Origin of the sequence: Vibrio sp. 10N.286.52.F8, from assembly GCF_041468745.1 — a bacterium.
Taxonomy (GTDB): domain Bacteria; phylum Pseudomonadota; class Gammaproteobacteria; order Enterobacterales; family Vibrionaceae; genus Vibrio; species Vibrio crassostreae_C.
Map to the genome: position 1 here is coordinate 1 of NZ_JBFRJF010000005.1, position 56,756 is coordinate 56,756.

59 protein-coding genes are annotated in these 56,756 nt (G+C 43.1%); 28 read left to right on the forward strand and 31 right to left on the reverse strand.

Features of this window, described 5'->3' with window-relative positions:
• Window positions 1-96 precede the first annotated feature (96 nt).
• From AB4133_RS01645 to AB4133_RS01670, 6 genes are all read right to left on the reverse strand, one after another.
• Window positions 97-879 carry a heme ABC transporter ATP-binding protein gene (locus tag AB4133_RS01645; protein ID WP_017077386.1) on the reverse strand — a complete coding sequence of 261 codons (783 nt, stop codon included), beginning with the start codon at window positions 877-879 and terminating at the stop codon, window positions 97-99.
• Window positions 879-1,916, reverse strand: coding sequence for an iron ABC transporter permease (locus AB4133_RS01650; RefSeq protein WP_017064312.1), 1,038 nt, complete (start codon window positions 1,914-1,916; stop codon window positions 879-881). Before AB4133_RS01650 ends, AB4133_RS01645 begins: the two co-directional genes overlap by 1 nt.
• Before the next feature lie 103 nt (window positions 1,917-2,019).
• Window positions 2,020-2,907: a hemin ABC transporter substrate-binding protein gene (locus AB4133_RS01655; protein ID WP_017062757.1), complete on the reverse strand. Its 888-nt coding sequence runs from the start codon at window positions 2,905-2,907 to the stop codon at window positions 2,020-2,022.
• Between the two features lie 148 nt (window positions 2,908-3,055).
• Window positions 3,056-3,469, reverse strand: a complete 414-nt coding sequence (locus tag AB4133_RS01660) for a biopolymer transporter ExbD (RefSeq protein WP_017062756.1) — start codon at window positions 3,467-3,469, stop codon at window positions 3,056-3,058.
• Window positions 3,466-4,167 (reverse strand): MotA/TolQ/ExbB proton channel family protein, encoded by a 702-nt coding sequence (locus AB4133_RS01665; RefSeq protein ID WP_065583702.1) that lies wholly within the window; start codon window positions 4,165-4,167, stop codon window positions 3,466-3,468. The genes AB4133_RS01660 and AB4133_RS01665 overlap by 4 nt, the downstream gene beginning before the upstream one ends.
• 2 nt (window positions 4,168-4,169) lie before the next feature.
• On the reverse strand, window positions 4,170-4,961 hold the full coding sequence (locus tag AB4133_RS01670; protein ID WP_102321339.1) for an energy transducer TonB: 792 nt from the start codon (window positions 4,959-4,961) through the stop codon (window positions 4,170-4,172).
• 161 nt (window positions 4,962-5,122) lie between these two features.
• Here AB4133_RS01670 and hutW point away from each other — a divergent pair, with 161 nt between their 5' ends.
• The 4 genes from hutW to AB4133_RS01690 all read left to right on the forward strand — a co-directional run bounded on the left by hutW (window position 5,123) and on the right by AB4133_RS01690 (window position 8,462).
• The gene (gene hutW, locus AB4133_RS01675; RefSeq protein WP_017067420.1) at window positions 5,123-6,532 is read left to right on the forward strand and encodes a heme anaerobic degradation radical SAM methyltransferase ChuW/HutW; all 1,410 of its coding nucleotides are present in this window, start codon (window positions 5,123-5,125) and stop codon (window positions 6,530-6,532) included.
• 48 nt (window positions 6,533-6,580) lie between these two features.
• Entirely contained in the window at window positions 6,581-7,102 is a 522-nt protein-coding gene (gene hutX / locus AB4133_RS01680) for a heme utilization cystosolic carrier protein HutX (RefSeq protein ID WP_372223833.1), read from the forward strand.
• 155 nt (window positions 7,103-7,257) lie between these two features.
• Entirely contained in the window at window positions 7,258-7,788 is a 531-nt protein-coding gene (hutZ, locus tag AB4133_RS01685) for a heme utilization protein HutZ (protein WP_004731858.1), read from the forward strand.
• Window positions 7,789-7,901: 113 nt separating this feature from the next.
• Window positions 7,902-8,462: an ATP:cob(I)alamin adenosyltransferase gene (locus tag AB4133_RS01690; protein ID WP_372223834.1), complete on the forward strand. Its 561-nt coding sequence runs from the start codon at window positions 7,902-7,904 to the stop codon at window positions 8,460-8,462.
• A gap of 94 nt (window positions 8,463-8,556) precedes the next feature.
• Here the strand turns inward: AB4133_RS01690 and AB4133_RS01695 are convergent, their stop codons facing one another.
• On the reverse strand, window positions 8,557-9,471 hold the full coding sequence (locus AB4133_RS01695; RefSeq protein ID WP_017062751.1) for a chemotaxis protein: 915 nt from the start codon (window positions 9,469-9,471) through the stop codon (window positions 8,557-8,559).
• A 281-nt stretch (window positions 9,472-9,752) separates the two neighbouring features.
• On the opposite strand from AB4133_RS01695, the gene ppiC reads away from it, so the two are divergent.
• The 5 genes from ppiC (at window position 9,753) to AB4133_RS01720 (ending at window position 17,389) form a co-directional block, all read left to right on the forward strand.
• On the forward strand, window positions 9,753-10,034 hold the full coding sequence (gene ppiC, locus AB4133_RS01700; RefSeq protein WP_372223865.1) for a peptidylprolyl isomerase PpiC: 282 nt from the start codon (window positions 9,753-9,755) through the stop codon (window positions 10,032-10,034).
• A 138-nt stretch (window positions 10,035-10,172) separates the two neighbouring features.
• Window positions 10,173-11,699: a recombinase family protein gene (locus tag AB4133_RS01705; protein WP_372223835.1), complete on the forward strand. Its 1,527-nt coding sequence runs from the start codon at window positions 10,173-10,175 to the stop codon at window positions 11,697-11,699.
• A gap of 204 nt (window positions 11,700-11,903) precedes the next feature.
• Entirely contained in the window at window positions 11,904-12,899 is a 996-nt protein-coding gene (locus AB4133_RS01710; RefSeq protein WP_372104003.1) for a hypothetical protein, read from the forward strand.
• A 353-nt stretch (window positions 12,900-13,252) separates the two neighbouring features.
• Window positions 13,253-14,704, forward strand: coding sequence for a hypothetical protein (locus AB4133_RS01715; RefSeq protein WP_372223837.1), 1,452 nt, complete (start codon window positions 13,253-13,255; stop codon window positions 14,702-14,704).
• A gap of 831 nt (window positions 14,705-15,535) precedes the next feature.
• Window positions 15,536-17,389: a hypothetical protein gene (locus AB4133_RS01720; protein WP_372223838.1), complete on the forward strand. Its 1,854-nt coding sequence runs from the start codon at window positions 15,536-15,538 to the stop codon at window positions 17,387-17,389.
• On the opposite strand, the gene AB4133_RS01725 is transcribed toward AB4133_RS01720, so the two are convergent.
• Entirely contained in the window at window positions 17,390-18,016 is a 627-nt protein-coding gene (locus tag AB4133_RS01725) for a recombinase family protein (RefSeq protein WP_372223840.1), read from the reverse strand.
• Window positions 18,017-18,398: 382 nt separating this feature from the next.
• Between AB4133_RS01725 and AB4133_RS01730 the strand changes: the two genes are divergently transcribed.
• The 6 genes from AB4133_RS01730 to AB4133_RS01755 are packed head-to-tail and all read left to right on the forward strand — an operon-like array spanning window position 18,399 to window position 20,500.
• Window positions 18,399-18,683 (forward strand): hypothetical protein, encoded by a 285-nt coding sequence (locus tag AB4133_RS01730; protein WP_372223841.1) that lies wholly within the window; start codon window positions 18,399-18,401, stop codon window positions 18,681-18,683.
• Window positions 18,673-19,377, forward strand: a complete 705-nt coding sequence (locus tag AB4133_RS01735; RefSeq protein WP_372223842.1) for a hypothetical protein — start codon at window positions 18,673-18,675, stop codon at window positions 19,375-19,377. The genes AB4133_RS01730 and AB4133_RS01735 overlap by 11 nt, the downstream gene beginning before the upstream one ends.
• Window positions 19,377-19,679, forward strand: coding sequence for a hypothetical protein (locus AB4133_RS01740; protein WP_372223843.1), 303 nt, complete (start codon window positions 19,377-19,379; stop codon window positions 19,677-19,679). Before AB4133_RS01735 ends, AB4133_RS01740 begins: the two co-directional genes overlap by 1 nt.
• Window positions 19,679-20,161: a hypothetical protein gene (locus AB4133_RS01745; RefSeq protein ID WP_372223845.1), complete on the forward strand. Its 483-nt coding sequence runs from the start codon at window positions 19,679-19,681 to the stop codon at window positions 20,159-20,161. Before AB4133_RS01740 ends, AB4133_RS01745 begins: the two co-directional genes overlap by 1 nt.
• Entirely contained in the window at window positions 20,154-20,333 is a 180-nt protein-coding gene (locus AB4133_RS01750; protein ID WP_372223847.1) for a hypothetical protein, read from the forward strand. Before AB4133_RS01745 ends, AB4133_RS01750 begins: the two co-directional genes overlap by 8 nt.
• Window positions 20,321-20,500, forward strand: coding sequence for a hypothetical protein (locus AB4133_RS01755; RefSeq protein WP_372223848.1), 180 nt, complete (start codon window positions 20,321-20,323; stop codon window positions 20,498-20,500). Before AB4133_RS01750 ends, AB4133_RS01755 begins: the two co-directional genes overlap by 13 nt.
• A 15-nt stretch (window positions 20,501-20,515) precedes the next feature.
• Here AB4133_RS01755 and AB4133_RS01760 read toward each other — a convergent pair whose 3' ends face one another.
• From AB4133_RS01760 to AB4133_RS01775, 4 genes are read right to left on the reverse strand one after another with little or no spacing between them, the layout of a single operon-like run.
• Window positions 20,516-21,073, reverse strand: coding sequence for a hypothetical protein (locus AB4133_RS01760; protein WP_372223849.1), 558 nt, complete (start codon window positions 21,071-21,073; stop codon window positions 20,516-20,518).
• Window positions 21,066-21,788 (reverse strand): adenylate/guanylate cyclase domain-containing protein, encoded by a 723-nt coding sequence (locus AB4133_RS01765; protein ID WP_372223850.1) that lies wholly within the window; start codon window positions 21,786-21,788, stop codon window positions 21,066-21,068. Before AB4133_RS01765 ends, AB4133_RS01760 begins: the two co-directional genes overlap by 8 nt.
• A gap of 10 nt (window positions 21,789-21,798) precedes the next feature.
• Window positions 21,799-22,065: a hypothetical protein gene (locus AB4133_RS01770; RefSeq protein ID WP_372223852.1), complete on the reverse strand. Its 267-nt coding sequence runs from the start codon at window positions 22,063-22,065 to the stop codon at window positions 21,799-21,801.
• A gap of 8 nt (window positions 22,066-22,073) precedes the next feature.
• Entirely contained in the window at window positions 22,074-22,316 is a 243-nt protein-coding gene (locus tag AB4133_RS01775; protein WP_102277764.1) for a hypothetical protein, read from the reverse strand.
• Window positions 22,317-22,782: 466 nt separating this feature from the next.
• Here AB4133_RS01775 and AB4133_RS01780 point away from each other — a divergent pair, with 466 nt between their 5' ends.
• Window positions 22,783-24,189, forward strand: coding sequence for an alpha-amylase family glycosyl hydrolase (locus AB4133_RS01780; RefSeq protein ID WP_372110937.1), 1,407 nt, complete (start codon window positions 22,783-22,785; stop codon window positions 24,187-24,189).
• Between the two features lie 128 nt (window positions 24,190-24,317).
• On the opposite strand, the gene AB4133_RS01785 is transcribed toward AB4133_RS01780, so the two are convergent.
• The 4 genes from AB4133_RS01785 to AB4133_RS01800 form a co-directional block, all read right to left on the reverse strand.
• Entirely contained in the window at window positions 24,318-26,189 is a 1,872-nt protein-coding gene (locus tag AB4133_RS01785) for a methyl-accepting chemotaxis protein (RefSeq protein ID WP_372223853.1), read from the reverse strand.
• Window positions 26,190-26,624: 435 nt separating this feature from the next.
• Window positions 26,625-27,995 (reverse strand): YjiH family protein, encoded by a 1,371-nt coding sequence (locus AB4133_RS01790; RefSeq protein WP_372058172.1) that lies wholly within the window; start codon window positions 27,993-27,995, stop codon window positions 26,625-26,627.
• Window positions 27,996-28,223: 228 nt separating this feature from the next.
• Entirely contained in the window at window positions 28,224-28,898 is a 675-nt protein-coding gene (locus tag AB4133_RS01795; RefSeq protein WP_017062746.1) for a YoaK family protein, read from the reverse strand.
• Window positions 28,899-29,073: 175 nt separating this feature from the next.
• A complete protein-coding gene (locus AB4133_RS01800; RefSeq protein ID WP_170791798.1) occupies window positions 29,074-29,556 on the reverse strand; it encodes a GFA family protein in 483 nt (160 codons plus the stop codon).
• 32 nt (window positions 29,557-29,588) lie between these two features.
• Here AB4133_RS01800 and AB4133_RS01805 point away from each other — a divergent pair, with 32 nt between their 5' ends.
• The 3 genes from AB4133_RS01805 to AB4133_RS01815 all read left to right on the forward strand — a co-directional run bounded on the left by AB4133_RS01805 (window position 29,589) and on the right by AB4133_RS01815 (window position 32,253).
• Window positions 29,589-30,242, forward strand: a complete 654-nt coding sequence (locus tag AB4133_RS01805; protein ID WP_017064322.1) for a hypothetical protein — start codon at window positions 29,589-29,591, stop codon at window positions 30,240-30,242.
• A 124-nt stretch (window positions 30,243-30,366) separates the two neighbouring features.
• Window positions 30,367-30,666 carry an isoamylase early set domain-containing protein gene (locus tag AB4133_RS01810; protein WP_009845720.1) on the forward strand — a complete coding sequence of 100 codons (300 nt, stop codon included), beginning with the start codon at window positions 30,367-30,369 and terminating at the stop codon, window positions 30,664-30,666.
• Window positions 30,667-30,942: 276 nt separating this feature from the next.
• Entirely contained in the window at window positions 30,943-32,253 is a 1,311-nt protein-coding gene (locus AB4133_RS01815; protein WP_372223855.1) for a peptidoglycan DD-metalloendopeptidase family protein, read from the forward strand.
• A gap of 106 nt (window positions 32,254-32,359) precedes the next feature.
• On the opposite strand, the gene AB4133_RS01820 is transcribed toward AB4133_RS01815, so the two are convergent.
• Window positions 32,360-34,204 (reverse strand): bifunctional diguanylate cyclase/phosphodiesterase, encoded by a 1,845-nt coding sequence (locus AB4133_RS01820; RefSeq protein WP_017068381.1) that lies wholly within the window; start codon window positions 34,202-34,204, stop codon window positions 32,360-32,362.
• A gap of 142 nt (window positions 34,205-34,346) precedes the next feature.
• Window positions 34,347-35,243: a LysR family transcriptional regulator gene (locus tag AB4133_RS01825; RefSeq protein ID WP_372223856.1), complete on the reverse strand. Its 897-nt coding sequence runs from the start codon at window positions 35,241-35,243 to the stop codon at window positions 34,347-34,349.
• 108 nt (window positions 35,244-35,351) lie between these two features.
• Here AB4133_RS01825 and AB4133_RS01830 point away from each other — a divergent pair, with 108 nt between their 5' ends.
• The 3 genes from AB4133_RS01830 to AB4133_RS01840 all read left to right on the forward strand — a co-directional run bounded on the left by AB4133_RS01830 (window position 35,352) and on the right by AB4133_RS01840 (window position 37,428).
• Window positions 35,352-36,557, forward strand: coding sequence for a multidrug effflux MFS transporter (locus tag AB4133_RS01830; protein ID WP_048610725.1), 1,206 nt, complete (start codon window positions 35,352-35,354; stop codon window positions 36,555-36,557).
• A 100-nt stretch (window positions 36,558-36,657) separates the two neighbouring features.
• Entirely contained in the window at window positions 36,658-37,008 is a 351-nt protein-coding gene (locus AB4133_RS01835) for a hypothetical protein (protein ID WP_017057980.1), read from the forward strand.
• A 285-nt stretch (window positions 37,009-37,293) separates the two neighbouring features.
• Complete coding sequence (locus tag AB4133_RS01840) at window positions 37,294-37,428, forward strand: hypothetical protein (protein WP_010431176.1); 135 nt, start codon at window positions 37,294-37,296, stop codon at window positions 37,426-37,428.
• Between the two features lie 153 nt (window positions 37,429-37,581).
• Here the strand turns inward: AB4133_RS01840 and AB4133_RS01845 are convergent, their stop codons facing one another.
• From AB4133_RS01845 to AB4133_RS01855, 3 genes are all read right to left on the reverse strand, one after another.
• On the reverse strand, window positions 37,582-38,199 hold the full coding sequence (locus AB4133_RS01845) for a glutaredoxin domain-containing protein (RefSeq protein WP_017064328.1): 618 nt from the start codon (window positions 38,197-38,199) through the stop codon (window positions 37,582-37,584).
• Window positions 38,200-38,267: 68 nt separating this feature from the next.
• Window positions 38,268-39,158: a DMT family transporter gene (locus AB4133_RS01850; RefSeq protein WP_017062738.1), complete on the reverse strand. Its 891-nt coding sequence runs from the start codon at window positions 39,156-39,158 to the stop codon at window positions 38,268-38,270.
• Between the two features lie 155 nt (window positions 39,159-39,313).
• The gene (locus AB4133_RS01855) at window positions 39,314-40,312 is read right to left on the reverse strand and encodes a porin (RefSeq protein WP_102321347.1); all 999 of its coding nucleotides are present in this window, start codon (window positions 40,310-40,312) and stop codon (window positions 39,314-39,316) included.
• Window positions 40,313-40,688: 376 nt separating this feature from the next.
• Here AB4133_RS01855 and AB4133_RS01860 point away from each other — a divergent pair, with 376 nt between their 5' ends.
• The gene (locus AB4133_RS01860) at window positions 40,689-41,702 is read left to right on the forward strand and encodes a succinylglutamate desuccinylase/aspartoacylase family protein (protein ID WP_372223857.1); all 1,014 of its coding nucleotides are present in this window, start codon (window positions 40,689-40,691) and stop codon (window positions 41,700-41,702) included.
• 314 nt (window positions 41,703-42,016) lie between these two features.
• Here the strand turns inward: AB4133_RS01860 and AB4133_RS01865 are convergent, their stop codons facing one another.
• The 4 genes from AB4133_RS01865 to AB4133_RS01880 form a co-directional block, all read right to left on the reverse strand.
• A complete protein-coding gene (locus AB4133_RS01865) occupies window positions 42,017-42,736 on the reverse strand; it encodes a DsbA family protein (protein ID WP_372163795.1) in 720 nt (239 codons plus the stop codon).
• A gap of 127 nt (window positions 42,737-42,863) precedes the next feature.
• A complete protein-coding gene (locus AB4133_RS01870) occupies window positions 42,864-43,433 on the reverse strand; it encodes a protein disulfide oxidoreductase (protein WP_372223858.1) in 570 nt (189 codons plus the stop codon).
• Between the two features lie 3 nt (window positions 43,434-43,436).
• Window positions 43,437-45,500 (reverse strand): protein-disulfide reductase DsbD family protein, encoded by a 2,064-nt coding sequence (locus AB4133_RS01875; RefSeq protein WP_372223866.1) that lies wholly within the window; start codon window positions 45,498-45,500, stop codon window positions 43,437-43,439.
• Window positions 45,501-46,421: 921 nt separating this feature from the next.
• Complete coding sequence (locus AB4133_RS01880; RefSeq protein WP_017062732.1) at window positions 46,422-46,670, reverse strand: hypothetical protein; 249 nt, start codon at window positions 46,668-46,670, stop codon at window positions 46,422-46,424.
• 251 nt (window positions 46,671-46,921) lie between these two features.
• Between AB4133_RS01880 and AB4133_RS01885 the strand changes: the two genes are divergently transcribed.
• Together AB4133_RS01885 and AB4133_RS01890 are read left to right on the forward strand one after the other, a co-directional pair.
• On the forward strand, window positions 46,922-48,526 hold the full coding sequence (locus tag AB4133_RS01885) for a mechanosensitive ion channel family protein (protein ID WP_372223859.1): 1,605 nt from the start codon (window positions 46,922-46,924) through the stop codon (window positions 48,524-48,526).
• Window positions 48,527-48,730: 204 nt separating this feature from the next.
• Complete coding sequence (locus tag AB4133_RS01890; RefSeq protein WP_029236549.1) at window positions 48,731-49,564, forward strand: RecX family transcriptional regulator; 834 nt, start codon at window positions 48,731-48,733, stop codon at window positions 49,562-49,564.
• A 255-nt stretch (window positions 49,565-49,819) separates the two neighbouring features.
• Here AB4133_RS01890 and AB4133_RS01895 read toward each other — a convergent pair whose 3' ends face one another.
• Window positions 49,820-50,476: a nitroreductase family protein gene (locus AB4133_RS01895; RefSeq protein ID WP_136974670.1), complete on the reverse strand. Its 657-nt coding sequence runs from the start codon at window positions 50,474-50,476 to the stop codon at window positions 49,820-49,822.
• Between the two features lies 1 nt (window position 50,477).
• Window positions 50,478-50,768: a putative quinol monooxygenase gene (locus AB4133_RS01900; RefSeq protein WP_136974669.1), complete on the reverse strand. Its 291-nt coding sequence runs from the start codon at window positions 50,766-50,768 to the stop codon at window positions 50,478-50,480.
• Between the two features lie 377 nt (window positions 50,769-51,145).
• Between AB4133_RS01900 and AB4133_RS01905 the strand changes: the two genes are divergently transcribed.
• Window positions 51,146-52,063, forward strand: coding sequence for a LysR substrate-binding domain-containing protein (locus tag AB4133_RS01905; RefSeq protein WP_372123960.1), 918 nt, complete (start codon window positions 51,146-51,148; stop codon window positions 52,061-52,063).
• Window positions 52,064-52,077: 14 nt separating this feature from the next.
• On the opposite strand, the gene AB4133_RS01910 is transcribed toward AB4133_RS01905, so the two are convergent.
• Window positions 52,078-52,761, reverse strand: coding sequence for a sulfite exporter TauE/SafE family protein (locus tag AB4133_RS01910; RefSeq protein ID WP_372123962.1), 684 nt, complete (start codon window positions 52,759-52,761; stop codon window positions 52,078-52,080).
• On the opposite strand from AB4133_RS01910, the gene AB4133_RS01915 reads away from it, so the two are divergent.
• Together AB4133_RS01915 and AB4133_RS01920 are read left to right on the forward strand one after the other, a co-directional pair.
• Entirely contained in the window at window positions 52,704-53,093 is a 390-nt protein-coding gene (locus AB4133_RS01915; protein WP_170962819.1) for a hypothetical protein, read from the forward strand. The genes AB4133_RS01910 and AB4133_RS01915 overlap by 58 nt on opposite strands.
• A gap of 16 nt (window positions 53,094-53,109) precedes the next feature.
• Complete coding sequence (locus AB4133_RS01920) at window positions 53,110-53,658, forward strand: DUF1349 domain-containing protein (RefSeq protein WP_136974665.1); 549 nt, start codon at window positions 53,110-53,112, stop codon at window positions 53,656-53,658.
• 120 nt (window positions 53,659-53,778) lie between these two features.
• Here the strand turns inward: AB4133_RS01920 and AB4133_RS01925 are convergent, their stop codons facing one another.
• The 3 genes from AB4133_RS01925 to AB4133_RS01935 form a co-directional block, all read right to left on the reverse strand.
• Window positions 53,779-54,645, reverse strand: coding sequence for an abortive infection family protein (locus AB4133_RS01925; protein WP_372223861.1), 867 nt, complete (start codon window positions 54,643-54,645; stop codon window positions 53,779-53,781).
• A 368-nt stretch (window positions 54,646-55,013) separates the two neighbouring features.
• The gene (locus tag AB4133_RS01930; RefSeq protein ID WP_241903042.1) at window positions 55,014-55,571 is read right to left on the reverse strand and encodes a DUF1349 domain-containing protein; all 558 of its coding nucleotides are present in this window, start codon (window positions 55,569-55,571) and stop codon (window positions 55,014-55,016) included.
• 17 nt (window positions 55,572-55,588) lie between these two features.
• On the reverse strand, window positions 55,589-56,617 hold the full coding sequence (locus tag AB4133_RS01935; protein ID WP_055023927.1) for a radical SAM protein: 1,029 nt from the start codon (window positions 56,615-56,617) through the stop codon (window positions 55,589-55,591).
• Between the last annotated feature and the right edge of the window lie 139 nt (window positions 56,618-56,756).

Sequence of the window (56,756 nt, forward strand, 5' to 3'; positions counted from 1 at the left end):
GATGAACCATAAAAAAGCCTCGACTAAATCGAGGCTTTGAATGGTGTCGGCGTTAGAAGGAACGAATACTCTAAATGCGCCAGTTTTTGATTGTGGTTATTGTGCGGGATGAACCTGAGGGAAGCTCATGGTTGGGTGTTTTTCGACGATACTTTTGTATCCGTATACGTCTTCAATCATTGACGGCTTTAGCGCCTCCCAAGGACTTCCATCGCAAACTAAGTGTCCATCCTTCAATACCACTAATCGGTCGGAATATTGAGCAGCTAGGTTTAAGTCATGCAAAACTACGATAACCGCGGCATTGTGGTTGTCGGCTAATTCTCTCGCGATCTTTAAGGTGTTGTGCTGGTGGGCAAGATCCAGTGCTGATGTGGGTTCATCAAGCATCAAGATACATTGGTCACCAGAATAGTGAAGCTGGGTTAGCACTCGAGCCAAATGAACACGCTGTTTTTCACCGCCGGATAGCGAAGGGTAGAGCCTTTCACTCAGGTGAGTCACATCGGCAACATCCATTTTTTGACTAGCGATGTTGGTGAGGTTCTTGTTGGACTCTTGCAGAGGAATACCACCAAGCTCGACAACTTCATGTGCCAAAAATGGGAAGGTCAACGTACTGTGCTGAGGTAGCATAGCCAGATGCTTCGCCAATTTTTGAGAAGGCCACTTGTCTTTGGTGTGTCCAAAATATTGGATATCGCCGTTGCTTGATATCTCTTGGCACAAGGCTTTAAGTAACGTGCTTTTCCCTGCGCCATTTGGCCCAAGCAGTGTGGTTACCTTTCCAGCCTCAATCTCAATAGAAACGCCATCTAATATCACTTTGCTGCCGAACTTCACTTCGATATCGGTCGCTTTTAACGCTGAAGGAAACATTAAAGGATTCTCCCTTTCTGTTGAAATAGTAGATATAAGAAGAATGGGGCGCCGATAATCGCAGTGACAATACCAACAGGAAGTTCAGCCGGAGCAAGTACCACACGTGAGAACATGTCTGCGGCGGTTAGCAGCAGTGCGCCTAGTACCGCTGATAGTGGCAACAGAACTCGGTGGTCAGGGCCTGCCAACATGCGACCTAAATGTGGGATAACCAATCCAATAAAACCAATCATGCCAGACAGGCTAACTGTGATACCAACGCCCGCAGCCGTCAGTAGAATCAGCTTTCGTTTCAGCTTTTGAACTGGGATACCAAGGTGTTGCGCTTCTGACTCGCCCAGTAATAGAGCATTTAGAGACATCGCTTGGCGGTAGAAAACAACAAACAAGCCAACGAGCGTGACAGCTGCCAGCAAAATTCCTGACCACTTAGCGCCCGCCAATGAACCCATCGACCACAATGAAAGATCGCGCAGCATTTGGTCATCAGCAATGAAATTCAAGAAGCCAATACCTGCGCCAGAGAGCGCACTGATCGCCACACCCGCCAACAACATGATGGTGACAGAGGTGCCGAATTTACCTGTACCCAGCTTATACACCAGCAGCGTGGTTAAAGCGCCGCCAAGAAAAGCGAACACAGGAACCGCAGCAAAGTTCATGAAAGCAGGGTATTGAAGCGATAGCTCAGAGAACAAAACGATAGCCAGTGCAGCACCTAATGCTGCGCCCGCAGACACACCTATGATGCCAGGTTCTGCAAGTGGGTTTCGAAACAAACCCTGCATCACTGCACCACACAAGGCGAGGATCGCACCAATCAGCATGCACAAGATGGTTCTAGGTAAGCGGATCTCTTGAATCACTAAGTTGATGTGAGGTGCTAAGTCATTGTTTGGTTTAATTAAGCTTGTGGCGCTGTCCGCTAAGCTAATGTTCATTGGCCCAACAGTGATCGAGTACAGCGCGACAAAAGCTAGGGTTGCACCTAGAGCTAACATCGACGTTTTCAGTGGGACGGAGCGTAACAACATAAAGGGCCTCAATATCTATCGCTAACTTCGACCTCCTTCAACAACAGCGTGAGTCAGTTGGTGAGGGAAGCGAATTAGCGATAGCAGAAATAGGGTGGTTGAGTTATAGCGGGTAGATAAGTGCGTTTAGACGCTTTGCTTCAGAGAGGCTTTCTAGGCCAAGCCCGCCAACCAAAGCACTGCCATTTACGGTAATGATTTGTTTGTTCATACCTGCAGGCGTTGCCGCTAGCATAGGCAGTGATTTCAGGATGGCATCTGCGCCGCCCATTTTTTGATAACTACGGCCGCTTACTAAAATGACATCAGGTTGCATCTCAACGAGTGATTCCATTGAAAGTGGCTTGTAAGACGTTAAGCTCTGAGCGGCAGGGTTGATACCGCCAGCTAACTCGATGATTGCGTTTGGTGATGTTTCACCGCCAGCAACGTTGGCAGGGCGACCTTCATGCAGCAACAGGAATAGAACTTTCTTCGCTTCGTTGCTTGGTACTTGGTTCGCTTTCAGTGCTGCGATCTTTTGATTCACATCGGTTTTCACTTGCTGCGAGTGGTCTTCGGTATGGGTGATCTTTGCGATTTGGTCGATACGCTTTAATAGCCCTTCCACGTTTGCTTCAGTGTTAACAATCTCTACATCGACGCCTGCCGATTTTAATTGAGAGATAGCGTTGTCTGGTCCCATTTCATCCGAGCCAATCAATGTGGTTGGTTCTAGGGCAAGTAAGCCTTCCGCAGACAGGTTTCGGTGATAACCAATCTTTGGCAGGTTTTCTCCTTGAGGGAAGTGGCTGGTCACATCAATCGCGACTAACTGCTCTTCGGCACCTAATGCCAAAACCAATTCAGTAACGGCACTGCCAGCACTGATGATTCGAGGTTGTTCAGCGTCGTTGGCCATTGCGGGTGCGCTAAGTGCCAGGCTGATTGCAGCTAATGAAAGAAGAGGTGTCTTGGTCTTTAATTTATTGAGCACGTTTAAGTTGTTCATAATAAGTTCTTTATATTTTCTTTTTGTATCGCGAAGATACTCAGTGAGCAGTCCGTTCGCATTGTGAGTTCGAATCGATAGAGAGGCTTAGTCTGCTTGTTTAGTTTTATCAACCAGAAGCCAAACCTCGTGAAAATTGAGTGTCGCTCTAGCCATCGTCCGTGAGCAATTGAGTCGCTGGTATTCCGTTTTCTTGAAGGAATGAAAGCAACTTCACTAGGTTCTCCACGTTAGCGGCTTTATCTGCGCCAATGATGATCGGTTTTTTATCCGTTGAACCAGTCTCTTCTAACAGGGCAATCTTGAAATTTTCCCAGTCGATGTATTCTTGGCCGTTAATTGCCCAGTAGGGTTCGCGGTCTAAAATATTGACGCTAATCGAATCCTTGTGGACTTCAGAAACGTTTTTGACATCCGAGCTTGGCAGCTCAACTTCCAGTGACTCCAGCTTTACTGATGCCGTAAGCAATAGAAAAACCATCACGATAAAAATGATGTCGAGCAGCGGTGTTAAGTCTGGCGCTAGGCTCTGTGTGTGAGATGAGTGGGGCGTTTTAATCATGCTTGACTCACATCACCGATAGAGGTTTTGTTGATAGGCTTACCTTGAGTATCATCAGACTGATTGGTTTGAATCGACATGCCTTCTAGCCACACATTCACATAGTTCAATGTATGCTCCAATTGAGCCAGCACTCGATCGGCCCATAGCCCTAGTAGCTGAGCACCAGAAATAGCAGGAAGCGCAATCATCAAACCTGCTGCTGTGGTTCGCATTGCTAATCCAAGACCGTCTGCCAAATCATTAGGCGTGATGCTGCCTGTTGTCGCGGCAACGCCTTTAAACATCTCAATAAGACCAAGTACCGTACCAAGCAAGCCGATGAGTGGGCTGATCACGCCGATCAAACCAAGCAGTCTTAAACCTGCATGAAGCTGGTGGCGTTTTTCTTGTAGCCAGATCCCAGCGGCATCTTCACGTAACCCTTTTGAGAAAGAGTGGTGAGCAAGCAACATTGACACGCCCTTGTACAAGAGCGGGCGTTTACCTGAAATCGACTGAGCAAGCGCTTCAATCTCTTTGCTGTTGGTTGGTGAGGTTTGGTTTAACTCGCGACGAATGGCACGTTTGCCCACACCAATGCTGAGCATGACTTGGAAGACACGTTCAGCGATGATCATTGCTGTTAATGCTGAGCAGATAAGAAGAGGCCAAGTCATTAAGCCAAGTTGATCTTGTAAGTAACTGATTTGTTGCATGATTAATCCAACCTAAAACGAACAGGTATTTGTACTCGGTGAGCAATCGCTCGACCATTGACAGTGTGAGGTGAGAATTTCCATTGTTTAATGGCATCTAATGCGGCGTTATCGAGCATTAGCGCGCCTGATGAATTTACTAATGCTTGTTTAATTTGTTTGCCTTCAGCGTCTAGCCAGATCTCATAAGTCGCGACACCTTCTACGCCACGACGTCTTGCTTGGCGAGGGTAATTCGGTGGGGTAGGACGCGCAGAGAACGAAGGCTTAGTGACTAAAACCGGCTCTTGGTTTGATACGCCTTGGTTTACTTCCTGAGACTGGTTGGCAGATTCGTCCATATTCTTATCGACTTTCTTGTCGGCCAGTTTCTCTGGTTGAGTGGCTGGCTCTGGGCGTTCTTTCTTCACCACCTTTTTCTCAGTCACTGGTTTCTTTTGAACAGGCTTTTTCTCGACAACCTTCTTTTCAATCACTTTTTTCTCAACTTTCTTTGGTTGAGGTTTATTGGTGATCGCTTTTTTCTTTGGGGTTGGCTTAGTTTGCTTTGGCTCAACCGTTTTTGGTTCGGCTTGTGAGACGGTTTCTTTTATTGGCTCAGGTTTAACTGGCTCTGTGATTGTTTTTTGCTGAGCTTGTGAAGGAACGCTCTTAGGAGTGAAGTTGATCGATACCGTGTTCGATTGGCTACCTGCAGGCATCGCAAATACTTTGGATTCTTGAGCGACAAACAACAACGCGGCATGAATCACTAACGATGCACCGCCTGCAATAACATATCTAGGAACGTTCACAATCAATCCTTTACCAAATCAAAATTCTGTATCGGATTATTGCTTAGAATCTAAATAAGATCAATTATCAATTGCATTATCATTTACGTGTATTTATGATTCTCTCAGTTTTTAGCGAATAGTCTTCCAGACTTTGCTATGTAAGTGTTTAGAGAGATTATATGAGTCTTAATATTTATAAATTTGACGAATCAATCTTGGGCATTTCTAGCCCTGATCCGCTTCGTTTTGCGTTTGCGAAAAAGCATTCTGCACACGCCGGAGGAAGTTCAATTCCGGTCGACCCCAGTAAGAAGTTAGAACTCTTTGACGAACTGATGCTGAGTGAAGGGAAAAAACAGGATAAGCGTTGCTTGTATATCCACATTCCTTTCTGTCGTGTGCGTTGTACGTTTTGCAATTTCTTCCAAAATGCCGCAAGCCGTAAATTGGTGGATGAGTATTTCGATGCACTGATGGTCGAGCTAAAGCAGAAAGCTAAAACACCTTGGGCTCAGTCTGGACTATTTCACGCCGTCTATATTGGTGGCGGAACTCCCACCGATTTGTCGTCTCAACAAGTTGAGCAGCTGGGTAAAGCGATTCGTCAATATTTCCCACTAGCAAACGATGTTGAGATGACATTGGAAGGGCGCATCAATCGATTTGGTGACGAGATGTTTGATCGTGCGCTTGAAGGTGGCTTCAATCGTTTCTCGTTCGGTATTCAAAGTTTCAATACTCAGGTTCGACGTAGTGCTAAGCGCCTAGATGACCGAGAGGTTGTGCTAGAACGTATCAGTTCACTAAGCCGCACCGAGCAAGCGCCAATCGTTCTTGATCTGTTATACGGATTACCACACCAATCTATGGAAGTGTTCCAACAAGATTTAGAAGACTACATGTCTACTGGCGCACACGGCATTGACCTCTACCAACTGATTGTTGCGGGCAATGCACCTATGCTTAATCTTGTTGAGAAAGGAAAAATCCCACCGCCTGCGAATACGCCAGATAAGGCGAGCATGTATTTGGCGGGTGTGGAGTTCATGGCAAAAAATAAGGTCAAGCAACTGAGCGTAAACCACTGGACTCGTGATAACCGCGAACGCAGCATTTACAACAGCTTAGCGAAAACTTATGCCGAAGTTCTACCCATTGGTTGTGGCGCTGGTGGCAACATCGGCGGTCATGGTGTGATGCAGCATCGAACTTTAGACAGCTACATGGAGTCTATAAAGCAAGGTCAATTACCTATTGCCATGATGACTAAGCAAAGCTCATTAGAGCCTATCTTCTCAACATTAAAGGCAGGTTTCGATTCTGGTGTTGTTAGAAGAAGTACGCTACCGAGATTTATGGGGCAAGATACGTTCGACTACCTCAAGCCTTTGTTCGCGCATTGGGAAAAGAACGGTTTAGTTGAGCTTTCGGAAGATTATCTGAGCCTGACTATTGCTGGCAGCTTTTGGGCGGTAAGCCTAGCGCAGAGTGTGATTCAAGTGCTTAACGCTGAATACCAAGCTATGCACCCAGCGCCTAAAGCGTCAGGTTCGGGCGTACACCCGCATGCAAGTTTGAAGCACGCTTAATATCGAATTTTTAGTTTATAACTTACTCGTTTATACGGAACATATTCAATGACAGATACAACATTAGAAATGACAGAAACTCTAGAACAACGCGTAGCTCTAATTTTAGAAGAAGAGCCAAAACTACTGCCAACAGCAATTGCTGAGAAGCTAGGTGTTTCAGAGGTTGAAGTGGTTGCTGCTTTTCCAAACGACATGGCGGTAATGCTAGATGGCAGCCGTGCTCAAGAGATTCTAGAAGGTTTAGTGGGTTGGGGCCCTGTGACCACTATCGTGCATTCATTTGGTTCTATCTTTGAAGTTAAAGCGCAATTCCCGAAAGGTAAGGTAGCGCGTGGTTACTACAACCTAATGGGCAAAGAGGGCGAGCTTCATGGTCACCTTAAACTTGATAACGTTAAACATATCGGTTTGGTGAGCAAGGCGTTCATGGGTCGTGAAAGTCATTACTTCGGCTTCTTCAGTGAAACCGGTGAGAACATTTTTAAGATTTACCTAGGCCGCAACGAAAAGCGTGAGCTTATTGCCGACCAAGTAGAACGCTTCAAAGCGCTAAAAGAACAAGCTTAAGTTCAATTTACAGTAAATAATCAGCAGCAATCTTACATAGGGTTGCCAACTGGCTTAAACAAGACATCAATGCTCGAGGATCGTTTAGTTCGCTAATGATCGCTCAACCTTGGGCAAAAATAATAAATCAGAGAAAGTGAAGAAAGGAATTACCCATGGAACAGCAAGTAAAACAAGAACGTCTACAAGGTCGCCTAGGTCCAGAAATTAAAGAGTTTCGCCAAGAGCGCCGTACCCTTCAACTTGCAACGGTTGATGAAGAAGGTCGCCCGAACGTAAGTTACGCACCTTTCGTTCAGAACCAAGAAGGTTACTTTGTTCTAATTTCTGATATTGCTCGTCATGCTCGCAACTTGAAAGCGAACCCTCAGGTCTCTTTGATGATGATTGAAGACGAAGAGAGCTCGAAGCAACTTTACGCACGTAAACGTTTAACGTTTGATGCTCAAGCAAGTGTTGTGGAGCGTGAAACGGAACTTTGGACTCAAGTGATTGGCCAGATGCAAGAGCGTTTTGGTGAAATCATTGATGGTTTGAGCCAACTTCAAGACTTCTCTCTGTTTAACCTTAAAGCTGAGAACGGCCTGTTCGTTAAAGGCTTTGGTCAGGCATACCAAGTGTCAGGCGACGATCTGGTGGATTTCGTTCACCTACAAGAAGGTCACAAAAAAGTATCTAACGAGTAATCTCGTTTAATCGATTTCTTTAGGAGCCCTCCAATGTGAGGGCTTTTTTATGTCTAAATCAAAGAGTTTGGTATATTGGCGTTTGATGACTATTTATATGTAAGGATCGGTACGTGAAACCAGTAAGTCGAGATTGGGACGAGTTCTGTTACCCGTTTATTTATGAAGACAGTCCTATCTGTGATTTTGAGATTTTGTCGGATGAACTTTGTTGCCGAGTTGGATTGGTGTTGTCTTTAGAGCTAGAGCCTCAGGTTCGTGAGATCCTGCAACGCTTGCAGCCAAACATCTACCATTTGAATGGCTCTGTGCGCGGTAAGCTTGCCATCACCGAGTCTGAATTGGTCGAGCTCAAGCAAGATTATCATCGTATCCGTGAGCATTTAGAAGGGGGGTTTAAAGGCTTTGTCTTACCCGGTGGACACCGAGTGTCTAGTGAACTTCACTTGTGTCGTTGTCAGGCTAAGAAAGTTGTGCGAGCTTTGGTGAGTATTGAACATCATGAAAGCAAAAAGTCGCCAGACCCGATTCTTTTTAAATACGCCAACCTAGTCGCGAACACTCTCTATGCATTGGCCTCTTTTACCAATCATGTGAATGAAGTCGAGGAAGTGGAATTTGTGAGTAAGAGCTACTCTATGCCGAAAAAGTCTATGCCAGAAAACAAAGACTAACGGTTAGCTCTATTCTTATTAAGATTTGAAGAAAGAAGAGACTAAGAAGCTAAACCATTGAGCACTATGCCAGTTTTAGCTTCTATAACAGAGCCTAAGCAGCCGTAGAGGCGCCGTTTAAGACTTTTGCGCCGCGTAGCATAGCTTCGATTAATTCACCCGCGTTGAACTTCTCAAGCGCTTCATGCGCCCCCACCTGATTAGCACGGTCGACACAGATCTCACTGGACAGTGAGGTATGCAAAATACAGTAAGCGTGACTTAAAGCGCTGTCGTTTTGCACTTCAAATGCAAGCTCATAACCATCTAATCCCGGCATCTCGATATCACTCACCAGAAGATCAATGGCATTGCCAGCGCTGGCTTGGCGTCGCATTAGGTCGATGGCATCTAAGCCGTTGTTACATATGCTGTAAGGGATGTTGATGCTGTCTAAGGCATCAGATAACTGTTTACGTGCAATCAAAGAGTCATCCACTAATAAGATGTTCAATGCTTTGAGGCGTTCCCTTTCTACATCGGTCAGCATCGGGATATGAGCATTCTCATAAGCTGGGTAGATCTTAGAAAGCAGCAGTTCCACATCGAGCATTTGCACAATACGGTCTTCAAAACGTGTAATACCCGTTACAAACACATTGCGACCCACACTGGTGGGTGGAGATTCAATGCTCTTCCAGTCGCATTCAATGATTTTATCAATTGAACGAACCAAGAACGCCACAACTGTTCTCAAACAGTCAGTAACGATGAGTACACAATCTTGGTATTCAGCGGGTGTTATCGGACGGAAGCCAATCGCAGCGGACATATCAATCACAGGAACTGTAAGGTCGCGGATAGTCACTGTACCAATCACGTGATGATGGGAGTAGGGGATCTGAGTCATCGGCTGAAAAGGGACGATTTCTCTAACCTTAAGCGTGCCAATCGCAAAACTTTGAGTGAGGGACAACTTGAACATCAACATTCCCTGTGACTGACTCGCTTTACTGATCGGTTTGGCCATAAGTGGCTCCTACTTAATACGCGCTTAATTTATAAGGATTAATTTAAAGGGAAATGGAAGCCGCAGCAAGTCGCGATGCGGTTTTTAATGGCCTTTAAGGCAGTTGTTTTCGGTTATAGAGTGAAGAATAGCGGTTCTTGGGTTAAAATCACGCTAAACGCTGGCTGTCGATGAATTTATGTCGATAAGCCGTTAGCGGCAAACAGATTTACAACAGTCAGTTCATTCGCGATGTTCTAAGTAATCGTCGTAAGTAAACTGGCAGCAACAAACTGAGAATTATCATGGCAAGAACAGCAGCAGCGCTTCATATTTTGGTGAAGCATAAAGAACTAGCAGAAGACATCATGACGCAGCTTAAAAAGGGCGCTAAATTTCAAACGCTAGCGAAGAAACATTCAACCTGTCCATCTGGTAAAAAGGGCGGCGACCTAGGTGAGTTCAAAAAAGGTCAAATGGTGCCTCAGTTTGATAAGGTTTGTTTCTCTGGCGAGACGCTTGTACCACACCTTGTGAAAACAAAATTTGGCTGGCACGTCGTGAAAGTGCTTTGGCGAAACTAACATACTTTTATTTGTGTGTTTATCATCCAAAACCCTTGCGTATGCGAGGGTTTTTGCTTTCTGTATGCAAGTTTCGTTGATAGTGCTTTCTACTCAATATAGTGTGTTACACAACACCAGTACTAAGGCTAATCTCACATGAAAAAAGCACTTTTATATGTCCGTTTCTCCACTGCAAAACAAGAGCTTGGCGACAGTGTTGAACGACAGACGGAAAAGGCAGAAAGTTGGTGTAAGGATAACAATGTCGAATTGCTTGATAATCGATTTCACGACTTGGGTGTATCTGCATTCAAGGAGGGAGGCAAACGTCCTGCTTTAGCTGATTTAATCGATGTCATAGAAACTGGAAAATTAAGTGTCGATTACTGCTTATTTGAAAACGCAGACCGCCTTACACGTCGTGGTTATGCTCATGCGCTAGAGTTAGTGAACAAATTGGTTGGCTTAGGTGTAAGTCTCATTATTTTAGATGGGCGTTATGTTTACGACAAATCGACGATGGGAAATGGTCTTACTCCAATACTCCCTTTGTTGTTTGATGCTGACCGTGCCTACAATGAATCTTTGCGTAAATCGAATCTAATCAAAAGCGCAAAAGCTAAAGTTGTCGATGGCAATATCATCAAAGGGAAATTGCCTTTTTGGGTTTCACTAGAAAATGATGTGCCAGTTCTGAATGATAAAGCACAGTATGCCGAGCTTATGTTGTCTGGAAAGCTAAAGGGACAGTCAAATCAATCAGTAGCAAAACAGCTTAATGCTATGAATCCCAAAGGATTATCAGGTAAAGGCTGGGGTGGTTCGATAGTACGTCAGACTATAAAGAATCACGCTCTATACGGGGCAAAGGTTTATTACAGCACTGGCGAGGATGGTAGGACATTAACACCGATTAAAAAAGTGCCTGATATGTTCCCTGCATTAGTAGATTTTGATGTTTGGGAAAGCTTACAACAGAGGCGTAAAGGTCGAACGTCGAAAAAGAGTGCATTCACTGGATTAATGAAGTGTGGTCATTGTGGTTCTGGTATGGTTCAGCGAACTAATACCTACAAAGGTAAGAAGCTAATGTATCGCAAGTGTATTGGTGCAACCGAGGGGCGTTGCCATAACGTTCATCTGATTAGAGAGCCTGACGTTATCTTAAACAAAATGCTGTCTAGTATGACGTACACAGTATCTCAAGATTACAAGAGTCAAACGCCAGAGCTACTAGCGGCATTAGAATTTGAAAAAGAGCTACTGATTGACGCTCGACAGAACAGAGACTTAAAGGCTGCTAAAAGGGCTAATGCTGAGATTAGTAGGCTAGAAGTTCAGTTGGATGAGTCTAGAGAGAATGATGAAAAGCAATCGTCAGAAGTCGAAGTTGAGTATAAAAGCATTTTCGATTTGCCGACTGAGCCAGAGCAAAACACCATGTTCAAGAAGCTGATTGATAAGGTTGAGGTTCTGTTTTTGCGCAAATACGGTAAAACTGGCGCAGTCTTCAAGCTCACATGCATTCAAGCTAATGGTCATAAAATTATACGAACATTAGAGCAACGACATGGCTTTGGTAACTATAGATTGATGGGGACTCATGATAGTGAGAAGTTGCTTAACGAGATAAAAGCAATGGAGGTGGGGTCTCATGAAGACTATGAATTTTATGATGACTAAATACAGCTGCGATTGTCGAAGTTTCCACTCGTAACGGACTCGTAAACGCATAAGGGCGAATCTCTTAGATGAGGTTCGCCCTTTCATATCATATGTACAAAGTGTCAAAGGGCTCACGGAAAAGGGCAACTTGTTTGATTGAGTCTGGCTAACTGATTACAGTTATTAACAGTCAGATATCAAATGTAACTATATGAGAAATAAATGAAAAATAAAATATTCATCATGGCAATGTTAGCTGCATCTTCTTGTAGTGCTTTTGCAGAAACTAGAACACAAACCATCTTATACAACAGTACCAATGCGAAAATGACCCATTTAGTAATAAAGGATAAGTTTACGCAAAAAGTAGCAGTAGACTCTATAAGTTTACTTTTGGGATACGATACCAATACGTCAAACACTATCAGAATATTTTGCACCCGCGAAAATGATAATTTATCAGGCGCATTTAAGATTAAAGTTGAAAGTCGTAATCTGGAAGATAAAAGAATCAAATTTGATGGCGAAGATGTGGTTAATGCGGCTTCCGAAATTCACTATAATCAGGATGGATTTTTGGATAAATTGAAGTCTCATAACAGCTATGAAATCCTTCATTATGGAGAACTTAAAAAAGTTAGTTTGGCGGGTTCCACGAAATTAATTGAAAAATGTACTAATCATATAAAAATCAGCGAATCGGCTTATAGAAAGGCTGAAGAAATTCTAGACAGTAATAATGCAGAACTTGAGCGAAATGCACCACAGGATGTCAGAATAGTGTTGGCGGAAAAGAAAAAAGAGAGACTAGCGACTCGCCAGAACGAACTAGTTAATCTTCCTATTGCTCCTCTTGAAGCAGAAGAAGAGGGTGGCGGTTTATTCAAAAAGAAGAGTCTATCAATTAGAGTTGCAGGAAGAAGTGAGGTTATGACTCATTCTCTACAGGCGAATGATATTAGGCTTTATGTCGGTGATTATCAGGTGTTTAGGTATGAATTTCATCATGGGAAGGAATACAAGTATCCTGTGGAAAATATAATTAAGATTAGACTAGATGGTGACTCTTTTTATAGCAGCACGGATAATGAAGGGCTAGTAACGTCATCTAAAGGTAAAAATCCTTATTATGTTCTTTCGGCTGACGGCGAGGTATTCGCATTCCCTCTAGAGGAGGTAATTAAAAAAATCAAAAAGTTCAGTGGAATTGACGTTTAATATTTGAGTGAAAATGGTTTTTAAAGGGCGAGCCTCAAGTGAGGTTCGCCCTTTCTTATGCTAAGGCGCATATAAAACACATTGTTTATAGCCCTGATTTTCGATGTTACAATGGTCATAATCTTACGATATAAATACACACAGAGTTGTTAGAGGTGCTTTCCTAGCACCAAATACGGGTTTATCGCTCACTGATTTGCAGAGACGTGAGCACCTCTAACAATTTTAATAAACCGACTGCAAATCGGTCTTTTCAAAACTCCTGTATTTTCAAATACCCAAATTTTTAAAAGATTTTCTAATCACCCTTATCTGGTGATGGTTTTTGCACGTCTAAAGAAAAGGAAATCAAGATGAAAAACAAGCTATATATTCACGAACACCCACCAGGCTCAGGCAAGACGTTTGCAATGACTAACCTGATTAAGAAATCAGATTGTAGGGTAGTTTTTGCTGTACCGACTTTGAAGCTAGTCTATGAAATTAACAGCTTACTAGATGATTGCATGGTGATAACCAACGAGATACCACCTAGAGGGCAATCGGTCAGTGAGTACCTATTTCATAACAAAGACTGCATTGATGAAACGAGAGTAATTTTAACGACCCATTCCACTTTGTTACGTCATACTGAATACTTCGGCGACCGTACACTTATCATTGATGAACTACCGCTAGAGATTTTACAGTTCAAATCAATCTGGACGAGTCAGGCAGATGCATCATTCCTTGACTTGATTATGAGTAGTCGTGAGCAAGTAGAGAAACGATTGGCTGAATATAAACAAGGCTCTAGTGAGCTGTCAGACGAGAAAGCAGAACTGCTAGATGCTTACCTTTCTAGTGAGTTCGCATTAGAACGCAGTCAAGGTAAAGAAAAAGTGGGTTATCACTATGCATACTATGTTGACCCTAAGAAATTCGAGAGTTTTTCACAAATCCACTTAATGGCAGCGACGGTAAAAGACACTATCCCATATCTATATTTTACAAAGATGTGCGGATATGAGGCAGGTACGTCGTGTGATGATGAATTTCTAGTTCGTGGTAACCAAATGGACAATAAGGTAACTATCTACCCGCTAGCGGTCTATTGTGATTCAGAGCGCGACTTCATTAGTCGCGAGGTACTAGAAAAGCATTTCGATTCTATGGTTGATATCGTACAAAAGAATGTTGATGACGATATCATAACCATTACTAACAAAGAGCGACAGAAAGCACTCAGAGAACCTCTAGAGCTTATCCCGACTAAAGCACATGGTCTTAACGCATATAAGCACAAAACAACGGCAGCGGTCATTTACAGCGCGAATCCTAACCCTTATCAAATCCCGTTTATGGAAAAATGTAGTCAAGCATTAGGGTATGACAAAAGCTATTTGACTGATGCATACGTGAATCAGAACGTGTTAGACGTGGTTTACCAAGCAGTGACTAGAACCTGCATCAGAGTTCCAGATGATAAGAGAGATTGCGTGTTCTTCGTACCAGACATGAGGGCAGCTAACTTTCTAATAGAAAGACTACCTAATGCAAGTATTGACCAATCAAAAGCTATTCAGTTATTTGATGAGATTGGAGCACCCAAAGGCAATACAAATGCGAAAGGTAAAGGCTGTCCCGTGATTAAAACACTAGGCGGATGCAGAAAGAAAGCGGGACGACTGGTTAAGAAATTCGAGAATGCAAATGGATTTAAACCTGATGCGAATGAACCTAAACACATGCTTAGGCTTAAAAAAGCTTTAGCAATGGGACGAGTACCGAAAGACTTTAGCTTTGATGTGAGTGAACTCGCTTAAGCGATAATTAAAAGTGTCCCAAACAATCCTATAAAGTACTTATAAGAGTTGAATTGGACACTTTCTTGTATGCAGTATTAGCAAGCTGACCGCTTGCACTCAATCACCGACGGGGCATCGGCTCAATCGTCATCACGTTTAAAGGACTTCATTCAATGTGATTTCACACACTACGTCGCGTAGCGACAGCATGAGCGCAGCGAATGCACAATCACATACCAACGTGAGTATTACGTTTAATCTCATATGCAGTGTTTAACACGCTACGCGTGTACGACTGGCGTCGTACTGTACTTTCGGCATTCAAACTTAAAGTTCTTCTATATAGTAACTTTATATTTGAAAACGTAATAAACGTAATCTGATGTAGTTTTACTGATTAATCACGTTGAGCGTAACCAGTCACGCAGTGGCGTGAATGTCCAAATCTCGTGGCGTGGCCACTCAATTCGTCCAAACAATTTAAAATTCAAACTTCATTTAATGAGACTAAACACTGCGTTGAGCGTAGCGAAACAGCGCGTGAGCGCACAATCCCGTATTACGTCTATTACATTTTAGCAAGCTAGCTTGCACGGCAAAGCCGTCAAGCTCTATTCAATAGCGTTACAGCTAGTGGTTTGTCTATTTTTGCACTAAAAGCTTAGGGGGAGATTTAGCACTAACTGTAACACGTTTTAGATTGGTCAACTTTAGGTGAATGTTACATGTAGTGACTTTTGACTACTTGCACTTAAAGTGCTTAGTTTGGTTTTTCACTATCTGTAACATATTCAGGGGGGATTTTCGCTTGATACGCTGGTAAGGTGTTGATTTTGCGTTAGAACCCGTGTGAGTGTGATGGAAATAAACCTATCTTCAAGTGAATACCTTTCAGACAAAGCAGATTTAATGCCGCCGTCGAATGGGTTGTATCTTATAAATGCAGGTACTGGTGTTGGTAAGACATTTTATATGACCAATCAAAGTCACCTTCACAACGATGTCGTCGTTTTTCCTCAAAAATCAATACTAGTTCAGCAAGAACTTAAAGCGAAGCAAGAAGGGAAAAATCTTAACTTGTTGCAGTTAGAGCATTTCATTAGAAAGGATGTTAATGACTTTATCGCTATGGGTTGTAAGGCGATTCACGTTGATGAAATACAATTAATATATGAGTGTGGCTATCGAGATATTGCCGTGTCTGGTCTTTATTATCAGTTGAAGCGCTTATCTAAACACTTTCCCGTATATTGTTATTCAGGGACATACAAGCAACCGTTGTCACCTATTGAGTTTCAATGGGTTGATGTTAATAAAACCCCACCCAAGAGAGAGGTTGTATTATTTCACACCACGGCAAAAAAAGACTCAGACACGCAAAGTCATAATGGCTTCACTAATGAGTTATTGGTTAATTGCATTAATAATCAGTTCAAAGAGTCGGGTAAGCCAGTCTTATTTTTCAATAATAACCATCACCAAAATGAAGAATTAGCAAAAGTATTACTCCAAGAGTTTAATCTTCGCAGTGTCGCAGTTAATAGAGATTCAGTCCGTGATTCAAACCATCCATTCCAAGACCTAGCAAAAAAAGAATTCATTAAAGATATGGGGTGTGATGTTGTATTGGCAACCAGTGCGTTAGAAGAGGGCATCAACGTCAATGATAGCGTTTGTGTCATATCTGTTCAGACTGCGGGTGAAAGGTTAGTTCAGCAATTTGGTAGAGCGAGAAACGCGAACTTAGCTACATATGTACTGATATGTGGTATTGGAGATGGCGAGATTACTGACAGTAAGGCAATGTCAATATCGCAAAGCTCAATAGGTGACGGGTATGATAAAGAGAAATCTAGGCTGTCTTATGGAATTGGATATAAAGAAAATAGCATAAAGGTGCAAGTCGTTAGAGATTGCTGTTGCGCTCGCTCAGTTCAGGTTACTAGATTACAAAGGCCTAAGTATGGCCTTCAAGTTATTAAGGAACTAGAGTCTTATGGCTACACCATTGATACGGCTAGAATTAATGAGTACGAAAAGCAAGGTGAAGTCAAGTTACCCAAGATAAAGAAGTCACAAATAATTGAGCTACTTAAAACTGAGTGTGCAAATTTGGATGAGTTGATTGAACAGGGTATTGGGCGAGTAGTTATTGATGTTGCAATATCGAGGGCGAAAAGCTTCAAAGAAAAATATGATTCAATTAGCTTGGGGAAGTCGGAGCGTTGGCTAGATGCGTATGAGAATTTGAGTGGCGATGCAATTATATACATGCTTTCAATTAATGATGATGACATCAATAATTTTAGAGGGCCAATAGAAAAAATTAGACAAAGGAAACCACGCTTAACACCAGAGCAATTAGACAAGGTGTCTGATTGGTTTTGGGGTAATTTTAACGCAGATGGTTCTGACTCTTGGTTGGAAGATAGCGCAAACAAGTCTCGCTCAAAGCTCTTTCGTTGGTTAGCAGGCTACAGGCTTGATAAGTCAAATAACGTTTATATTGTTGATGATTCTATTGATGAGTGGTGGTTAGTTAAGGTAGATAGGAAAAAGCAACAACAGCTATCGAGACACAAAAAAACACTGAAAGAGAATAATCTTTCAATTGGTGAGATTTGCAATGCGACAAATAATAACCAAAATGAAATTGCACACTTGAGTAAAAAGCAGTTGAGTGAGCTTATAGGTGTGATTTAGTTATACGTGGTGACGAATACCGCGGTCAGACAACCAAGTGTAGAATCTAGAGCGTGACACCTTGCAGTCACGCTCGGCAAGTTTCGTAAGTATCTTTGTCTTTGCTGTTCCCTTGTCTAGCTCCGACAATATCATAGCTGTGTGTTCGTCTATCTTAGATTTAATAACAGCACCATGAGAGCGACCAGACGTTAGACCTTGCGATTTGCGTCTAGCGTGACCCGCTTTAGCTCGTTCACTGCGTTTCTTAGCTTCTTGCGCACTTGCGAATGATTGACCTACTACGGTGAATATGGTCTCAGCGTCGTCGGCATTAGCTTTGTTAATTACACGGCTATCATAAGCAAGATGCAGTTCACCACGTTCAGCAATCTGAGCGATTGCACCGATTAATTGCATTACCTTGTTGCGCCCTAAGCGCGTGATGTCACTAACGATAATGCTAGAACCTGCGTTTATGAGGGCAGATAGTTTTCTGTCTTGTAAGTCAGTCTTACTACCAGATACATGTTCTTCTACCCAATCAGTGATAACAATGTCATTACGGTCGGCGTAACTTTTAATTGCTTCACGCTGACTATTACCGTCTGCTTTGTTGATGTCCGAAACACGAATATAACCAATCATAAAACCACCCATCCTGTTTAGTGCACTTATAATCCAATAGACAGGACGGATTTGCAAGGGTTTAAATGTCCTGTTTAATGTAATCACTAGGCAGGACACATAAATACTGATGTGGACGTAGTGAACCCACGCAACCTTTTCTTATGCATTTTATTTGTGAATTCAAAGCGACCTTTAACGGGTCGCTTTTTTTTGTGTCTGAAACATCGCAATTTTCCGACTGGCAACACCACTAAATAGGTTATGTAAGCAATGGGGTATTTGACACACCTAACATTGTGCGGGTTGTTGCGTCTCCCCGTAATTCCGAAATTAGATGCAATAAATTTGAGTTTTTACTGGCCGACCTGATTCGCGGTCAGTGTTTTTTAGGACAAACAAAATGGCAGATAAAGACCAACGATATTATGAGAAGAACAAGAAACGGATTCTTGAGAAAGCTAAGGCAGCACACCAGAGAGCGACAGCGACAAAGACGTTTAATGAACTACTGGCAGAGTTTGCGACAGCAAACCAACTAAAGACAGCAAAGTACTTGCATACACTACTGGCAGAGTTCGGTATCAAAGCTGATTACATGGCATTGCTCTATCGCGAGCATGAACGTAGCAAATCAGAAATGGACTTTAAACAGTGGCTGGTGGAGAGGTTGATAAATGCAGATTAAACAAACTAGACCCTCGCTAGTTGCAGGGCATAGCAAATTGATTTTCAAATCACTTAAAGACTTAGAGCGAAAAGACCTTACCAATGTCATTGGCAGGTTTGACGGTAACGAAACCGCTAGTTTTCTGGTTGACGGTGCATCAGGGCAAAAGTTCAACGCGCTATTTAACCATGGTGTCGCTATCCATTTAGCTAAAGGTTCTGACGGAAATTATTACCTAACTGACTTGATTGATAACGTTAGTTTCGTTGAGCCGATCGGCTCAACAAAAAAGTACGAACACATCAATCTCAACCAAAAAGCACTAGATGAGCGTATTGATTATCTACCCGAAGATGATTTTCTAGTTCATTTAGCAGAGAGCAATGATAGTGATAGTTATATTCCCTTGGTATTCACAACCAATGCACTACAACACGAATTCACTATAGGGCATATCAGTGGTGATAAATTCACATTAAATGATGGTCTTCCATATTTTGATTTCACAGTAAATGAGGTTGAAAAAGATGATGGAGGAGTGGTCGCTATTGTTGATAATGCAAGCTTGAACGGGCGCACTTTGCTTGAACTGACCAATAAGTTTAAGTCACTTGATACCGATGACGAACCAATCATTAGTGAATCACAATCTGAACCCGTGGATGAGATGGTTCAGTCAGCAATGAATTGGTTAGTAAGGAGCGGTATGTAATGAATTATGTAATTAGAAACACGACCACTAGCATGTGTTGGAATCTTCCTTTAGGTACAAAGTTGCCTAAAGGTCGATACGCTGATGGGTCATATGTTGAGACGTTAGCGGATGAGTTAAAAGCTGATATCAAACGCGATATGAAAGCGAATGATTTTAGACTGCATATGAATGAGCACTTTGATATGAGGCATGTTTTTATCGTTGAGATTCAGAGCGTATACACCAAGGATGCCAGAGAGATTCCGCTAGCCAGTCGCTACAAGGACGCTAAACGCAAGGCCAAGCGTAAGGGGGAGTAATGCTTGATTCCGAAACAGCGAAAGAGCTACAAAAACTATCAGCAGAAAAACGAACAGAGAATGCATTGGCGCGTCGCGCTTTCAATGATGCACTAACCAAAGAGCCAGAGCTTATCGCAAAGTTGATTGGCTCAAACTCAGAACAGTTAGCTAGTACGAAACTGGGCGGTGAATGGTTGCTAAACTCGGCACAATCAATTTTGGTGAACTCGATTCTTGAGCAACAAAAGCAAGCGCATAAACTTGAGCTTGAACAGCTAAAGGCCAACCTGAAAACTACTGATACCATTGAAATCAAAACTCACCCTGATTTGACTGATAGTAAACACGTTTGGTCATTTGATGAGCTAGTGAATACATATGTTATGAGCAATACAAGCAGTAGAGAGCTACTGGCCTTGTTTAGTCAGAACAAATCAGATGAGCCACAAGTTGACGAGCAAAACCGCTTACTAGAGATTTGGAGGGCGTTCAATGGATGAGAAATCAGAATCTAGCATTCCACAAGTGCTAGAAAAAGACGTGTATCAGCCTGATATCGGCGAACAGGTTGGGCAAGAACAAGAGATTGTTTTCATTGGTACTATCAATGACATTATGAAGAAATACGGTAATGCAGAACAGAGCAAGGAAAAGAAAAAATGGAAGCCTTAATTTTGGTTTGCTGCCTTATCAACCCTGTGCCTGATACGCCTAATGGAAAGATTGAAAACAGTATTATAATCAATAGCTTTAATGATAGTTCTTTTGAAGTGAAGCCAGTGTGTTATGTGGTTGAAGATGAAAAACAATGTAAAAGTAAGAGCAAAAAGCCGACCTAATCAGTCGGCTTTTTGTTATGTATTTGATTTTAAGTACAAAAATGCACACATTCCAAACACAAACCAAATTGCAGATACCTTGAGTGCAAAGTTTAATCTGTGTAGTTTGATTTCTCGAATGTATATCAGCTTCATATGTTCAAAAGAGAGTTCTAGCTCAATTTCGTCAGGCGTATCGGGGTATGACTGAGCGAAATTAGCTACATCTTTATCGGCCTTGATTATCTCCCTGTTTAGGAGTGAATCCAAAAAACCAAAGCGATAAAGCCCGCCACTGTAGAATGAGCCTTTGCAGGTGCTCTCACTTACAATGTGATTAGCGGGGTTGTCTATAGCGGATATTGTTCTCACCAATGCACAAATTGCAACAAACCAAATGCCAAAAAAGGCAAATGTAACGGTTTGATGCTCAAGCATTACTGATAACTGAGTTAAGTAGTTCCATATGTGTGATATCTGAGAGAATGGAAGTAGCAGCCCGGCTAAAAGCGCGCCAACTTTAACGTCGGTAGCTCGAATGGTAGCTTGACAATCAGCTATGGCAGCACTGATGAACTGAGTCTTACTATCCATTATTCTTGACCCATTCATTCATACCTGTATTGATGACATTGCCATGGTAGCAGTCTCTTTCATAGTTTTTGCTCAATAAATTCTGGTTGCTTTCTTTTAGGTTGTTGTAAAATACATTGGAAACCATTATTTCATTATCTGAGTATGATTTATTACCAAATCCACACAGCTCAGCCGCTTCACTAACCAAGCTACCTAGCCAGACAACCTCGTTTATACCGCTTCCTTTGTAACCAGATTTAATTAACAATGATTTGCCATATGACATTCCAACACCAACGGTTATCTCTGAGTAGCCTCTTTTTTTGTATTTTATATTAAGCGTATCAATAAGTGATGATATCTTGGCTGCGATATCGAATAATGCGTCAATATCATATGTTTTTGGTGTATCAATAATACCCCAAACGCAATCCCCCTCAATACAGACCTCTTTAACTTTACTGTGACTTTTTATTAGGGCAATAAGTTCAGATATGTAGGTCTTGTAGATTTTAGCTAGAACTGGGTTTGTGTGCTTTTTGTTTAGCTCTTTGGATTTTCTAATATCTACAAAAATCGCCGAGCAGTACACGTTAAAGCCGTTGTTAAAGGTCAGTTCATCTCTAGATGGGATAGACTTCTTTTCAGTGTAGTTGGCGTCAGCGCCTTTTAAGATTTCGTCGATTCGTTCTCTGCTTTTTGCAAAGTCGTACGCGCTAAATTCTGCTTTCATTCACTATCTCTTAGTCTTCGTTTCGGTATGAGGCGTGTACACCATCTTGATAACCCATCGCAAAAGCTGCGTGGGGGCTTTTATGGCGAACCGTTCCCGCCTGACTTTCTGGGAGAGAGTCGATATCAATATCAAATCGCTCCGAGCGGTCTAGTCCTGCTTGGTAACCGCGTTCGTAAGCACAACCGCTGCATTTATGGCGACCTGCGCCGCCTTGGTCATGTGGCAGGGATTCGAAGAAAGGCCATTCTCTGTGGGCGCTATTACAAATAGTCATAGTTACTCCTAACGCTTTTTATTGGATTGAGATAAAACAGAAGCGGCGAACTCTTTTGTTTCGTCGCTGTATTTGTCGCTTTGTAGAACTGCGGAGGCTTTGGATTCCATATCTTTGCCAGTCTGCTTGCTTTTATCCGCTTGTGACATTGCGCTGGCGGCTAATGACTTCTTAATCTTTGATGCGCTAGGGTCGGAAAGGGTTTGGGCTGCTTTAGATGCAACCTTTTTGGATGTGGTTTTCTTGTTCATTAGAGCCTCCAGTACTGACGATTTAGTAACCATATATTATCTGAGGGCTATATTTGGATTTTCAATAGGGTAGGGGTAAAAAAATGAACTAGCTCAATCAGTTAATTGATAGTTATATCATTTGGAGGCGCTGTGTTCATGTGTTAGATTAAACATTTTACTAAGGTTCTTTACAGAACTTAGTTATAAATATGTGTTAGATTGAATAAAAGGAGCGTATATACGCTCCTTTTTTGTCACTTTTTTGCGCATTTAAAAGCACTATGGCTGAGTGTTCATCCCAGACGTTATGCGATAATTGGCGCTACGCCCTTAACTATCCGCCGTGACTAATCGGTGAGAGGAGGAGGGGTTTTAATGAGTAACTCATATAATAAATACCATCCTTAAGGAAATTTATGCAGCTTTGCCTTTTAGCCTTTGTATTTATCTAGAAAGCTGTAAACGAGTTTGGTAGGAGAACAACATGGAGAGTTCAGCTATGTTAAGCAATCCAGCGACAGATGTCATATTGCATGCCTTTGACTGGTGCTACGCTGACGTAATGAAGAACGCCCCACTGATCCAAGAGTTGGGTTATAAATCTGTTTTAGTATCACCGGCGATGAAATCGCTGCGCGGCCCTAAAGGTTGCGATCGAAATTCTGGTACTCAATGGTGGCAACGCTATCAGCCCCAAGACTATCGTGTGATCGATAATCAGTTGGGTGACACACAAGATTTTAAAGCGATGGTCGACACGTTAAAGCGACATGGGCTTCGTACTTATGTGGATGTGGTGTTTAACCACATGGCCAACGAATCGGGTATCCGCGGTGATCTAACGTATCCCAATCAGCAAGATATGGCGTCTTATCAAAAAGATGCTGACTATTATGAATCCATACGTTTGTTTGGTGACCTTTCTGAGCCTCTTTTTGATGAGAACGACTTCGTGGAAGCGTTTGGTATCAAGAACTGGAAAGACACGTGGGAAGTGCAAAACGGGCGTATTACCGGTGGCGCCAGCGATCCTGGCCTGCCAACGCTACTCGATAACGATAATGTGGTGGCACAACAAAGAGCCTACCTAAAAGCACTGAAAGAGATTGGTGTGAAAGGATTTCGCATTGATGCGGCAAAGCATATGACACTGGCACACCTACGCAAGGTGTGGACGGATGACATCTGCGAAGAAATGCACATCTTCGGTGAGATCATTACCGATGGCGGCGCGACAGAAGAAGAGTATGAGCTGTTCCTTGAGCCTTATCTTAAACACACTCGCTTAGGCGCTTACGATTTCCCGTTGTTCAACACCATCTTCAAAGCATTTGAAGAGCAGGGCAGCTTTAAGTCTTTGATTAACCCATACTGTTTTGGTCAGGCTCTGTCGAATATGCGAGCGATCACGTTTGCGGTCACTCATGATATTCCCAATAACGAGGTGTTTTTGGAGCATGTGATGGATGAAGTGGATGAGCGATTGGCTCATGCTTTCATTCTTGGTCGAGACGGCGGTGTGCCGCTTGTTTACAGTGAACTGAGCACCAGCGGTATTCTGGACAAGAGCGGTCAGCCTCGTTGGCTTAACGACTGGCAAGCGCCTTACATGAAAAGCATGATTCAATTCCATAACCATGTTCATGGCGAAGCGATGCGTGTGGTTGAAGCGAATGATGATTTGTTGGTGTTTGTCCGTGGCGATAAAGGCATTGTGGTGATCAACAAGTCGAAGCGAAGCAAAACAGCCTCATTAAATTGGACTGGTGCGGTAACCGATTTACTGTCGGATGATGTGTTTGAATGTGTTGGTAAGGATTTAACCATCAAGGTGGAATCGAACCAATGCATGATGTTAACGACGAATGAATTGAAGCCTGTCACGAGTTAACTTGGATAGACTAGAAAGAGAAGCCCCGCTTACTGGCAATCAGTAATCGGGGCTTTTTATTTTAAGCTATTGCTCGGTAACTAAACCAAATGGCGACTCAGCCAAACGGCAACTGAGCCAAACCTTGGTTAAACCGTAAACTTATTCAATAGCTCGTCTTGTTGGCGAACATTGTCAGTTTGCTGCTGCATTGCGGTATTCGCTTCTTGGGCCGCTGTTGATACTTGTGTTGAAAGGTCTTTGATCTTAACAGTGTTGTTATTGATCTCTTCCGCTACTAAGCTCTGCTCTTCTGCCGCTGAAGCAATCTGGATGTTCATATCTGAGATGCGTTGAATCGCGTCACGGATACGGTCAAGTGAAGAGTTCGCTTGCTGAGCGCGTTCAACGGCGTCAGTGGCTGTGTCTTTACTTTGGTTCATCGCGTTCGATACTGAGCTTGCACCCGCTTGGAGCTGCTCGATCATGTTGCGGATTTCCGTAGTTGATTCTTGAGTACGTTGTGCCAGAGTACGAACTTCATCGGCAACGACTGCGAAACCACGGCCTGATTCACCAGCACGCGCCGCTTCAATAGCCGCATTCAATGCCAGTAGGTTGGTTTGGTCTGCAATATCGTTGATTACTTTTAGAATTGTTTCGATGTTGGCTGTTGCTGATTCAAGTACTTGTACTTCGGCAACCGCTTGGTCGATACGTGCTGAAAGGTTATCAATCGCTTGAGTGGTGTCACTTACGACAGATGTGCCGTCTAGCGTTGCTTCGTCTGCTTCACGGGCTGCCGCTGCTGCGCCTTGAGCATTGTTTGCAACTTCAGTTGCAGTAACCGCCATCTCGTTCATTGCAGTCGCTAACTGTTCAAGCTCTTCCAGTTGGGTATTCATCGCTTTCGCTGATTCGCCTGCACCTTTAACCGTGATTTCAGTACCACGCTTAATTTCAACACCAATCGCTTTCGATTGAATGATCTGATTTTGCAGGTTTTCAGTAAAGGTGTTGAAACCTTTCGCTAGGTCAGAGAACTCTTGGTCTGTGTTGGTATCTAGGCGCTTAGTTAAATCACCTTGACCGCTCGCCACATCTTGAATGGCTTGGTTAAGCGCATCCAGTGGACGCATTAACACACGAATCAGAACAGTCAGTGCAATGATGCTGAGAATAACTGCAATCAAAGAGTAGATCATTGAGCTGTTCTTCAACTCTTCAACGGTTTGGAACGCGATCTCTTCATCGAGGATTGCACCGATGTACCAATCTTCACTAGGGATGTGGGTGAAATTAACTAGGAACATTTTGCCGTCGACTTCAATTTCTTGAGAGCCTTCACGAATAGTCGCTTGTGGCATGTAGCTTGATAGCGTTTCACCGTTGTTTTTCGCATTTGGGTGAGCAATCGTGGTGCCGTCGGCTGTTACTAGGAACAGGTAACCCGCATCAAACAAGTTCACTTGGTTGATCAAGGTAGCAAGGTTCGTCAATTCTAGGTCGTAGAACATACCCGCAGTAAAGCGGCCGTTGTCTTTAACTGGAGTACCTACTGATATGATGACTTTCTTACTTGATGCATCCACATAAGGAGCGGTAACAACTAAACTGTTTTTGGATTTAGCATCAATGTACCAAGGACGAATTCGTGGGTCGTAGTCTGGACCGGCATCCCAACCATCATCATTTTCAATAACGAAACCGTTTGCTTCATAACCAAAACCAACCGCTAGGAAGCTGTTTTTAAGCTTTGGCTTTTCTAAGATTTCTTTAACGTAAGCGCGATCTTCAGGGTTGATCTCGATGACTTCAGTCGTCGATTGAGCCAACGCTTTCTTGGCGTTCATCTCCGATACGACGGTATTTTTCACGCCCGAGACCATCTCTTTCAGGCTCGCATTGACGTGGTTTTCTACTGCACTTCTTACAGTGTAAAGTTGTTGTATTGAAAGCAATGATACTGTCACTAGCAGCAAGGCTGATGATGCAGCAACCACCTTATGGCTAAATTTCATTGAGTTTTCCCCTTCTCACAGGCTTTGCGAAGACTAAAGTTAATCGTGTTTTTGTAATTATATATATCGACTAGATTGGATTTTACTTGAATGTAATTTCACAAAATAGACTACAAAAATACAACAACCTAAACAATGCAAAATTCACTAAAGCGCATATTTGTTGCTTTTAGTATTTGGTTCAATGAGTTGGGGAATGGGGCTAGACGGAGTTTAAGGAGGAATTAAGAATGTATTAATTTGATAGTTATGCGTTCAGTTTTCTATTAAAAAGAGGCGGGGTGAACAAACGATATGAAATCAAATGACATGCAGAGCTTATAAATTAATTGAACTCCAAATAATACTGTGTATATATTTTCGCAAATAAAAAGCCCCACAAAAGTGAGGCTTTATAAACTGAATCTTTATTGAGTTACATAAGTAGTATCTAATTTAGAATATTAGATGCGCTACACCAGCGATAACTGGAAGCGTAATTAACGTACGTAGAATAAAGATAATAAACAGTTCTAAGATGTTCACTGGAATCTTACTGCCTAGAAGCAGAGCGCCCACTTCAGACATGTAGATCAGCTGAGTTACCGACATTGCTGCAATAACAAAGCGAGTCATCTCGTTGTCGATAGAAGCCGCAAGGATTGCTGGGATGAACATGTCTGCAAAACCAACCACGATGGTTTCAGATGCCGCAACCGCTTCAGGAACACCAAGTAGCTCTAGGAACGGAATAAAAGGTTGACCTAGGAATGAGAATACCGATGTGTATTCCGCAATAACCAGTGCCATCGTACCAAGGCCCATCACCACAGGCAGTACGCCAAATACCATATCCACGGCGTTACGGATGCCTTCAGCAAATACTGACTTAGCTGACTTAACTTGTGATGCTTTGTTTACTGCTAGCTCAAGACCCCAAGAGAATGTTGAGTGACCTGCAGGGATCGCGTCAGCGTCTTTGTGCGGCTTGCTGCCATCAATGAAGGTGTCTTTCTTCATACTTAGTGGCGGAAGGCGAGGGATGATTACCGCAGCCACAATACCCGCTAGACAGATTGCTGCGTAGAAAGGCAGGAATAGGTGCTCTAGCTCTACTTGAGCAATAACCACAAGACTGAACGTGATAGAGACTGCAGAGAAAGTCGTACCAACTACAGCGGCTTCACGCTGCGTGTAGAATTTCTTCTCGTACTGTTTGCTTGTAAGCAGGATACCGACACTGCCGTCACCTAACCAAGAAGCCATACAATCGATAGCACTACGACCTGGCAGGTTGAAGATTGGGCGCATCACTTTACTTAGTAAGGTGCCAAACAATTCTAGCAAACCAAAGTTAAGTAGTAGTGGCAGTAGTAAACCTGCAAAGATAAATACTGAGAACAGTGTTGGAAGTAGGCCTTCTAGTACGAGACCACCAGTGTTTTCTTCCCAGATAAACTCAGGGCCTACTTGGAAGAAAGCCATGAATGCAGCAGCACCACCGATAAGACGAACCAACAACCACAGTGGAGATGGGTTGAAAAGACCGTTTAAGAAAGAGCTTGATGTAATGAATGTAGGTTTGAAAATGGTGCTTAAAACGGAAGCTACAGACATGAAAGCAACGATTGCAGTGATAATAGCAACTAGAGACTCACCGAAAACCGCTTGAATTGATTTAGCTAGAATAGCGACAGGGATCGTTAGATCACCTTGATAGCTGATTGGCGCCATGAAAAGGAATAAACCAATCAATGATGGGATTAAGAAAACCCAGAAACTGCCTTTAGATTTCTCTGTTTGAGCAGTATTCTTGTTGTTAGACATGTTATTGTTCTCGAATTTCTACACGTAAAAAAGCCACATCCTTGGCATTTTTATTCACTAAACGTCCGTATTTTCTCATTGGGTGCAAGATTACCCAGTATTAATATCGCTTGCAATACTATTCATCAAATATCGCTAAATATTCATACTGGTTATTCTGCAACGTATTAAGAGTTTAGAATAAAGTGTTGCGGATGTTACGTAGTTTGAGGTTATATTGCCAGATATTTATAAATTGACTGGGGTTTCAGTTCGATAGGTCAAGTATAACCAGTAGCTAAACGCAATAATGAAAGCAAAAGAGGCAGGGAAAGCCAATGCCAAGATTTCGAAGCGTTGGAACAGACAAGCGCCAATTAAGCCGCCAAACAGGAAGCCAACCACAATGAAAATTAGCAGTTTGGCTTTACGGCGGTCAAAAGGCATCCCCTTTAAGCGAGCGCCAATCATGATCCCAAGATCGGTAATGATCCCGCTCATGTGTGTTGTTCGAATGATTGCCCCGCTGTAAGTGGTGATCATCGCGTTCTGCAAACCACACGCGGCTGAAGCGAAATACTGACCTGAAGTATAGCCTTGCAACAGTGTCCACAGCGCCAAAAACAGCAATCCACCCTCAATACATAGTGCAACACCGTAACGGCGTCCTAACTTCAATGCTTGGTTTTCAATAAAGAACCCGCTGAACGCCGCACCTAACATGAAGCTCATGATCACCAATAGGAGGTGAACAGAAGCCGAGGTCGGTGTAAGCAGGCTACTGCCTAGCAAAGACATGGTGCCGGAGATATGGGAGATAGCTTGATGTTGGAAGCCAAGTAAGCCGATAGCATTAACACTGCCAGCAAGACCAGCTAACAAAAGGGCGCCGTATTCAACCCAGCGAGGTAACTTAGAAATCATGTGGTTCACCCTGGGTTAAATAGAGGAGCAAGATTATAACGCTAGACAAAAGATACGCTAGCGCTGTGAAGCGGTGATATTTGATCTTAGGCAACAGTATTGCAGTTTGTTTTAATACTGTTGCTACATAAAGATAACGGTCAATAACGAGATAAAGATAACGCTCAATGACGAACTAGTTGTAATGGCTCATTTGGTGGTCGAACTTAACCCAACCGTGTTTGCGTTCTTCATAAACCGAAAAGCTCGGCAGTGGGAAGTCTTGCTCTTTAAATAATCCGAGCGGGACGATATAAAAATCAGCGGCGGCAACCGACTGCAAAAGCATGGTGGTGCCACACTTGGGACAAAACTGATAGGTGACTTCATTACCCGTATCGCTGATGCGTGAAAAAGAGGTCACTTCACCGCTGAGTGTAACTTGTTCTATTGGGAACCGAGCCTGAATGCCGAACACACTTCCGGTGCGTTTCTGACACTCATAGCAATGGCAGACAGATGTACGTTGAGGTTCACCTCGGCATACTAGGTTGACTGCTCCACAGCGGCATTCGCAACTTCTGATATTTCTATCTTTAATATGATTGATATCCATCCATGCTCCACTTCTGGTTAACCCTGTATTGATAATTATACTAAAGCCCTTTATGGTCTGCACAACTGGATGAAAACAAAAGAATATAATTGCCCATGAAAAAGAAAATCTTACCTATCCCTCTGATTCTACTGATTCCAATTGTCATGCTGGTTGTGGTGATAGTAGCGGGTATTTATCGCTTTAGCTTAAGTGATGAAGAGATCTTGGCGAAGTTTCCTTCTTCTCAAGTGAGTTATGACCCAGTCGTAGAAACCGTTTTTGATTTGAAGACGACCAATCCATGGACAATTAAAGTTCCTGAGACTAACGCCTACGCTTTTATCAATGAAGTTGATGAGCCTAGAGCCATCGCGTTTGGACGCTATGACTCAGGTGTTGAGCGCGGTGTGGTAACGGTAGACACCAATAATCTTTCAGCCGCCACGTTGGGCAAGGCGAGTTTCTTTGTCGCGCCGATGTGGATATCTAACCAAGGCAGCGGTGTTTTCTATTATCTAGGCCTGTTTAAGCATGACCAGCAACGAAGCCGTGTGGTGTTAGTCGACCAACTTTTACTGGGTGATCGTATACAAATTCAGACATTGGAGGTAGCTCAGCAGCCAGGTTCGCAATCACAGAATAAACTTACTGGGGAAGGTTTTATCGGCTTTACTCAGCATTCTGCGGAACAATCATTTGCAGAACCCCCTTCTGAAAAGGTGTTAATGAGTTTTTCTTTTGATACGCAATCAATTGGTAAGCAATAACGTTTTCGTGAATGTAAGGATCTGTTGTTTATGTGAGCCAAATTACATATTATCTTAGTTAGATGAATGAAATTTAGACACAGTTAGCTTTGTGTCCGCTTATTATTACAAATGGAGCTTGCGAATGATTAATAAACGTTTTTTTAAGACGAAAGATGAAGTTGAAGTGACCTTCGAGCTAGAAGCTCAGGAAGCGAACTCTGTATCCATCGTTGCTGACTTTCTTGATTGGAAAGCCACCCCAATGAAAAAACTGGCCAAAGGGAAGGTTTACAAGTTTAAAACTCGTCTACCTAAAGATGGCGAGTTTCAATTCCGCTACCTAGTTGATGACCAACAATGGGTGAACGATGCGAATGCTGACCGTTACATCCCAAATGAGTTTGGTGAAGACAACTGCTTAGTGTCGACGGTAAACGCATAATCTTTTCTTAAAACCAGCGACTAATTCGCTTCGTTTATTAATTATTCGAAACGGAATAACGTCAACCAATAGAAAGCAGAAACTAGCCGTTTCTGCTTTTTTATTTTTAAATTTAGCGGTTAATTTTATTTCTTATCTAGTGGCTCTTCATCTACGGCAACTCAATGACTTAGGCTAAGTTGGGAAGATTCACATCATATTATGACAATGCATTGATGATTTATGCGTTTGAAAAGCATATCCTATGCCTTTATATCGTAGAAAGACCTGTTTACCGTGTATTCAAAAATATTTCCCTCTCCGTTTGCTGAGCTTTCACCTGTAAAAAAAGTAGCTATTTTGGGACTGCCACTTATTGCTGCGATTGGTGTTGCTTTGCAATCGTCACAATCGGATCTGACGAAAACGATCGATCTTGATTTGCCCGACTCAACCGTGATTGAGTCAATTCTGTCACCTTCTTCTGTTACTGTTATCGAACCGCCAACGTTTGAGTACCAAATTCAATCTGGCGATAACTTGAGTAGCATCTTCACTCAGCTTGGATTTTCTTACAAATCGATGATGAGCGTGATGGAAACTGATTTGAACTTCCTTGCTTTAGATACGCTTCGTCCGGGTAATACATTACGCTTTTGGCGTGATGAAGCGACCGGCGACCTTTCTAAAATGGAACTTCAATTTAGCGTCGCGGACAAAGTGGTTTACCGATTACTTGATGACGGCAGCTACGAATTCGAAGACATCTCTATTCCTGGTGAATGGAAGCAAAAACCTCTCGTGGGTGATATTCATGGCAGCTTCTCAATGTCGGCGAATAAAGCTGGCCTGAACAGCCTTGAGATTGACCATATTGTGACTCTTCTTAAAGACAAGCTGAACTTCAGCCGCGACCTACGTGCTGGCGATCAGTTTGAAGTGCTTCAAAAAGCGCAATATGTTGATGGTGTTGCAACCGGAAAACGTGAAATTGAAGCAATTAAGATCATGAATCGTAACCGCGTTGTGTCAGCATACTTACACACCGACGGACAATATTACGATGCTAATGGCGATAGCCTTCAACGTGCTTTCCAACGTTACCCAGTGAGCAGTAGCTGGCGCCAAAGTTCTCAGTTTAACCCTAAGCGCTTACACCCTGTGACTGGCCGCATTTCACCGCACAACGGTACAGATTTCGCGACGCCAGTTGGTACGCCGGTTCAAGCAACGGGTGATGGCAAAGTGATCATGACGCGTAAGCACCCATATGCGGGTAACTACGTGGTCATTCAGCACGGCAGCACTTACAAAACGCGTTATCTACATTTGAGTAAGATCCTCGTTCGTAAAGGACAAACGGTATCTCGTGGACAGCGTATTGGTTTGTCTGGCAAAACTGGCCGAGTGACAGGTGCACACTTGCACTACGAACTGATTGAACGTGGTCGTCCTGTGAATGCAATGACAGCAAATATCCCAATGGCCGATTCTGTGCCTAAAAAGGAAAAAGCGACATTCACAGCCGCGAGAGATGAAGCCGACAAGCTATTGAAGGCAGCGTTAGAAACGCGCAATCTAGCAATGGTTAATAATGCTAGTAAGTAGCTAGCCATTAAACTGTTTTAAAGCCGCAAGAGCATCACAAAGCACAGTCAGTGTTAAGTGATGCTCTTGCGGCTTTTTAGTTCTCAATAGAAGGTTCGGTAAGGGTTTAAACTAAAGGCTCTGAGTGCGCGACATAGCTAACGATAGCTTCAGGTCGCATTGGAGGTGAGTAGAGGTAACCTTGGATCTTGTCACATCCCATCGCGTGCAGCTTTTCTAATTGCTCACGCTTCTCAACACCTTCCGCAACCAAAGATACATCGAGTCTATGGGCCAGTTGAACAATCAGCCATACTACGCTCTCTGAGGTCGAACTAGTTAACAAGTCTCGAATAAAGGTCGCATCAATTTTAATGCAATCGATAGGGTAGCTGTGGATGTAGTTCAAACTGGAGTAGCCTGTACCAAAGTCGTCGAGTGCAATCGTGAAGCCTTGTCCTCTCAGAAAGTTAAGCGCGGATTTTGTCTCTTGTGTTGGCGATAACAGAACGGTTTCGGTTAACTCGATAACAAACTCATTCGCCTTAAAATGGTGCTGTTCAATGGTTCGAGTCAGGTAGGATATATAACGTTTCGAATCAGTAAGCTCGTGCGCAGAGCAGTTGATTCCAAGTTTAACCTTGTAGCCCAAGCCTTGCTCTAGTGTGGTTTTAGCGCGGCACACCAATTCAATAATGCGTTCACCTAATTCGACAATCAGCCCTGACTCTTCTGCCACTTGAATAAACTCTACGGGTGAGATGTCTCCATGTCTGGCGGTTTTCCAGCGAGTCAGTACCTCGAAATATTCCCATTGCGTTTCACCTTGACCCACAATCGGCTGTACAACTACGTACATTCCATTGCTGTCGGGGATATAGCTTTGTGAAATTGGGTTTTCCAGCTCACTTCGTAGCGCTGCGACTAGCTCGGTTTTTCTTTGGTAACGAACTCTTAAGTGAGTGTCATAACATTGAATATGAGTATCTTGGCTGTGTTTACACTCTTTAAGCGCCAAGCTGGTATTGAAGATGATTTGCTCAACGTCTTTGTTGTCTCCATCCGAACTGGCAATACCGATGCTGACGTCGAAATCTATCTTGATATCAACGCTACTGTAGCCCTGCTTAATTTTGGCCAGTATTTGTTCGCACACGGCTATCGGATCAGAATGGTAGGTGATGAAGGCGAACTCGTTGCCAGCAGTCCGGAAAGTCAGGTTGCTTTCAGGTAAAGTTCGGCGCAATATTTCTGCGACAAACTGCAGCACCTTGTCGCCAATATAATTACCGTGCATATCATTAATGGCTTTGAAGCTATTGATATCGAGTAAAGCCAATGTAAACGGAGTGACGCTCTGTTGAGTAATCGACTCTAAGGTATCTGATAAACAGCTTCGGTTGAGTAACCCGGTTAGGCTGTCGTGTGACACCTCATAACTAAGCTGATTTACAAGTTGTTCGGAACGATCGTTAAACCACATTTCACGCAAGGTATGGATGATGATGTCGGCGAACAATTGATGGTGCTTTACCACGTCTTGTTGCTGATCAGGGCTAAGAGGCGAGGTGAACGTTGAAAACAGCACGCCCATCACTTCGCCACTTTGAGTTTGAGTCGGGATCGCGATGGAGTTTTGTGAGGTGATTTCCTGCCTAAATGCCGATGTTGGCAATGACTGGACGATGTACTGAGAAAATGAGCAATCTGGGTGTCTTTGATTGACGGCTTGTTGGTAGATGTGACCATGGCGCGCATTGATTTTGTCATGTAATACATGATCAGAATGGGCGATCACCAAAGGAACGGTTTGGTCAGGGAAGTACTTCTTCTCAATGATGCTAGTGTATTGAGTATCAAAGGTCTGATGTAAAGTAAGCACAGCTGACTCTAAAAGGTCGATACCTTCCAATTTCAGCAAACGGCCAATGCGCTCTGTGTCTATCATGCTATTGTGCGTATGTTGAGTCATAGCCACCACCCCTAGTTAACCAGATTCACTGTGTAAGCGGTATACGTATTATCTTGTATATGTGCGAACTTGTATAATCTATATGCGTCAAGTTTATTATTGGCCGTGTTGTATAACTTTTCAAATTAAAATGTTACTTATTTCACAGAGCTTGCGTGCTACGCTCTTTGTCTAGCCTGTCTTTCAGATGGTCCAAAAAGAGCTTGGTTCGCGTGTGCGAGTAATCAAGCTTAGGGTAGTACGCGTAAACCATCACTTCGTCGGCGGTAATATTTGGCAATACTGGAACTAATGTCCCTTGCTTTAGATCCTCTTTGATCATCGCTTTGATGGTTAACAGTACGCCCATTCCTCGCTTCGCAGCATGAAACAAAGCCTCTGGATTAGTGGTCGCAAAGTTACCGTTTAACGTTATTCGCTGCCCTTTGGTGAGTGCTACTTCACGGGTCGGACGCTCTCCCCAAATTAACGAGTTGTGTTGCTCCAAATCTTGCTCGCAACTGGGGTAGCCGTGTTTGGCAAGATAGCTTGGTGCTGCATAGAAGCTGGCTCTGTGTTCAAACAGCGGTGTTTTCTTGAAGCTTAATGAGTTGAGTTGTTCTAGTTCACGACTGATTACCAAGTCCAAGCCAAGCTCGGGTAATTGACCGGGCGTAGTGGTGATGAGTTGTACCTTAATATCAGGGTACTTTTCTAAGAAGTCGTCCATGTATTGCACCAGAAACTTAGAGCCAACCGCAATCGTAGCGCCAATCTTTAATAGGCCTGCTGGGGTTTGGTTAACCGAGCGAGTCTCATCAATAATGGACTGCCAATTGTCGAGCTGATCCTTGGCTCGCAGGTAAAAGAGCGCACCTGCTTCGGTTTGGCTAATTGATCGCGTGGTGCGCTTTAACAGTTGGGTGCCGATGCGCTCTTCTAGCCAGTTCACTCTTTTGCTGATCGCCGAGCTGGTGGTGTTAAGTTTTCGAGCAGCACCATTGAAGCTACCTTCTTCCACTACTCTGACATAGCTTTTTACGTTAAGAATCCAATCCATATTATTTCCTGTTGGGACTTAATAAAATTCCAATTTAGCTAATTATCAATTATTGGTTTTGAATGTAAACTCATCTAATGAACAAATATCAAACGAATAGGGAATTTTTTGAGCCAATCGACCTTTAAAAAAACACCGTTACTCTTAGCAATGATGATTATTGCTACGGGGCAGGTGGGTGTGAGCATCTACTTGCCAGCATTACCGTTAATTGCTTCTGATTTAAGTGCTACTCAAGTAGATGTACAGCTTCTCGTCACGCTGTTTCTGGTGGGTTTTGGCTTGTCTCAGCTATTTTACGGACCGATGTCCGATGCGGTGGGAAGAAGACCTATCTTCTTGTTAGGTCAGGGTGTTTATTTGATTGGTACAGTCGTTTGTGTTGTGTTTTCTGACAATATGACGGCGCTAGAAGTTGGTCGCTTGCTGCAAGGTTTAGGGGCGGGTAGTGCCTCGGTTCTTGGGCGAAGTGTGCTTCGTGACAGCTATGATGGTTCACAGCTTACCAAAGCGTTGTCTTATATCTCTATCACCGCTTCGATCATGCCGATCATTGCGCCGGTATTCGGTGGTTGGATTTCATTTCACCTCGGTTGGCAGGCGGTGTTCCTGTTCGTTTTATTGTATCTACTAGCGATATTCACACTGGGTTACTTTGTTCTGCATGAAACTTTGCCATACGGAAAGAGCCGCTTTGATGCGTGCCAAGTGGTGAAGAACTACGGACGCTTGTTGACCAATCGCCAAGTGTTGACCAGTGCCAGTTACAACTGGATGAGCTACATGGCGAGTTTGGTATCTTTATCGCTGTTTCCATTCTTAATGCAAGAGCAATTGGGGCTGACCGCCGCTGAGTATGGTTCATTGATGATTGTCCCTTCGGCAGGCTTACTGATAGGTAGCGTCGCTTTAAACTTACTCAATCGTAGGTTTAGTACGCCCCAACTGATGAGCCTAGCTATTTTGATTATCTTGGCATCGGGAACTTGGCTTCTTACTCATGAGTTATCCATCTTTAACTTAGTTTGGGCGTTTACTTGGTTGGCGATAGCACAAGGCATCTCGTTCCCATTATCAATCAGCATGTTATTAGAACCTCATAAGAAACAAGCGGGAGCAGTGTCGGCATTGTCTGGTTCAATTCAGATGTGTTTAGCGGGTTTATTGGGTGGGTATCTTGTAGAGAGTTGGGTCACGACTCATCTTCAATTAGGCGTGTTCTACCTCATTATTGGTGCAGCCATGGGCGGAGTGCTTTGGTCTTCAACCAAAATGAACAACAAAGGCGATACTGTTGAAGTGGAATATAGCTAAATGCCAAATTCACTATCGTTTAACGCACCATCGTTAATACGTTGTATTTGTGCTGATGGTTTTCTACAATGCTTCGGTCCATTGAATAGGTAAAAACAAAATGCAGCAAAATGAATTTGAAGTACTGGTAAAAGCTATCTGCGCACTAGATGGCCTGCCTCAAGCGCTTGAGCTATTGAAATCCAATGAGGATACAGAAGTCGCTGAGGCTGCTGCATCACTGACTGGTCAATTTGCACTTGCTGAAGTGGAAGGCGAAAAGCGTATTTACCACGTGACGCTTCAAGAAAATGAACAAGGCGAAGAGCAAGAGTACATCGAACATGTTATGAATGAAGGCGATGACTTAATCAAATTTGCAGCTTGGTTCTTTGAAACGATGTTTGAATTGAAGCAAAAAGACACATACCAAATTGCCGGTAAAACTTACAGACAGCCAAAGCGCAGCTAGGTTTCTCAGTAAAGCATTTTAGAAAGCAGCTCTATTGAGCTGCTTTTTTTATCAGTGTCTAAATCAATGTCTTGGGTTGTTATTAGGAATGGAGCATTAAGCTCAAACCAGAATTTAGGTTAACTCATTGATATACAAAAACAATGCTGATTAGCACAGAGACAAAATTAGGCTAATTGCAAATGAATGCTTAATATTGCATTAAAGTGTGATTTAGATCTTGTTTTTGGGCGTTTTAAGTGTAGAATCCGCGCTAAAGAAAGTTGATTATGTGCGGAGATAAGCATGAATTACGAACTAGGCCACGCATACCTTGGTCAAATGGCAGCAAAAAACATGATGCACGAAGCATTGTACGGCACTTCAAAGCCAAAGAAACCATCGTTCTTTAAGCGAATGATGAAGAAAATGGCTAAATAAGCATTTTCAAAAACGGAATTTTAAAAGGCCTTAAACTCGATGAAGTTTAAGGCCTTTTTCGTTTTAGCGATTGGTGAAAGTTATCGCTTTGTTTTGTTGTGGATGGACACAAAAAATACCAATTAAGCTTCTGACTAATGGCTTTTAATGAACTCAGCCAGCAGATTGATTGGATAAGTCGACCACATTATTAGGGATGCTATCTAAGCCATTCTCTTTCATCCACGCTTCTAAGTTATCGGCACCACCGATGTACTTACCATCAAGCCAGATCTGCGGGACGGTGACCGGTGTTTTCTCACCAATGTGTGCTTTTACCTCTGGAATCATACGGTACAAAGCGGCGCTGTCTTTTACGACATCGTGGTATTGGTATTCAACACCCGCTTCATCCAGCATTTTCTTCGCTTTAACACAGAATGGGCAGGTCGCCTTACCATAAACGATGTTGCCTTTTAGGCTGTCTCGTTTGGTCCACTCTTTGATCACCGATTGGATTAACACACCGCGATTCAGCGCTTCACCTTGGCTGACAACCTTGCCTTCAACAACAAGGATTGGGGCGTGCCAAGAGCCAAGTTTTAGAGGCTCCCACCAGTGAGACAACCAATCTTTCACTTCCAGTTCGACATCGACATCTGATAACTCATTCTCAAAAGTATCCTTAAGAATGTCTTTGGTAAGGGTACATTCCCCACATGGGATATTAACTTTAAATGGCCCCCAACTGCCTGCCCAACGGTATAGTGTAATCTTGACTGGTTTCTTCATGGTTACGGCCTCGTTTGAATTCTCTTATCCATATAGAACGGACTGTCGAACTATTTATTTCACCAACCTTAAACTTTCTTCACTTTTGAAGGTTTTTTAGTTTCCCAGTGCGTTATAAATGCAACTGACGCAATAATAATAGCAGCCCCTAGCCATAAACGACCCGGTGGAACCCAACTAAATACAATCCAACCTGCTAAAACATTTAGCGGTAATTTGGCGTGGTCAAAAGGTTGCACAAACGAAGCATCAGCGACCGAGTAGGCTTTTACTATCGCCCATTGAGCGAGTGCCGTCATAACACCGATAACAATCAATATAGCCCAGATTGTACCGCCGCTTGGCGTTTGCCAATCTGGCGCAGCAAGCAGGATGTTAAATGGTGTGATTAATAGTAGAAGATAGACCACCATGGTTGAAGGACTGTCTTGCGAAGAGAGTTTTTTCACCATCAGTGAGTAGCATGCCCAGAAGAAAGCGGCACCGACTGGTAATAACGTTGCCCAGTTAAAATCTTCAGCCCACGGCTCTAGAATCACCATCGCACCCACGAAGCCTGCTAAGGTCGCGCCCCAGCGAGCAGCCCCAACTTTCTCTTTTAAGAAAAGCCCTGAACCAATGGTTGCAAACAATGGCGATGTCATGAGAAGGGCAATGCCTTGCCAAATTGGTACTGGGTAAGCCAGTGCCCATATCCAAAGTTGAATACCAATAACAGACAAGAAGACACGGAATACGTGCAATTTGAGGTTGTCGGTTTTTAGCGCGCGGCGAATACCCAGCGTTTTTAGGTAAGGAAGAATAGCGAATAACGCGATGGCGTATTGAATGACGGCAACGGTGGTAGAAGTAAGTCCGAAATGAATGCTAGCAATTTGAGTTAGGCTGTTAATAACGGCAAAGGCTAGGCCTGCGGTTAGCATCCAGCTAGCGCCTTGGATCGGATGGTGTTGTGACATGATGCTTCTAATTATTTGATGTGGTTCACCTATGATACGGATTTAGCACCACTTAACCAGAAAAAGCATTGATGAAGTCAGTCAGAATATTTGAATATGAAAAAAGGTTGAGCCATTGCCCAACCTTTTTAGTCTGTATCTAAAGTCGATTTAGATTAGAAGTCGTAACGTACACCTAGGCGAAGAGAGTCTTCACTTTGTGTTTCTAAACCTGCAACTTTTACGTCGTCTAGATTGTTTAATTGGTAAGCAACGTATGTACGGATAGATTTGTTGAACTTGTAAGTACCAGTCAGCTCAAAGAAGTCAGCTGTGTCTACAGTTAAGTTCTGTGTCGCGTCTTTTTCTTGTTTTTGGTACAAACCTGCCAGTTCAAATTGGTCTGTTAGCTTGTATTTAGCAGCAACTTCCACACCAGAGAACTCAGTTTTTGCTTTGTCGTCTAGGTCACCCATTGTGTAGGTTGCACCTAGGTATAAAGCATCCATTTTGTAGTTAATACCAGCAATCAATGCTGTAGCTGAACCATTACCAGTACCGTTGTCGTTACCTGAGTAACCAAGACCGAAACCTAAGCCCATCGGTAGTGTGTAAATGCCAGAGATACCGTAACCGTCAGTATCTTTGTCTTCACCAGCAATCAAACTTGCTTTAAGAGAAAGTGCGTCTGCGTCGTAAGCGTATACAAACGTGTTATTGATTTGCTCGTCACCTGCATTGATGAATGCTTTTTGGTCACCAGAGTAGATAGTAACATCCGACATTTCTGAGATTTGAGCTGCAGCTGTATCTTGACGACCTACTGATACTGCGCCGAAGTTACCTTCAAAACCTGCATACATGTAACGTTGCTTAAAGTTTTCAGTCTTACTGTTATCAGCAGAAGATTTCACGCTTTGTTCTGCTTCGTAGAAACCAAAACCAGATAGGTCGCTAGTGATTTCTGTAGTACCACCCACATTCAAACGAACACGGCTTTTGTTTTTCATCGTACCGTCGATTTCAGCACCACCTGAACCAATGAAATCACCACGGAATTCCGCACGACCGCCAATTTTAAGTTCTGTGCCATCAGAGCTGTAAACTGTTGCTGCTAGAGATGAACCTGAAACTAGTGCCGCTACCACTGCAGAAGCTAGAACTGCCTTTTTCATAATCACTTACCTTGTATTTTAAAATCCGTGAGCAATGTGCTCTCCGTTTCGATATGAAGCTAATTTAGAGCAGATAAATTAAGCTTTCATTTCCATAAAATTACATTTTCGTGAATGGGGAACTTTTTTAAGTGTTGATTTTATTGCACTTTTATTTCATGCGACTGAGTGTTCTATGAATAGTTATACAAGTTGCGTGTATTTCAAAGGTCACATTAGCAAGTTTTACCTTGGAATCACGTATGTCGATGGTGGTGAATTTTGGCTGCGCTGAGAGCTTGTTAATCTGATTAACTGCTTGTACTGGTAAGGATATCCTCTATGATGCAAAAACTTAGAAGAGAATAGATTCTGCTCAACAATATGGAGACGTTGGATGAAAACAGAGTACTTAGGCGATGTTTTACAAGGTAGGCAGGTTATTGGCTCCTTGAATGTTGAAGACCTACCCGTTGGAGAGCACCAGTTTTGGTTTCAAGTAACCAGTGATGGGCTAGGGCAACCCAAGAACATGCCGGTTTCTGTTTTCAAAGGCAGTCAAGCAGGTCCTAAGTTGATGATCACCGCTGGTATTCACGGTGATGAGCTCAACGGTGTGTTGGCTGCTCAGCAAATTATCAGAGACTTAGTCGGTAAAACGCTCAAAGGCACGGTCACGATAGTGCCTACTGTGAATTTGTCGGGTTTGCTTAACCACAGCCGCGATTTTATCTCTTCGGATCCGGGCTCTTGCCCTGCCAACCTTAATCGACTCTTTCCGGGTGATGCGAATGGCCTAGCTGCGGAACGCTTTGTTGCGTCTTTGTGGGATCGCTTACTCAAACACAATGCGACATTCGCCGTTGACCTGCATACCCAAACTCGTGGCGCGGTCTACCCACTTTATGTTTTTGCTGACTACCGAATTGAACAATGCCTTGAAATGGCAAGGTTGATGACGCCAGATTGTGTTCTCAATGATCCCGGCGACCCAGGTATTCTCGAAACGGTTTGGAATCGAAGTGGAATTCCGAGTATTACGGTGGAAGTGGGGATGGGTAAGTTTACTCAGCCTGACATGATTCAACGAGCCGTGGACGGTGTTTTTAATATGCTGTCTTACTACGAGATGCTTGACGGTGAAAGCCCGTTTGAGGCAAATCAGCTGCCAAGTATGGACTGGATAGAAGGCAACAACGTCGTGTCTATCCGCGCCGACATAGGTGGCTTTGTACTGCCTCAGGTCGAGCTTTTGCAAAGTGTCGAACAAGATGATCTGCTCGCCATCCAATATGATGCGTTCGGTAATGAATGTCGTCGTTATCACGCACCATCTTCTGGTCGTGTACTCAGCTATAACGTGGATGCATTAAGGGAGCCGGGCGCGCTTGTTTGTCGCTTGCTGAGTTAAGGCTCAGTCGGTTGGACGTTTCCGTGTTAATGCACTGTGTTGTTATCTAAAACACGTAAAAAAAGACCGAGCTAGGCTCGGTCAAAGGACAGTTGTCTAGAGTAAGCACGTCTTGGACTCATCGAGAGAACTGCTTTTAGAGTAGCGAGGCTAGATTAAGAATCCATTGCAAGATAGTGACACTTCGACTGCTTTTCTATTTCAAAAATAATATTGAAAACATTATCTTAAACTCATCAAAAACCCGACTGCGAGTTACGCGAGTCGGCTTTTTATTACTTCTCTTTTGAATCTTTATCTCTATCTACACTCGATTAAAAAGCGTCGTCCACGATCTCTTTTAATCGGTCATAAGGCACATATCCTGGTAAAACATTTCCGTTCATCATCATGGTTGGAGTGCCCGTTAAGCCGAGTGCACTGAACGTTTGATGGTTAGTGGTTAGAACCTGGTTTTGTTCTTGAGTTGTTTTTAGTTCCGCCTCTGTTCCCGTCTTCTTGGCAACGGCTTCTAGTGAGCTTTTCGAGTGAATACCGCTTTTCGCCATCAGCAATCTATCAACTTCAGGTAATGCTTCTGGGTTATCTTTCCATACTTTCATCGCGTATAGCGCCGCGTTGGTGTCTAGCCCCGCAACTTGTTGTTGCTTAAACGATAAGTACACGTTGATCACTTTAATGTCGCTGTTTTCAGAGGCTAATTGAACCAAGCCTTTTTCCAAGCGCTTACAGTAAGGGCAGTTATAGTCGGTAAAGTTAATGATGACCGATTTACCATCTGGATTGCCAAGGATCGGGTGAGCGTCATTGTTGTATAACCAATCATGGCTTTCCGCTTGGGCTTTCTTCGCTTGCTCTTGACCTGCTACGTACTGCTCTAAACTGGTATGCAATCCAGAGATCGTCGATGGGTTTTCCTTCAGGAATTGATTAATTTCTTCAAGTTGTTGAGTTTGTTCTTTGTTTAATTCTGCGAAGGCATTAGTACTCATTAATGAGCCTAAAATCAGTGCGCTTATCAGATGCTTTTTCATATTGTCTTTTCTCTAATTCGTGATAATCGTGAGCGCTCATTGGGTCGCGCTCACGGAAATTCTGTTCGTTAAACGGGCTAAATCGAGTTATTCACCTTGCTTTGCTCTGTTTTTCTTTGTAAGCGAGTTAGGCAAAGTAGGTTCTTAACCAAAGCCCTATCGGGGAAGTAATGCCTGTTGCGATACTGCTAATCTTTCCATCTTTGATGATGACGATGCTTGGAGTGACATTAACGCCCCAACTTCTGCTGATAGCTCCAGAAAGATCATTGATCACAGGGAAGTCATACTCTTGCGCCTCTAAGTAGCGCTGAACACGCTCGTCTGGACCAGACGATAGAGCGACCGAAACCACCTGATGGGAATCACTGAAGCTATTGACGGTTGGGCTTACAAATTTGCAGGCGCCACACCAAGTCGCCCAAAAATAGACAATGACTGGCTTACCATTTTTGCTTAGCTCGATAACATCAATATCTTCGCCTTGGAGCGATTGACCCACAAGTGGAATCGCGTCGCCCTGAGGCATGCTTCTGCTGTGATAAAAGTCCATGGCAAATGAAACCACGCCAACGATCAATATCATTGAAACCAGTTCCTTTCCCCACTTCTTAAGACGACTTGGCTTTTTGGCCTCACCCTTTACAGCGTCGTCTTCAATCGTGCTAGATTTATCTTCATTGTTGGGAGTCTTCATCAGTTATCTCGCAGCGTCGATGGCTTGAACGACAGTGTCACTGTTGAGAATGACAGGCAGTGGAATACCGCTTTTATAGCTCGGGCCGTAGACGATATTAAATGGCACACCAAATCGCCCATTACTTTGTAAGTATTGAGTGACACTTTCACTTGGTGTTGTCCAATCACCTTTCATCAAAACAATGTCTTCTTGCTGTAGGTGACTGTAGACAGGGTCTTGAAGGATGACGCCGATCTTGTTGGCTTTACAAGTGATACACCAATCAGCAGTCACATCAACAAACACCGTTTTGCCTTCATCAACGAGCTGAGGGATTTGCTTCGCATCCAGCTTTTGCCAAGCGAGATCGTCAACAATCGGAGTCGCCCAGTTATCAGCGGTGACACTACCGACGATCAATGCAGCACCAAACACCAAGGTTGTGGTTGCGACGATAGGAATAAGCACCTTGCGACCCAACTTACGGCCAATCCAAATCAATACTGAAATCACGATAAATAGCGACAGCAGGATAGTTGGGAATTTACCAATGAATGGGCTAAGGAGGCTTGTTAGCCATAGGCTGGTAATGAACATCATTAAGCCAAATACCAGCTTAACTTTGAACATCCACGCCCCAGGCTTTGGAAGCAATTTGGTTAGGCTTGGGAATAGCGCAAAGATCAACCAAGGCGCACTCATACCGATACCAAGCGTGATGAAGATAGCCCATAACTCTTGGTAGCTTGCTCCAAGTGCATACGCGACAGCGGTTCCTAGGAATGGCGCGCTACACGGCGTTGCTAACAGCGTTGCAAACATGCCTTGAACAAAGTGGCCTGAATGTGAGTCATCGCCTTTGGTTGCCATCCAGGTGTTTAAACCTGATGGTAGTCTGAATTCGAATAACCCAAGCAGGTTAATCGAAAACAGCAAAGTGATGCTCAGCATGAACCCGATGAACCAAACATTTTGGAACTGGATTCCCCAGCCAATGGCATTACCACCCATTTTTAGAGCGGTCATACCTAGGGCTAACAGCGCAAATGATGTAATGACACCTGAAGCAGAAGCTAAGAATGAGAGTCGAATATGACGATTAGATGCACCTTGGTTTTGAATGATGCTGTTTAATTTCATTCCTAAGACTGGCAACACACATGGCATGATGTTGAGGATCAAACCACCAATTAAAGCGAAGCCTATCATCGCCAAAAAGCCGTTGTTGCTTGTTTGGTAAGCGATCGGTTCTGAGCCAACTTTGGCCGTCATCTCTTCGGCGAAATTAGTGTCTGAAACGGTGACACTCACGTTACGGTCCGTTAAGTCGACTTCACCTATCCAGTTGCTCACATCAAATACGGCCGTCATTGTATTGTCTGTGATGTGGACGCTTGGTTGAAAGAAGAAGTCATCAATCACTTCTTGCCCGTCAATCAACACCATCGGCTTATCCCAGCCATTTTTACTTGTCAGCTGAGTAACCAGTTGCTGCTTGCTCTTGTCCCAAAATAGACCATTGACTGAAGTGCGATTAGCTTCTCGTGGAGATTGGCTCATGCCTTGGTTGAACAAGAACATCGCTTCTTCATCGAGCGCTAAAGTTTGTGGGTCAATCGGCAGTTCGATATCGTAATCGGTTAACACACAGATATTGGTACACGACGGAAAGGTAAACGATGCCCTGAATATCGCAGGCTTCGTGTTGTCTTTCAGGGATAAAGTGACAGGAAAGCTGACATGTTTTTTGTAGCCTAACGTCATGACGTCAAGCTGCTCGTAGTATTTAGGTATCGGCCAGTGCCACTCTACTGACTCAATGTTTGTTGAACCAGACCAGTCCCAGCTTGGCGGAATGCCACCTTCGCCTGGGCTGCGCCAATAGGTTTTCCAGTCGCCGTCGAGCACGACATCGAGCACGGTTTGGATCTTAGAGCCGTCATCCGACTGTTCACCCGTCGACATCATTCGCATTTTAACAGGCGGATGCTCAGGCACACTAAGCCAGCCCGTTGTCTGTGCCAAGGCGGTAAATGACGTCATAACCAAAAGGGCAGTGACTAAGGTTTTCGCGCATGTACGCATAGAGAATGCCAATGAATCGACAAACTTAGTTAGTAGTGTGTTGTACACAAATGTATCTCCAAAAAATAAATAAAAGGGTGTAGTAGCCCGGTTATTTACTCTCTAAATATACAGTGCTTTAGATGCAATCGGTGTTTTGTCGGTCGAGTAGAGCGATGATTGTCTCTAGATAATCTCGAGATGTGAGGAGGTAAGTTAAACGCAACAGCAATAATAAGTACGAATGGGATCAGCCAGCCGGTTTTTGGGGCGGCAAAGGTCAGCATTTTCGAACTTAGGCTGCATGAATTTGAATTGGGGGACGTTAACATTTTTGAGGCTTCTAAGCCGAAAACGCTGGCGTATAGAGCAGCCATTTTTTCTGAAGAAGCGATGTTGGTTTGGGGATTACTGGTTTCTGTATGAGTTTGTGTGCCAACTAGGACTGATTGGCCATTAGCGGATGCAGATAACGATACTTTCTTGACGGCCAGAGTGCTCGCCAGACAAGTTACGATAACCAGTCCGGTAAGGAAGAGCGCCCAAAGCGAATGCTTTTGTCGGCGGTTCTGTGTGGATAAGAAAAGTAGCGATGTGTTCAGCAAATTAGTCAGTAATCAAATCTGTTAGTCGTTAAAGCAAGCTCATTGAATTGTGGTTAGCTTAGATAAGTTCTCTTCGTGCCACAAGTCATAAAATGGTTAAAGTGAAACTATGTATAAATGCGGGAAACGGCAGATACACGATAAAAGACGCATAAACACCAATTCACGCGAATACGACATTGAGCTGTAGCTAAAGTTCACAACAACTGAAAGTTATCGCTAATTATTCTGTATTGAGTGGTTTATTAACTATCAGGACGGGACAGGCGATACAAAAAAGCCCAACAGATCGTCAGTGAACGTGTTGGGCTTTAATCATTGGTGCTATTGGAAAGGCTTAGTGAGTGCGGCGAGGGCCGTTACGTACCAAGTCTTTACCGTTATCAAACACCTCTTTGGTGATCCAGCGAGCAAGCAGAACTTTATGGCTGCTATTGAATACAGCAACGAAGTGACGACCATCTGAATTATTGGTTGCCATGCCTACACCTTCAACGCCTTCAAGGCCTAAACCGCCAGCTTCCACTGAAATTAGGAATTGCTCTAGTTCTTCTAGAGACTCAATAATATCAAGTTCGTTGTTCATTTTTATGCTCTCTTGCTGTGAGCCAACATCGTATTTAGGGCGCTTTAGTGCTGTGCTCGAATGAAGATATTGGCTGTTGTTCTTTGTTGGATGCGTACTCTACAGGTCATAAGAGGGGATTGGAACTCTCAAATATTAGAAGCAGGCTGATAATTTGCGAATTTTTAACATAACATACGTTTAAATGCTTGTTATCCATATTCTTTTTACTACTATTTATAGGGTCAATTTAGACAGTGATAGGAATTAATATGATGAAGGTTTGGCGTTGTCTATTGTTAATGTTGGCGTTTGTCGCATTTGGAAGTTATGCGCAGAGCGTTGAGAAAATCGCAGAAGTACAAGATCAGTTAATGCTCGATCTAGCAACATTAGAAACGGCGCATGATGCTGAAAAACCCTTTCTTGAAGATATCTTAAGGCGTAAGAACCAGGGCCTACGCGAAGAGATTTTTTCACAGCTATCGTCAGATAAAAAAGAGGGGCTGGATGTCACTCTTGCTCAGCAGGTCGAACTGCTACAAAAATTGCTGTCGTTGAATGAAACTAAAATCGTTTCAATGAGTAAAGAAAACCGTTCCGCTGAGGGTGACGCTAAAAAACGCCTTGAGTTGCGTATTCAAAAACGAATCGGAATGATGGATGTCTATTATCAGCAGCTTGCTAAGACCTTAAATTGGTCGAAAGAGCGTGGTGTTGATGTTGCTGTTCCTAAAGGTGAACTTAAAACGGCGTTAATTTCTCGTTCTAAATACCTGACTAATGCCATTCTTTACACAGACACACAGCGACAAGATCTAGAAGCGCGTTTGTCTTTTGTGAATGAAGAAGAGAAAGCGACGATTAAAAAGGAGCTTGAGCGTTTCAGCGAGCGTACTAGCGTTATGGTCGCGAGCTTAGAAGAAACCATCACGCTAATGGAACCGTTTGGCGTGGATGTGACTTCGTACAAACGTGTTTTGCTAGCGACGACAGGTGACATTAACGCCGATGTGTTGGATGTTGATGTTGCACTGGAGCTGCTCGATGGTTGGCTACGTTCGTTCAGCTCATGGGCTTTCGAAAATACCCCTTCTTTTATCGTTAAACTCGCTCTGTTTCTCGGTATTTTGTATATAACTCGCCTTATTGCTAACGTCGCTCGCAAGACCGTTCGTAAGAGTGTCTCGCACTCTAAAATGGACTTCAGCGTACTGATGCAGGATTTCTTTGTATCCATCGCATCTAAAGCAGTCGTGTTTATAGGTTTGCTGATTGCCCTGTCTCAAATAGGGATTGAGCTAGCACCACTATTAACGGGTTTCGGTGTTGCGGGTGTTATCATTGGTTTTGCATTGCAAGATACGCTGTCTAACTTTGCGTCAGGTTTGATGATCTTGATCTACCGCCCTTATGATGTGGGTGACATGGTTAAAGTTGCTGGCGTGCAAGGCACAGTAAAAGACATGAGCTTAGTATCAACAACCGTCCAAACCATTGACAACCAACGTTTGGTTATTCCGAACAACAAGATCTGGGGTGACGTTATTAACAACATCACGGCAGAACGTGTAAGACGTGTTGATATGGTTTTCGGTATTGGTTATTCAGATGATATCGATAAAGCGAAAGCGGTATTGAACGACATCATTCTTGCACACCCTCTAGTGTTGAAAAAACCAGAGCATATGATCAAGCTTCATACCTTGAATACGTCTTCTGTTGATTTCGTAGTTCGACCTTGGGTTAAGACTGATGACTATTGGGATGTGTACTGGGATGTAACGGAAACCGTAAAGAAACGCTTCGATGAAGAAGGCATCACGATTCCATTCCCTCAACGAGATGTACATATTTACAATCACGAAGAGAACTAAACGAAAGATCTAGTATGAAAAGCTATTACGAAAAAGCTAAGCATGGCTTAGAGCCATCATTCTTAATGTGATATCAAATGGACGCTGAACAAGCGTCCATTTTTATTGGCTGCCGCTTATGTTGAGCTTCATTCTTTTATGTCACTCAACCACCTTAGAATTACGTTATGATGGGGTAGGCTTAATCTGGAAAGTTGAAATCGAATGGACGATTCACAGCAAAAAACGAATACTAGAAATACAACGGTAAGAAAAGCGACGCGAATTGAAAGTGTTATGAACTCTGCGATGTGGCATTTAACTCAGAGAGACATGACGGAAAGCGAGTTAGTGGCGAAGCTCAAAGTGAAAACCGACAATCAAGAATGGATCGATGAAACGTTGAATACTTTGAAAGGCTTCGGGTATCTCAAGTCTGACCAAGTGTTTGCAGAACAATTCGTGGAACAAGCTTTCTCTGGTGAATTCGGTTCTCGATACATTGTCGAAAAACTGAAGAAGAAGGGGCTGACCGATTCAGTGATTTCTGATGCAATCCATAAAGTGTCGTTCGAAAAGTCTATTGATGAACAAACCATCTTGATAGACCGAATCAACCACTACTATTCAAGCTTTACCATGAGCCGTGAAAAGCTGGTTGCGACACTGCAAAAGCGTGGCTTTAGCTATCAACAAGTTAAGGTAGCGATTGACCAGCACCCACAAGCGCATCAACTGAAAAGTAACATTCAAATTAAGGCCGAGAAAGCCGACTTGGAAAAAGAGGTGCTCAAGTACGCTCGTAAAGGCAAGGGACTGACTGCCATTCAGCAAGAACTTAGACAACGACAAATTGACACAAGTGAACTGTCATCGCTCATCGACCGATTGATTAATGAAGAGCAGCTAGATTTCTATTCTTCGTGTATAGAACAGTTGCAGAAGAAGCCTTATGACCTAAACGATCATAAAGAACGCTCTAAGGCTTACGCGATGCTAAGTCGAAAGGGGTTCTCTTCTGACGAGATCAAATTTGCATTGAGTGAAGATAACGAATAACTAAGCCGGAAAAATTTCCTATTGTAGTATGTTGGTTTGTCCTAAGTAACTATTGGACATAAGTGAGCTATATAGATTGGTAAATTAGCGTTTAACGGATTATTTAGGGTATTGCAAAGTCGCTAATGTAATGGCTCAATTCACCTACCCACAACAATAAACTTAGACCACATACTTCTTCAAATAACGCTCGATAAACGACATCAAGCGTTAAAATTGACAAGTGTCAGTCCATTTCAGGATAGGTCATTAGGTTCACAAAACCGTCAAAACAGTATCAAGGTCTAAGCGCGACTTTGGTAAATTTGCATTGTAATCTTCATCTTTATGATGATAGCCCATCGCCAAAGCAACGTCGCATTGATAGCCACCAAGTTCCTCTTCAAACTCTTCACCAATTAGATCTGAATCAACACCTTCCATCGTTGTGGAATCGATATTTAATCGTGCCAAAGTATGTAGAGTATTACCTAATGCAAGGTAGGTTTGGGCTTTTGTCCATGCAGTTGTATCACCTGATTCACTCGTGTTTAACTCGGCAAATGCAAACCCACCAAATGCTTGTTCACGATTTGCAGGATCTAATCTACCGTCTTTAATGCTTTTATCGACAACTTTTTCATAGTCTGCACGCGTATAGCGAGTATTGTGAGCAAATAAAATAATATGTGATGCTGCATTAATGTGTGGCTGATTAAACTGGTGTTTGTTCTTGAAAGTTTTGTTCATTCGTTCTTTGGCTTCATTGCTTTCAATTATTATGAACTTCCATGGTTGAGAGTTAATTGAAGACGCTGATAGACGAATAGCCTGATAAATCACACTTAAGTCTTCTTGTGGAATACGCTTAGTCGCATCGTATCGTTTAGCAGTATAACGTTGCTCCAGATCTTTAATTATTTGGTGCGTCATATCATGCGACCTGTGTCATTTCGTTCAAGGTAAAGCTTGCTACCGCTTCTTCTGTTGCAGCCATGTATTCAGCTAAATGTGTATTACCCATATGTGCTTGCCACAGTTCGCGAGATTGCCAGTTCTCGTAGAACATAAAATGTGCTGGGTTTTCGTTATCTTGATGAAGGTCGTAGTTAATGCAGCCTTCTTCAGCACGCGTGATATCAATCAACTTTAATAGCTCTGCTTTAACCAGTTCAACTTTATCTTCGTTCGCAACAATATTTGCAACAATAGTCAATTTAGTCATCTTTATTTCCTTTATCTCTCTACTTGTTAACAACAATAATAACCCTAAAAAAACAATACCTTATTGATGTGGGTTGCTGTAAGCACTGGCAATACCAATCAGTGTAGACAAAGAATTGTCATTGATTATCTAATTATTTTTTAAACATTATCTAAAATAACTTGATAATCATAAACGTTATGCGCTTGGTCTTGTGTTTATTCGGGGTCGTTCGAATGAGATTATGGTAGGCGAGTTATTAAAAATTAAAAACAGGCTTTAATTTGAATTATTATCAAAAATAAATTGAATATGTATTGTTCTGTTGTTAAGACTGCTTTATAAATAGCAGCAACGTAGCATTTACTGCTGCCCCTTTTTCGAATGAAGGTCTCATCATGCTCTTAGAAGATTTACAGGTTATTTTGAAAGTTGCGGAGTTTCGCAGCATCACCGCAGCGGCAACCAATTTAGATATGCGTACCGCCACAGCCAGTGCAGCGGTAAAGCGCGTTGAGGCATCACTGGGCGCGGAGCTTTTTGTCCGTACAACCCGTCACTTGCGATTGTCCTCTGCTGGTGAGCGTTATTTACCTCAGTGTGAAGAAGCGCTAAAGATGCTTGAGCGGGCCAAAATGAATATGCATGAAGACTTGGGCATTATTGATGGTGAAATTCGTATCGCGCTATCGTCTGATTTGGGACGTAACCTTATTACTCCTTGGTTAGATGAGTTTTTATTGCAGTACCCGAATGTCTCACTGCGTTCAAGTATTAGCGATAGCAATATTGATTTCTACCGTGATTCTGTCGACATGGCTCTGCGCTATGGCTCACCAACCGATGCCAATATGTATGGCTTTAAAATCTGTGATGTACCGAGAGTGCTGTGTGCAAGCCCTAGCTATTTAGCGGAAAATCAAGCACCCACTCAGCCGAACGATCTACTTGAGCACAATGCGTTGTTTTATCAATTGCATGATGTGTTGCAAAATGAGTGGTTATTCAGTCATGAGGATACGACTCATAAGGTAAAACTGAAAGGCAATAGAGCTTCGAATGATGGCGATCTGGTGAGGCGTTGGTGTGTTGCTGGTAAAGGGGTGGCAATCAAATCGTGCCTTGATATGTCTGATGACCTTTTAGCAGGTCGAGTGGTGAGTATTATGAAAGAGTACAAACCAACGCCGACTGAACTCTGGTTGGTTTGCCCGAGCCGTCAGTCCATCACACCAACGGTTCGGCTGTTAAGAGATTTCTTTAGAGAGAAAACTAACGTGATACTTGAGCAATTAGCAGAAAAAGGAGTGCTATAGATACTGCCGATGACTTATAGCGTGGTGACTCCAGAGTACAACATTTTTATAGCCGTAATGAATAATACGCTATAGCTGATTTTGTAAATCAGCTCTTGAGTGATGATGTTAACCAACCAAACACCGGTTCTCACCCCCAGAAATGCAATAGGTACAAGTACGAGTGAGGTCATCAAGTTTTGTGTATCAAGCTGTCCCATATAACTGTATGGGACTATCTTAACAAAATTAAGCCCAGCGAAAAACACAACGCTGGTGCCGATAAGTTGCTCTTTAGGCAGTTTCTTGGGTAGCAAATACATGCTTGCTGGCGGCCCCCCAGCATGAGCTATCGTACTCGAAAAACCTGATAATAGGTTTAATGCATAGCCTTTGATTCGGTTAGGTGAACCTGATTGCTTCAACAATAACTTTTGCCCCAGAAAAGTCAGCGCCAATCCACCAATCATTAGTTCAACAATGTGTGTCGGAAGACTGCCCATGAAGTAAGAAGCGGCCATAACCCCTAATACCGCAAAAGGCATCATGACTTTGAGTTCGGCATAATTGCAATTTTTACGATGATAAAACAGCGCCATTAGATCCATTCCACATAAAAGTGGCAATAAAATAGCAGCAGCTTGGACAGGCGAAACACTCATTGCCATTAGTGGCACCGAGAGCATACCCAAAATTCCTCCAACACCGCCTTTTCCCATCCCATAAAAGAACACAGCAGGTATCGCAGCTAGACGGCATAACGGGTAATTATGGCAACTTCCATGGCATCAATGTATTGACGGAACTTAATGGACAATTACCACAAGATAAAGAGACATTTTTGCGTACCATTGATCATTTCATGATGATGAAAGAAAACGAGCAAAATAACTTTATTTTAGGCCGTCGCACCCACCACTATGCAACACTGAATGACATGAACAATACGCTTATGTATGACACGGTGCAGCAACAGCTAAAGCGCATAGAGCAGCAAAAACTTGGTGACCTTGAAGATATTTTTTATAGCCTTCGCCAACGCATGATTTAGACCCAAGGAGTCCGAGATGAAGAATTTAAACGACTGGTACATACAAAATGAGAACCCAAGCCATTGGTCATTTGAAAATGGGCAGTTGTCGATGCAAGTGCAAGAGGGCAATATTTTTGGCGCGGGTTCAAGTGACGTGGATAACATATTCATCCACCCCGTATCTCAGCCCAATTATAGCGCAGAAGTCACCATCACCTTAGAGCCAACCTTGCCATTTGAACAAGCTGGCTTAGGCATTTACTGGGACAACAACAACTACATCAAAATTAGCAAAGAAATGTTCATGGGCGAGCTTTCGATTGTGTTTGTTATAGAGCAAAATGGTCGGCCTGAGATCAAACAGCGCTGCTCATTTGAAGGCGCGACAGCCTCAGTTAGATTAGAAAACAATGAGGGTACTATCACAGCCTACTTGGGAGGCAATCAAAAGCAGTCTTGGCATGTCATTGGATCTGCGAAGACATTAAATGGACTAGCAAAAGGAGTGATGCTTTATACCTTCAGTGGAAGTTCAAACACACCGAATTTTGCTAAATTTAGTGAATTTCAACTAATGAGCTGAGTCAACCTGGTGTATAACAATTGGCTTTTGGTAATAGTTTTATTCTTGAAAAAGTCATGTTAACCGATAGCGCTTAGCGGGGTCGAAACACACATTGGGGCAAGAGTGTGTTTGCCATGATCATTCCCAGCAAGTATCTGTCATAGTCGTTTGTTGTCTCGCTGACTCACGTTTTTCGTCCCAAGTCTCAAGCACGAACATTGCTATTGTATGGGCTGAATGAACTGCTAATCGAGCATGACGAGGCTTTAATTTATACATAATACGTCCCTCACCGTGCGCGGAGCTAGCATGTGTACGGAAAGCACCAATACCATCAACAATCGATAGGATTCCCGATAGTACCTTTTTGAGATCGTCGTCCTGAACTAACTTAGGGTCAAAACCTAAGTCGCCACGCACAACCTTCCAAACATTTTGTAAGTCTTGCTTCTGGGGTTTGTCTAATTGTTCGTCCGCAATGTATACCTTAAATATTGATTCCAAAATGTTACATGCTGCTGATACTGATTCTCTAGGTTCAGAGTTTACGTTTGCTAGTGCCCTTGTAAATTCGGCTTCAATCGAGGGAATGTCTCTACCTTTAATTAAATCTGATAACGAGCGACTCGGAGCAGAACTACCATCAGATACAAGACCGCCAGCGATGTAAGTCAGATTGCACTGTGAAAGAATTGATTCGAGCTTTCCTTTGAATTCTTTTTTGTGATTGGTAACGTTAGTTCCCCACAATAAAACATCTTCCTCTTCTTGCTCTGGCAACTCCATGAACGTCTCAATTAGCTTACCAAGAACCTTTAGCGGGTCATCTGACTCTTTATTAATGAGCCTTAGCCACGCTTGCACTTTGACAGGTTTTGAACCTTCAGGTGGTTCTCCTGGTGCATCAGCATACAGAAAAAGATTATCTAGACTTGCATGGGTTTCAAGCGCAGCTAAATTGTTTGATAAAACCGCTATTACTGTTGCGGGAATGCTTCTTTTCATATAGCCTCTTAAATCCTTATTATTACCAGCAAACGGCGCGTGAAGTGCTGGGCAGCGCCAACTACCGTGGTTAAGTTATTGTACCGTTAGTACTTAAATGGTAAGGCACCCAGATTAACAGACATTACACAGACAAGAAAAAGTAGGTCAAACCACCACACTGTGATTTGTGAAGTTGAACGTTACTGGCAAGCAATGGGGCATTTCTGAGTTACATCGTCCCGCCAGCAAGGTTCTGGACAATTCCGTTTTAGCGAAATTGCTAATTCAGCAACACATGGATCATTAAAAGTATGGCAACGTCACTTAACTAACCCACTCAATCTTTATTAATGGAGCAGGCCAGTTCATCTTATGCGGGATGCACATTAGTTCAAATCAGTTAGCTCAAACTCACTAAATTCAGCAAAGTTGGGCACAGTGATTCTGCCGCTAAAGGTGTAAAGCATAACGCCTTGCTCGTGCCCTGATAGTGCGGCAGTGCTTATAATTGACTGCCATGTGTCGTTATCTTGCGTTCGATAATAAGCGCGAACTTTAGTGTCGCTTCTTTCAAGCTTTACCGATACTGACGACTCACCGAATAATAAGCGATGTTTAATATCAGGCTGACCATTTTGTTCTACAACAAACACCAGCGATCGCGCACCCATAAACATCTCTTTACTGATTTTTATATAGTTATCATTGTCCCAGTAAATCCCTAGTCCAGCCTGCTCGAAACTGAGGTTCGGATCTAGATTAATCGTCACCTCCGCGCTGTATTCTGGCTTGTCTACCGGATAAATAAAGATGTTTTTTACATCATTAGCGCCAGCACCAAAGATATTGCCCTCTTGAACTTGCATTGTAAGCACTTCATTTTTAAACGACCAGTGCTCTGGGTTTTCATTTTGAATCGTCCAATTATCTAGATTGTTTATCATTGCGCTGTTCCTTACTATTAGATCATACGCTGGCGGAGTTGATAGAAAATATCGTCAAGATTGCCAAGATTTTGCAGCTTAATTCGGTCTAGTTCTTTTTGTACGCTGTCATACATAAGCTGATTACGCATATCACTCAGTGTGGCGTAATAGTGCATGCGGCGACCTAAAACAAAGTTATTCTGGTCGTTTTCACTCATCATCATAAAGTGCTCAATGGTGCGCAAAAATGTCTCTTTATCTTGTGGTAATTGTCCATTAAGTTCCGTCAATACATTGATGCCATGGAAGTTGCCATAATTACCCGTTATGCCGTCTAGCTTGCTGATAAGCTGATATTGTTCTTCAAGCATCTCTCGCTCTGTTAGTGGTGTAAATTGGCCGTTTTGTACTAACTCATCCAATTCAGTTCCCGATTTAACCGCCAGCGAGAGTATGCGAATTTCGTCTGGGTTGATTTGATTCAGTAGCTCGGCCGTTGCTGCGATATGTTGCTCTGACAGTTCTTTTCCACCTAAGCCAAGGATAATGAAGGTCATCATTTTCATACCCGCTTGCTTGGCATATTCGGCTGACTTCAAGATTGATTTCGGGGTGATCCCCTTTTTCATCAGTTTTAGAACCTCGATAGATCCCGACTCCATACCGCAGTAAAGCATGTTTAGCCCAGCATCGCAGATTGCTTTCATCTCCGCTGGCGATTTTTTAGTCATGGTCTGCGCCCGGCCATAAGAGCTGATCTGTTTAAGCTCCGGAAAAGCCTCTTTCAGTGTATTGAGCACGTCAAGTAAGTCTTGGGTTTCCATGGCGAATGAGTCGCCATCTTGCAAAAAACAGCTATCAAAGGTTCTGTTTTTATAAAACGCCCTCGCCGCCCAGATATCACGCTTAATATCTTCAACCGGACGAATAGAGAACTCCATGCCTTCAAAAAGGGTGCAGAACTTACATTTATTCCACGGGCACCCTTGTGTGGTTCTGATAAGCAAACTGTCTGCTTCTGATGGTGGGCGTATTGGGCCCTGTTGAAAATGTATCTGTGACATGGCTATTTATCCAATGAATTGAAATTGATTTGGCCATCCTACGGCAAATTTTACACGGTAAAAACGCGGCATTATTTGAATTATTATCAAAAATAAATAGACAAACACCGTACACATCACCACACAACGCGATCTAATT

What these genes read in the sequence shown, in the direction of transcription:
- AB4133_RS01755 (WP_372223848.1), top strand. Translation starts at nt 20,321, where the DNA reads ATGGAAGCCTTAATTTTGGTTTGCTGCCTTATCAACCCTGTGCCTGAT.
- AB4133_RS01695 (WP_017062751.1), bottom strand. Translation starts at nt 9,471, where the DNA reads ATGGCCAAACCGATCAGTAAAGCGAGTCAGTCACAGGGAATGTTGATG.
- AB4133_RS01780 (WP_372110937.1), top strand. Translation starts at nt 22,783, where the DNA reads ATGGAGAGTTCAGCTATGTTAAGCAATCCAGCGACAGATGTCATATTG.
- AB4133_RS01740 (WP_372223843.1), top strand. Translation starts at nt 19,377, where the DNA reads ATGAATTATGTAATTAGAAACACGACCACTAGCATGTGTTGGAATCTT.
- AB4133_RS01785 (WP_372223853.1), bottom strand. Translation starts at nt 26,189, where the DNA reads ATGAAATTTAGCCATAAGGTGGTTGCTGCATCATCAGCCTTGCTGCTA.
- hutX (WP_372223833.1), top strand. Translation starts at nt 6,581, where the DNA reads ATGACAGATACAACATTAGAAATGACAGAAACTCTAGAACAACGCGTA.
- AB4133_RS01845 (WP_017064328.1), bottom strand. Translation starts at nt 38,199, where the DNA reads ATGAAGAAACCAGTCAAGATTACACTATACCGTTGGGCAGGCAGTTGG.
- AB4133_RS01860 (WP_372223857.1), top strand. Translation starts at nt 40,689, where the DNA reads ATGAAAACAGAGTACTTAGGCGATGTTTTACAAGGTAGGCAGGTTATT.
- AB4133_RS01665 (WP_065583702.1), bottom strand. Translation starts at nt 4,167, where the DNA reads ATGCAACAAATCAGTTACTTACAAGATCAACTTGGCTTAATGACTTGG.
- AB4133_RS01655 (WP_017062757.1), bottom strand. Translation starts at nt 2,907, where the DNA reads ATGAACAACTTAAACGTGCTCAATAAATTAAAGACCAAGACACCTCTT.
- AB4133_RS01825 (WP_372223856.1), bottom strand. Translation starts at nt 35,243, where the DNA reads ATGGATTGGATTCTTAACGTAAAAAGCTATGTCAGAGTAGTGGAAGAA.
- AB4133_RS01805 (WP_017064322.1), top strand. Translation starts at nt 29,589, where the DNA reads ATGAAAAAGAAAATCTTACCTATCCCTCTGATTCTACTGATTCCAATT.
- AB4133_RS01810 (WP_009845720.1), top strand. Translation starts at nt 30,367, where the DNA reads ATGATTAATAAACGTTTTTTTAAGACGAAAGATGAAGTTGAAGTGACC.
- AB4133_RS01890 (WP_029236549.1), top strand. Translation starts at nt 48,731, where the DNA reads ATGGACGATTCACAGCAAAAAACGAATACTAGAAATACAACGGTAAGA.
- AB4133_RS01790 (WP_372058172.1), bottom strand. Translation starts at nt 27,995, where the DNA reads ATGTCTAACAACAAGAATACTGCTCAAACAGAGAAATCTAAAGGCAGT.
- AB4133_RS01895 (WP_136974670.1), bottom strand. Translation starts at nt 50,476, where the DNA reads ATGACGCACCAAATAATTAAAGATCTGGAGCAACGTTATACTGCTAAA.
- AB4133_RS01930 (WP_241903042.1), bottom strand. Translation starts at nt 55,571, where the DNA reads ATGATAAACAATCTAGATAATTGGACGATTCAAAATGAAAACCCAGAG.
- AB4133_RS01775 (WP_102277764.1), bottom strand. Translation starts at nt 22,316, where the DNA reads ATGAACAAGAAAACCACATCCAAAAAGGTTGCATCTAAAGCAGCCCAA.
- AB4133_RS01650 (WP_017064312.1), bottom strand. Translation starts at nt 1,916, where the DNA reads ATGTTGTTACGCTCCGTCCCACTGAAAACGTCGATGTTAGCTCTAGGT.
- AB4133_RS01735 (WP_372223842.1), top strand. Translation starts at nt 18,673, where the DNA reads ATGCAGATTAAACAAACTAGACCCTCGCTAGTTGCAGGGCATAGCAAA.
- AB4133_RS01865 (WP_372163795.1), bottom strand. Translation starts at nt 42,736, where the DNA reads ATGAAAAAGCATCTGATAAGCGCACTGATTTTAGGCTCATTAATGAGT.
- AB4133_RS01905 (WP_372123960.1), top strand. Translation starts at nt 51,146, where the DNA reads ATGCTCTTAGAAGATTTACAGGTTATTTTGAAAGTTGCGGAGTTTCGC.
- AB4133_RS01925 (WP_372223861.1), bottom strand. Translation starts at nt 54,645, where the DNA reads ATGAAAAGAAGCATTCCCGCAACAGTAATAGCGGTTTTATCAAACAAT.
- AB4133_RS01730 (WP_372223841.1), top strand. Translation starts at nt 18,399, where the DNA reads ATGGCAGATAAAGACCAACGATATTATGAGAAGAACAAGAAACGGATT.
- AB4133_RS01840 (WP_010431176.1), top strand. Translation starts at nt 37,294, where the DNA reads ATGAATTACGAACTAGGCCACGCATACCTTGGTCAAATGGCAGCAAAA.
- AB4133_RS01820 (WP_017068381.1), bottom strand. Translation starts at nt 34,204, where the DNA reads ATGACTCAACATACGCACAATAGCATGATAGACACAGAGCGCATTGGC.
- AB4133_RS01880 (WP_017062732.1), bottom strand. Translation starts at nt 46,670, where the DNA reads ATGAACAACGAACTTGATATTATTGAGTCTCTAGAAGAACTAGAGCAA.
- hutZ (WP_004731858.1), top strand. Translation starts at nt 7,258, where the DNA reads ATGGAACAGCAAGTAAAACAAGAACGTCTACAAGGTCGCCTAGGTCCA.
- AB4133_RS01875 (WP_372223866.1), bottom strand. Translation starts at nt 45,500, where the DNA reads ATGCGTACATGCGCGAAAACCTTAGTCACTGCCCTTTTGGTTATGACG.
- AB4133_RS01645 (WP_017077386.1), bottom strand. Translation starts at nt 879, where the DNA reads ATGTTTCCTTCAGCGTTAAAAGCGACCGATATCGAAGTGAAGTTCGGC.
- AB4133_RS01850 (WP_017062738.1), bottom strand. Translation starts at nt 39,158, where the DNA reads ATGTCACAACACCATCCGATCCAAGGCGCTAGCTGGATGCTAACCGCA.
- AB4133_RS01725 (WP_372223840.1), bottom strand. Translation starts at nt 18,016, where the DNA reads ATGATTGGTTATATTCGTGTTTCGGACATCAACAAAGCAGACGGTAAT.
- AB4133_RS01710 (WP_372104003.1), top strand. Translation starts at nt 11,904, where the DNA reads ATGAAAAATAAAATATTCATCATGGCAATGTTAGCTGCATCTTCTTGT.
- AB4133_RS01900 (WP_136974669.1), bottom strand. Translation starts at nt 50,768, where the DNA reads ATGACTAAATTGACTATTGTTGCAAATATTGTTGCGAACGAAGATAAA.
- AB4133_RS01765 (WP_372223850.1), bottom strand. Translation starts at nt 21,788, where the DNA reads ATGAAAGCAGAATTTAGCGCGTACGACTTTGCAAAAAGCAGAGAACGA.
- AB4133_RS01750 (WP_372223847.1), top strand. Translation starts at nt 20,154, where the DNA reads ATGGATGAGAAATCAGAATCTAGCATTCCACAAGTGCTAGAAAAAGAC.
- AB4133_RS01760 (WP_372223849.1), bottom strand. Translation starts at nt 21,073, where the DNA reads ATGGATAGTAAGACTCAGTTCATCAGTGCTGCCATAGCTGATTGTCAA.
- AB4133_RS01660 (WP_017062756.1), bottom strand. Translation starts at nt 3,469, where the DNA reads ATGATTAAAACGCCCCACTCATCTCACACACAGAGCCTAGCGCCAGAC.
- AB4133_RS01705 (WP_372223835.1), top strand. Translation starts at nt 10,173, where the DNA reads ATGAAAAAAGCACTTTTATATGTCCGTTTCTCCACTGCAAAACAAGAG.
- AB4133_RS01870 (WP_372223858.1), bottom strand. Translation starts at nt 43,433, where the DNA reads ATGAAGACTCCCAACAATGAAGATAAATCTAGCACGATTGAAGACGAC.
- AB4133_RS01795 (WP_017062746.1), bottom strand. Translation starts at nt 28,898, where the DNA reads ATGATTTCTAAGTTACCTCGCTGGGTTGAATACGGCGCCCTTTTGTTA.
- AB4133_RS01745 (WP_372223845.1), top strand. Translation starts at nt 19,679, where the DNA reads ATGCTTGATTCCGAAACAGCGAAAGAGCTACAAAAACTATCAGCAGAA.
- AB4133_RS01885 (WP_372223859.1), top strand. Translation starts at nt 46,922, where the DNA reads ATGATGAAGGTTTGGCGTTGTCTATTGTTAATGTTGGCGTTTGTCGCA.
- hutW (WP_017067420.1), top strand. Translation starts at nt 5,123, where the DNA reads ATGAGTCTTAATATTTATAAATTTGACGAATCAATCTTGGGCATTTCT.
- AB4133_RS01770 (WP_372223852.1), bottom strand. Translation starts at nt 22,065, where the DNA reads ATGACTATTTGTAATAGCGCCCACAGAGAATGGCCTTTCTTCGAATCC.
- AB4133_RS01715 (WP_372223837.1), top strand. Translation starts at nt 13,253, where the DNA reads ATGAAAAACAAGCTATATATTCACGAACACCCACCAGGCTCAGGCAAG.
- AB4133_RS01910 (WP_372123962.1), bottom strand. Translation starts at nt 52,761, where the DNA reads ATGGGAAAAGGCGGTGTTGGAGGAATTTTGGGTATGCTCTCGGTGCCA.
- AB4133_RS01920 (WP_136974665.1), top strand. Translation starts at nt 53,110, where the DNA reads ATGAAGAATTTAAACGACTGGTACATACAAAATGAGAACCCAAGCCAT.
- AB4133_RS01855 (WP_102321347.1), bottom strand. Translation starts at nt 40,312, where the DNA reads ATGAAAAAGGCAGTTCTAGCTTCTGCAGTGGTAGCGGCACTAGTTTCA.
- AB4133_RS01935 (WP_055023927.1), bottom strand. Translation starts at nt 56,617, where the DNA reads ATGTCACAGATACATTTTCAACAGGGCCCAATACGCCCACCATCAGAA.
- AB4133_RS01835 (WP_017057980.1), top strand. Translation starts at nt 36,658, where the DNA reads ATGCAGCAAAATGAATTTGAAGTACTGGTAAAAGCTATCTGCGCACTA.